The 57671-nt window shown below is 39.1% G+C and carries 50 protein-coding genes (2 of these 50 only partly in view); 30 read left to right on the top strand and 20 right to left on the bottom strand.

The window, feature by feature from the left end:
• Nucleotides 1-822 carry the 5' portion of a carbohydrate kinase family protein gene (locus IL355_RS03090; protein WP_192460724.1) on the bottom strand. It extends 132 nt beyond the left edge of the window, so only the first 822 of its 954 coding nucleotides appear in the window; its start codon is at nucleotides 820-822; its stop codon lies off the left edge, out of view.
• Between the two features lie 151 nt (nucleotides 823-973).
• Between IL355_RS03090 and IL355_RS03095 the strand changes: the two genes are divergently transcribed.
• The 4 genes from IL355_RS03095 (at nucleotide 974) to IL355_RS03110 (ending at nucleotide 5004) form a co-directional block, all read left to right on the top strand.
• Nucleotides 974-2107 carry an SPFH domain-containing protein gene (locus IL355_RS03095; protein ID WP_192460725.1) on the top strand — a complete coding sequence of 378 codons (1134 nt, stop codon included), beginning with the start codon at nucleotides 974-976 and terminating at the stop codon, nucleotides 2105-2107.
• Nucleotides 2108-2137: 30 nt separating this feature from the next.
• Nucleotides 2138-3220 carry a DNA helicase PriA gene (locus IL355_RS03100; RefSeq protein ID WP_192460726.1) on the top strand — a complete coding sequence of 361 codons (1083 nt, stop codon included), beginning with the start codon at nucleotides 2138-2140 and terminating at the stop codon, nucleotides 3218-3220.
• Complete coding sequence (locus IL355_RS03105; protein WP_192460727.1) at nucleotides 3217-3942, top strand: metallophosphoesterase; 726 nt, start codon at nucleotides 3217-3219, stop codon at nucleotides 3940-3942. The genes IL355_RS03100 and IL355_RS03105 overlap by 4 nt, the downstream gene beginning before the upstream one ends.
• 63 nt (nucleotides 3943-4005) lie before the next feature.
• Nucleotides 4006-5004, top strand: coding sequence for an acyl-ACP desaturase (locus tag IL355_RS03110; protein WP_187456711.1), 999 nt, complete (start codon nucleotides 4006-4008; stop codon nucleotides 5002-5004).
• Nucleotides 5005-5065: 61 nt separating this feature from the next.
• On the opposite strand, the gene IL355_RS03115 is transcribed toward IL355_RS03110, so the two are convergent.
• From IL355_RS03115 to IL355_RS03150, 8 genes are all read right to left on the bottom strand, one after another.
• Nucleotides 5066-5662: a hypothetical protein gene (locus IL355_RS03115; RefSeq protein ID WP_192460728.1), complete on the bottom strand. Its 597-nt coding sequence runs from the start codon at nucleotides 5660-5662 to the stop codon at nucleotides 5066-5068.
• Between the two features lie 21 nt (nucleotides 5663-5683).
• Complete coding sequence (locus tag IL355_RS03120) at nucleotides 5684-6598, bottom strand: OmpA family protein (RefSeq protein ID WP_192460729.1); 915 nt, start codon at nucleotides 6596-6598, stop codon at nucleotides 5684-5686.
• A gap of 571 nt (nucleotides 6599-7169) precedes the next feature.
• Nucleotides 7170-8720: an L-piperidine-6-carboxylate dehydrogenase gene (gene amaB, locus IL355_RS03125; protein WP_192460730.1), complete on the bottom strand. Its 1551-nt coding sequence runs from the start codon at nucleotides 8718-8720 to the stop codon at nucleotides 7170-7172.
• A 112-nt stretch (nucleotides 8721-8832) separates the two neighbouring features.
• Nucleotides 8833-9192, bottom strand: a complete 360-nt coding sequence (locus IL355_RS03130; RefSeq protein ID WP_192460731.1) for a DUF1304 domain-containing protein — start codon at nucleotides 9190-9192, stop codon at nucleotides 8833-8835.
• Nucleotides 9193-9233: 41 nt separating this feature from the next.
• Nucleotides 9234-10766: a CHASE domain-containing protein gene (locus tag IL355_RS03135; protein ID WP_192460732.1), complete on the bottom strand. Its 1533-nt coding sequence runs from the start codon at nucleotides 10764-10766 to the stop codon at nucleotides 9234-9236.
• Between the two features lie 145 nt (nucleotides 10767-10911).
• Nucleotides 10912-11451 carry a 3-hydroxyanthranilate 3,4-dioxygenase gene (locus IL355_RS03140; protein WP_192460733.1) on the bottom strand — a complete coding sequence of 180 codons (540 nt, stop codon included), beginning with the start codon at nucleotides 11449-11451 and terminating at the stop codon, nucleotides 10912-10914.
• A 163-nt stretch (nucleotides 11452-11614) separates the two neighbouring features.
• A complete protein-coding gene (locus IL355_RS03145) occupies nucleotides 11615-12091 on the bottom strand; it encodes a CAP domain-containing protein (RefSeq protein WP_192460734.1) in 477 nt (158 codons plus the stop codon).
• Nucleotides 12092-12329: 238 nt separating this feature from the next.
• A complete protein-coding gene (locus IL355_RS03150; protein WP_192460735.1) occupies nucleotides 12330-12863 on the bottom strand; it encodes a CvpA family protein in 534 nt (177 codons plus the stop codon).
• A gap of 90 nt (nucleotides 12864-12953) precedes the next feature.
• Here IL355_RS03150 and IL355_RS03155 point away from each other — a divergent pair, with 90 nt between their 5' ends.
• The 3 genes from IL355_RS03155 (at nucleotide 12954) to IL355_RS03165 (ending at nucleotide 16651) form a co-directional block, all read left to right on the top strand.
• Nucleotides 12954-13310, top strand: a complete 357-nt coding sequence (locus IL355_RS03155) for a hypothetical protein (RefSeq protein ID WP_192460736.1) — start codon at nucleotides 12954-12956, stop codon at nucleotides 13308-13310.
• A 152-nt stretch (nucleotides 13311-13462) separates the two neighbouring features.
• The gene (glpK, locus tag IL355_RS03160) at nucleotides 13463-14944 is read left to right on the top strand and encodes a glycerol kinase GlpK (protein WP_192460737.1); all 1482 of its coding nucleotides are present in this window, start codon (nucleotides 13463-13465) and stop codon (nucleotides 14942-14944) included.
• A 90-nt stretch (nucleotides 14945-15034) separates the two neighbouring features.
• Entirely contained in the window at nucleotides 15035-16651 is a 1617-nt protein-coding gene (locus tag IL355_RS03165) for a glycerol-3-phosphate dehydrogenase/oxidase (RefSeq protein ID WP_192461335.1), read from the top strand.
• Here the strand turns inward: IL355_RS03165 and IL355_RS03170 are convergent, their stop codons facing one another.
• Nucleotides 16652-17653, bottom strand: coding sequence for an NAD(P)H-dependent glycerol-3-phosphate dehydrogenase (locus IL355_RS03170; protein ID WP_192460738.1), 1002 nt, complete (start codon nucleotides 17651-17653; stop codon nucleotides 16652-16654).
• A gap of 139 nt (nucleotides 17654-17792) precedes the next feature.
• Here IL355_RS03170 and IL355_RS03175 point away from each other — a divergent pair, with 139 nt between their 5' ends.
• Nucleotides 17793-18698, top strand: coding sequence for a nicotinic acid mononucleotide adenyltransferase (locus tag IL355_RS03175; protein ID WP_192460739.1), 906 nt, complete (start codon nucleotides 17793-17795; stop codon nucleotides 18696-18698).
• Between the two features lie 21 nt (nucleotides 18699-18719).
• Here the strand turns inward: IL355_RS03175 and IL355_RS03180 are convergent, their stop codons facing one another.
• Nucleotides 18720-19610, bottom strand: a complete 891-nt coding sequence (locus IL355_RS03180) for a helix-turn-helix domain-containing protein (protein WP_192460740.1) — start codon at nucleotides 19608-19610, stop codon at nucleotides 18720-18722.
• Between the two features lie 172 nt (nucleotides 19611-19782).
• Between IL355_RS03180 and IL355_RS03185 the strand changes: the two genes are divergently transcribed.
• Both IL355_RS03185 and IL355_RS03190 read left to right on the top strand, forming a co-directional pair.
• Nucleotides 19783-20757, top strand: coding sequence for a phytanoyl-CoA dioxygenase family protein (locus tag IL355_RS03185; RefSeq protein ID WP_192460741.1), 975 nt, complete (start codon nucleotides 19783-19785; stop codon nucleotides 20755-20757).
• A 95-nt stretch (nucleotides 20758-20852) separates the two neighbouring features.
• A complete protein-coding gene (locus tag IL355_RS03190; protein WP_192460742.1) occupies nucleotides 20853-22436 on the top strand; it encodes a SulP family inorganic anion transporter in 1584 nt (527 codons plus the stop codon).
• Nucleotides 22437-22469: 33 nt separating this feature from the next.
• On the opposite strand, the gene IL355_RS03195 is transcribed toward IL355_RS03190, so the two are convergent.
• The 3 genes from IL355_RS03195 to IL355_RS03205 form a co-directional block, all read right to left on the bottom strand.
• On the bottom strand, nucleotides 22470-22616 hold the full coding sequence (locus IL355_RS03195) for a hypothetical protein (protein ID WP_192460743.1): 147 nt from the start codon (nucleotides 22614-22616) through the stop codon (nucleotides 22470-22472).
• Nucleotides 22617-22785: 169 nt separating this feature from the next.
• Nucleotides 22786-23271 (bottom strand): c-type cytochrome, encoded by a 486-nt coding sequence (locus tag IL355_RS03200; protein WP_192460744.1) that lies wholly within the window; start codon nucleotides 23269-23271, stop codon nucleotides 22786-22788.
• Nucleotides 23272-23312: 41 nt separating this feature from the next.
• A complete protein-coding gene (locus IL355_RS03205; protein ID WP_192460745.1) occupies nucleotides 23313-24275 on the bottom strand; it encodes a YheT family hydrolase in 963 nt (320 codons plus the stop codon).
• A 133-nt stretch (nucleotides 24276-24408) separates the two neighbouring features.
• Between IL355_RS03205 and IL355_RS03210 the strand changes: the two genes are divergently transcribed.
• A complete protein-coding gene (locus IL355_RS03210; RefSeq protein WP_192460746.1) occupies nucleotides 24409-26061 on the top strand; it encodes an FAD-dependent oxidoreductase in 1653 nt (550 codons plus the stop codon).
• Between the two features lie 3 nt (nucleotides 26062-26064).
• Here the strand turns inward: IL355_RS03210 and IL355_RS03215 are convergent, their stop codons facing one another.
• Entirely contained in the window at nucleotides 26065-27039 is a 975-nt protein-coding gene (locus IL355_RS03215) for an NAD(P)H-dependent flavin oxidoreductase (RefSeq protein ID WP_192460747.1), read from the bottom strand.
• Nucleotides 27040-27191: 152 nt separating this feature from the next.
• On the opposite strand from IL355_RS03215, the gene IL355_RS03220 reads away from it, so the two are divergent.
• Both IL355_RS03220 and IL355_RS03225 read left to right on the top strand, forming a co-directional pair.
• Nucleotides 27192-28277, top strand: a complete 1086-nt coding sequence (locus tag IL355_RS03220) for a Gfo/Idh/MocA family protein (RefSeq protein WP_192460748.1) — start codon at nucleotides 27192-27194, stop codon at nucleotides 28275-28277.
• A 419-nt stretch (nucleotides 28278-28696) separates the two neighbouring features.
• Nucleotides 28697-29176, top strand: a complete 480-nt coding sequence (locus tag IL355_RS03225; protein WP_192460749.1) for an acyl-CoA thioesterase — start codon at nucleotides 28697-28699, stop codon at nucleotides 29174-29176.
• On the opposite strand, the gene IL355_RS03230 is transcribed toward IL355_RS03225, so the two are convergent.
• Nucleotides 29173-30081 (bottom strand): DMT family transporter, encoded by a 909-nt coding sequence (locus IL355_RS03230; protein ID WP_192460750.1) that lies wholly within the window; start codon nucleotides 30079-30081, stop codon nucleotides 29173-29175. The genes IL355_RS03225 and IL355_RS03230 overlap by 4 nt on opposite strands.
• On the bottom strand, nucleotides 30078-30431 hold the full coding sequence (locus IL355_RS03235; protein ID WP_192460751.1) for an arsenate reductase family protein: 354 nt from the start codon (nucleotides 30429-30431) through the stop codon (nucleotides 30078-30080). Before IL355_RS03235 ends, IL355_RS03230 begins: the two co-directional genes overlap by 4 nt.
• Before the next feature lie 86 nt (nucleotides 30432-30517).
• On the opposite strand from IL355_RS03235, the gene IL355_RS03240 reads away from it, so the two are divergent.
• Nucleotides 30518-30973, top strand: coding sequence for a DinB family protein (locus IL355_RS03240; RefSeq protein ID WP_192460752.1), 456 nt, complete (start codon nucleotides 30518-30520; stop codon nucleotides 30971-30973).
• On the opposite strand, the gene IL355_RS03245 is transcribed toward IL355_RS03240, so the two are convergent.
• A complete protein-coding gene (locus IL355_RS03245; RefSeq protein WP_192460753.1) occupies nucleotides 30970-31713 on the bottom strand; it encodes a DUF3298 and DUF4163 domain-containing protein in 744 nt (247 codons plus the stop codon). The genes IL355_RS03240 and IL355_RS03245 overlap by 4 nt on opposite strands.
• Before the next feature lie 85 nt (nucleotides 31714-31798).
• Here IL355_RS03245 and IL355_RS03250 point away from each other — a divergent pair, with 85 nt between their 5' ends.
• The 4 genes from IL355_RS03250 (at nucleotide 31799) to IL355_RS03265 (ending at nucleotide 37696) form a co-directional block, all read left to right on the top strand.
• The gene (locus IL355_RS03250) at nucleotides 31799-32962 is read left to right on the top strand and encodes a cystathionine gamma-synthase (protein WP_192460754.1); all 1164 of its coding nucleotides are present in this window, start codon (nucleotides 31799-31801) and stop codon (nucleotides 32960-32962) included.
• A 116-nt stretch (nucleotides 32963-33078) separates the two neighbouring features.
• The gene (gdhA, locus tag IL355_RS03255; protein ID WP_192460755.1) at nucleotides 33079-34422 is read left to right on the top strand and encodes an NADP-specific glutamate dehydrogenase; all 1344 of its coding nucleotides are present in this window, start codon (nucleotides 33079-33081) and stop codon (nucleotides 34420-34422) included.
• A 141-nt stretch (nucleotides 34423-34563) separates the two neighbouring features.
• Complete coding sequence (gene recO / locus IL355_RS03260; protein ID WP_192460756.1) at nucleotides 34564-35283, top strand: DNA repair protein RecO; 720 nt, start codon at nucleotides 34564-34566, stop codon at nucleotides 35281-35283.
• Between the two features lies 1 nt (nucleotide 35284).
• Nucleotides 35285-37696, top strand: a complete 2412-nt coding sequence (locus IL355_RS03265; protein ID WP_225621097.1) for a TonB-dependent receptor — start codon at nucleotides 35285-35287, stop codon at nucleotides 37694-37696.
• A 373-nt stretch (nucleotides 37697-38069) separates the two neighbouring features.
• Here IL355_RS03265 and IL355_RS03270 read toward each other — a convergent pair whose 3' ends face one another.
• Nucleotides 38070-38453 (bottom strand): hypothetical protein, encoded by a 384-nt coding sequence (locus tag IL355_RS03270; protein WP_192460758.1) that lies wholly within the window; start codon nucleotides 38451-38453, stop codon nucleotides 38070-38072.
• 254 nt (nucleotides 38454-38707) lie between these two features.
• On the opposite strand from IL355_RS03270, the gene ileS reads away from it, so the two are divergent.
• From ileS to IL355_RS03290, 4 genes are all read left to right on the top strand, one after another.
• Entirely contained in the window at nucleotides 38708-42106 is a 3399-nt protein-coding gene (ileS, locus tag IL355_RS03275) for an isoleucine--tRNA ligase (RefSeq protein WP_192460759.1), read from the top strand.
• Between the two features lie 3 nt (nucleotides 42107-42109).
• Nucleotides 42110-42493 (top strand): TraR/DksA family transcriptional regulator, encoded by a 384-nt coding sequence (locus IL355_RS03280; RefSeq protein WP_187456679.1) that lies wholly within the window; start codon nucleotides 42110-42112, stop codon nucleotides 42491-42493.
• Between the two features lie 71 nt (nucleotides 42494-42564).
• A complete protein-coding gene (locus IL355_RS03285; protein WP_192460760.1) occupies nucleotides 42565-43182 on the top strand; it encodes a DUF4097 family beta strand repeat-containing protein in 618 nt (205 codons plus the stop codon).
• 41 nt (nucleotides 43183-43223) lie between these two features.
• The gene (locus tag IL355_RS03290) at nucleotides 43224-43886 is read left to right on the top strand and encodes a lipoprotein signal peptidase (RefSeq protein ID WP_192460761.1); all 663 of its coding nucleotides are present in this window, start codon (nucleotides 43224-43226) and stop codon (nucleotides 43884-43886) included.
• On the opposite strand, the gene IL355_RS03295 is transcribed toward IL355_RS03290, so the two are convergent.
• Nucleotides 43883-44458 (bottom strand): 5-formyltetrahydrofolate cyclo-ligase, encoded by a 576-nt coding sequence (locus IL355_RS03295; protein WP_192460762.1) that lies wholly within the window; start codon nucleotides 44456-44458, stop codon nucleotides 43883-43885. The two genes, IL355_RS03290 and IL355_RS03295, sit on opposite strands and share 4 nt — an antisense overlap.
• 504 nt (nucleotides 44459-44962) lie before the next feature.
• Between IL355_RS03295 and uvrC the strand changes: the two genes are divergently transcribed.
• From uvrC to IL355_RS03335, 8 genes are all read left to right on the top strand, one after another.
• Nucleotides 44963-46750, top strand: coding sequence for an excinuclease ABC subunit UvrC (uvrC, locus tag IL355_RS03300; protein WP_192460763.1), 1788 nt, complete (start codon nucleotides 44963-44965; stop codon nucleotides 46748-46750).
• 19 nt (nucleotides 46751-46769) lie between these two features.
• Nucleotides 46770-49031 (top strand): patatin-like phospholipase family protein, encoded by a 2262-nt coding sequence (locus IL355_RS03305; protein ID WP_192460764.1) that lies wholly within the window; start codon nucleotides 46770-46772, stop codon nucleotides 49029-49031.
• Nucleotides 49032-49234: 203 nt separating this feature from the next.
• A complete protein-coding gene (hppD, locus tag IL355_RS03310; protein WP_192460765.1) occupies nucleotides 49235-50377 on the top strand; it encodes a 4-hydroxyphenylpyruvate dioxygenase in 1143 nt (380 codons plus the stop codon).
• A gap of 383 nt (nucleotides 50378-50760) precedes the next feature.
• Entirely contained in the window at nucleotides 50761-51540 is a 780-nt protein-coding gene (locus IL355_RS03315) for a DUF3108 domain-containing protein (protein ID WP_192460766.1), read from the top strand.
• 6 nt (nucleotides 51541-51546) lie between these two features.
• The gene (locus tag IL355_RS03320; RefSeq protein WP_192460767.1) at nucleotides 51547-52509 is read left to right on the top strand and encodes a tryptophan 2,3-dioxygenase family protein; all 963 of its coding nucleotides are present in this window, start codon (nucleotides 51547-51549) and stop codon (nucleotides 52507-52509) included.
• Nucleotides 52510-52518: 9 nt separating this feature from the next.
• A complete protein-coding gene (locus IL355_RS03325; RefSeq protein ID WP_192460768.1) occupies nucleotides 52519-53814 on the top strand; it encodes a M23 family metallopeptidase in 1296 nt (431 codons plus the stop codon).
• An 80-nt stretch (nucleotides 53815-53894) separates the two neighbouring features.
• Complete coding sequence (gene pgi, locus IL355_RS03330) at nucleotides 53895-55532, top strand: glucose-6-phosphate isomerase (protein ID WP_192460769.1); 1638 nt, start codon at nucleotides 53895-53897, stop codon at nucleotides 55530-55532.
• Nucleotides 55533-55703: 171 nt separating this feature from the next.
• Nucleotides 55704-57671, top strand: partial view of a TonB-dependent receptor gene (locus IL355_RS03335; RefSeq protein WP_192460770.1) — the 5' portion only. Its footprint extends 747 nt past the window's final position; the window shows 1968 of its 2715 coding nt (coding positions 1-1968); the start codon lies at nucleotides 55704-55706; its stop codon lies beyond the right edge, outside the window.

A 57671-nucleotide genomic window follows, 5' to 3' on the forward strand; every position in this document is an offset into this window, starting at 1 on the left:
GACTTCCGGTTTGCTTAGAGTTGAGATTTGGTATAATAAACAGCCAATAAAGGCATCGCCCGCACCTGTAGTGTCCACCGGCTTTACGTGGATACTGGGAACGGTTGTTTTCAAGTTTGGAGTACTTATCAATGTTCCTTCCCCGCCCAAGGTTACCGTAATGATTTGAGCGCCCAAATCATGCATAAGGTCACAGGCCTTTTCAATATCATCCTCTCCCGATAATAGTTGGGCCTCCTCCATGCTAAATTTGCACAGATGCGATTTTTCAATGAAACTTCTGCATTTTTTTACAAAGATTTCTTCTTCCCCTTTCCAAAGGTCTCCCCTAAAATTTGGGTCAAAACTTATAAAGGATTCTTTGGTAAGGGCATCAAAAAAATACCTGTTATAAGCATCCTCTAATTTACCGCCAAGTAGAGCTGTGGCAGCACCAAAGTGTACCATATTTCCATTAAAACCGTTTTTGACACCAGAGTCATACGTCAATTTTTTGTCTGCCCCTCTGCTAAAAACAAAATCCCGCTCACCGTCTTCAGCTAAGGAAACAAAGGCTAACGTTGTAAAGTGCTTTGATCGTTGAGCCAAAGAGATATCAACCTTGTTTTCTTCAAGTATATTTAAAAGAAAGGTTCCAAAAGGGTCTCTCCCCACGCATCCTACAAACCTACTATTTCCACCAAGTTTGGATATGGCGCAAGCTACATTGGCCGGTGCGCCACCAGCTTTTTTGGTAAACTCATCAGCCTTGGAAAGGTCATTGCCTTGCTTTTCGGCAACAAAATCAATGAGTAGTTCTCCAATGCAGTAAATGGTTTTCATAGAATGTGAGTTAGGGGTGTAAATTAATCACAAAACCAAATTACTCCCAAATAAATGTGCGACTTTCCCTTTTTAAAATCTTGGTTAAATTCAACGCTTTGACCTCAACTGATAAATTCCTACCTTTTTAAAAATTTAAATAGGAAAAAAAATGGACATATTCAATGAAATAAAGAAAAAGCTAAGTCAGGAATTTATTGATATAGTTGAATGGCTCGATTCTTCAAATGATACCATTGTTCATCGTTTTGAACGTTATCAAAATGAAATAAAGAACAATGCTAAATTAATTGTTAGGGAAGGGCAAACCGCGGTATTTGTCAATGAGGGACAACTGGCAGATGTCTTTTCGCCTGGAACTTATACTTTAAACACAAAAAACCTTCCCATTCTAACTACGCTTAAAGGATGGAAATATGGATTTGACAGCCCTTTTAAGGCAGAGGTCTATTTTGTGAATACCCGCCTTTTTACGGATGAAAAGTGGGGAACAAAGAACCCAATAATGCTAAGTGATGATCGGTTTGGCCTGGTTGAAATTAGGGCTTATGGAACCTATAGTTTTAAGATTAGTGATCCCGGTAAGTTTGTGGTAGATGTGGTGGGTACAGACGGAAACTTTACGAGCTATGAGGTAAACGAACACTTAAAGAGTTTGATAGTCACCCGATTTACGGATACCGTTGGCGAGGCCAATTTGCCCATTGAGCTCTATGCCGCCAATACCACCGAGCTTTCACAGACATGTCAAGAAGTAATGCAGCCGGAGTTTGACAGGGTGGGTATTGAATTGGAAAAGTTCTACATTGAGAACGTCTCTATGCCAGAAGACCTTAAAAAGGAAATATTTGAATATAGTAGGTTAGACAAGCTGGACATGGCAAAATTGTCACAATTTAAGGCTGCCAAGGCAATGGAAGCTGCTGCCAAAAATGAAGGCGGTACCGCCGGTGCCGGAATGGGCATGGGTATGGGCTTTGTACTGGCGCAACAAATGGGTCAAATGATGAATCCTCAGTCCAATCAAAATTTGGCATCTCAATCGCAACCTTCGGTAGTTCCACCTCCAATGCCCTCACAGATACTATATTATTATGCGGTAAATGGTCTGCAGAACGGTCCAGTAGGCGTAGAAAGGTTACGGGAGCTTTTTGCTAGTAGGACTATTAATAGGGATACGTTGGTTTGGAAACAGGGAATGGGGGATTGGTCTGCACTTAAAGATGTAGCTGAATTAAAGTCGTTTTTAGGAGGAAATACCCCGCCGCCACTACCTACGGCTTAGGGATATTGATTTTGAAAACCAATTGTTTTTATGGAAGAATCCCAAAAGTCTGAACATAAAAAATCATGTGCCAATTGTGGTGCAGAATTAAAATTTAAACCAGGTTCGCATCAATTAAAATGTGAGTACTGTGGCTACGAGGAATTTATAGAACAGGCCAAAAGTAGTTTTGAAGAATTAGAGCTACAACACTACTTGCAAGCGGTAGGTCAAAATGCATATACGGATACCATTAGCCTGTTACATTGTAAAAATTGTGGTGCAAACCAACATGTAGAGGATAATTACAAATCCTTGAAGTGTGTATATTGCAGTGAACCGCTTATTAAGGAGGATGAAGAAAAAGAGGGGTGGATTTTGCCCGGGGCCTTAATCCCCTTTAAATTGGACGACCAAAAGGCCAAAACTATTTTTAAAAACTGGGTAAATGGTATTTGGTTTGCTCCCAATAAATTGAAAAGGGCCGCACTGGATCCAGAAGGACTTCACGGACTATATTTACCTTTTTGGACCTTTGACGCCAATTTATTTGCCCAATATCAAGGGCAAAGGGGTGATTATTATTATGAAACCAAACGTGTACGTACCAAGCAAGGCTATAAGAATAAACAAGTGAGGAAAACGCGTTGGTCCCAGGCAACCGGGAGGGTTAATGGTTTCGTAGATGATATTTTGATCAATGCATCAGAAAAAAAGAGAAGAGATATACCTGCTAAAATTGCTTCATGGAACTTAAAGGAACTGGTTCCGTTCAACTCTAAATATCTAAGTGGCTTCGTCACGGAAAAATATACGGTATCTTTAAAAGAGGGTCATCATCTGTCTTTTCAAAAAGCAAAGGATATTGCCTATACTTGGATACGCAGGGATATTGGAGGCGATACCCAAAGAATTCATCACGCGGATATCAAACTCAGTGATGAAAAATTTAAACACGTGCTTTTACCAGTATTTATTTGCTCTTACACTTATAATGGAAAGGAATACCGGTTTTTTATAAATGGGCAAACGGGGGCCTTGAGCGGCACAAGACCCTATTCTTTTGGGAAAATTTTCTTTTTGGTGGTGTTTGTCCTTGCTATCATAGGTATAATTGCGATTTTTGCCCAATGAGAACATTAGCAATAGGTGATATTCATTCTGGGTTGCGAGGATTGGAACAACTTTTGGATCGGGCAAAAGTTACAAAAGAAGATCAACTCATATTTTTAGGCGATTATGTAGATGGATGGAGCACTGCGGTTGAAACTGTTTCATTTTTGATCGAACTAAAAAAGACGCATAACTGTATTTTCATTAGAGGTAACCATGATGTCTTGGCGCAGGATTGGTTGCTTTATAAAAAACACAATCCAATTTGGCTTCAACATGGGGGAACCGCGACTAGGGCTTCCTATGACAAGGCCGATCAAAAAACCATTGCAGACCATCTTCAGTTTTATGATTCCTTAAAGAATTATCACCTTGATACGGAAGGTAGGCTTTACCTTCATGCCGGTTTTACCAATTTAAAAGGAATAGAGTTTGAATATTTTGAGCAGACATTCTACTGGGACCGTACACTGTGGGAACTGGCCTGTTCGCTAAATCCGGATTTAAGCCCTGAGGATAACCGCTACCCAAAGAGACTAACCCATTACAAAGAAATTTTTATTGGTCATACCCCTATAACAAAAACAGGTTTAGCAGAGCCAAAAGTGGCGGCTAATGTATGGAATGTAGATACGGGTGCCGCCTTTAAAGGGCCACTTTCCATGCTGGATGTAGATACCAAAGAGGTTTGGCAAAGTGATCCTGTTGAAACATTGTATCCAGATGAGCAAGGAAGAAATTAAAAATAGCTTTCCTATTTCTGCAAATTGACTAAATTATTGACGAAATTTGTAAAAAAGCATAACATGCCGGAAAAGAATATAAGATTAGAAGTGATGCAGGCTATAGAGCCTCAGGTTGAAGGGTTTATGGATTCTTTTCTGCTTCCAGTAGAAAAAATTTGGCAACCTAGTGACTTTTTACCGGATTCTGAAAGTGATAATTTTTTGGAAGCCGTAAGGGAATTAAGGGGAGAATCCAAGGAATTAGGATATGATTTTTGGGTCACCATGGTGGCAGATACCATTACCGAAGAAGCCTTGCCTACCTATGAATCTTGGTTAATGGATGTTGAGGGTATTGATCAGCATGGCGAGAATAAAAGAAACGGTTGGGCAAAATGGGTTCGTGCATGGACCGCAGAAGAAAATCGTCATGGAGATGTCTTGAACAAATACCTTTACCTTTCCGGTAGGGTAAATATGAGGGAAATTGAAATTACCACCCAGCATTTAATATCTGATGGTTTTGATATTGGTACCGATAGGGATCCCTATAAAAACTTTGTATATACGTCATTTCAAGAATTGGCTACCAACATTTCGCACAAAAGAGTAGGCCAAATGGCGAGAAAAAAGGGCAATGTCCTTTTAGGTAAAATGTGTACGATAATTGCCGGGGATGAAATGAGGCACCACCTGGCATATAGAGAATTTGTAAAGACCATTTTTGGAGAAGATCCTTCTGGTATGATGTTGGCATTCGCCGATATGATGAAAAAGAAAATTGTAATGCCCGCCCATTTTTTAAGGGAGTCTGGTGGTATGATCGGGGAAGCTTTTGAGAATTTTTCCAATTGTGCACAAAGGCTAGGGGTGTATACAGCTCAAGATTATGTAGATATCTTAAGGAAATTGAATAAGTATTGGGAGCTTGAAAACGTAAGAAGCTTATCTGATGAGGCGGAAAAAGCCAGGGATTATTTAATCAAACTTCCGGCGCGTCTAGAAAGGATAGCCGAGAGGATGAAGTTCCCTGAAGATCAATACAAATTCAGTTGGGTTGAGGCCAACGGTATGCTGTAGTGATGACCACAATTTAAAAAACCGGCTTTGGAAGAAGCCGGTTTTTTTATGCCTTGTTAAATTATAATCGACCATGATCGTGTTCGTCTTGCCATTTGGCCAACTCTGCCCATTTACCTTCATAGCACATTTTGGCTTGCATATGCCAGGAAGAGGGATCATGTATTCTATAACGTTCTCCGCCGGTGGCCAACACTTCTTTACAACTGGCAACGGAAGTCTCGGAAAGGGCTTTCCAAGTAGCTATATCGGCACCTTTAAAGAGGCCTTCAATTTTTGGCCCAATCCCTTCAATGACCTTTAGGTCATCTTGTTTAATATTTTTACCGAATACTGCCTTCGCCGCAGCGGCATCAAAAGGTATAGGCACGGGTGCAGCCTCTACTTCGGCAGTAGCTCCAAAAGAGCTAGTAATATTGGAAGTGCTGCTAGGGGTTGGTTGGGGAATGGAAACTGGTTTTTCGGAGAGTTTCTTGGTGCAGGCAGCCAAATCTGCCTGCAGCTTGGCATTTGTTTCCCTGCATTGTTTTAATTCTGCAGAGTGGTCTACAACAGTTTCACTTTTGCCTTTTCCAAGAAGATATCCAAAAAGAGCACAAAGAAGTCCCACAAGTAGTGGGATTATCCAACACCAAATGTTCATGTTTTCAAAGTTCATTTTTTAAAGATTTAAGGTTGATTATTTAATAGATATTACGGTTCTTCTATTCTTTGCTCGCCCTTCTTCCGTCTCATTTGTGGCTATTGGGTTAGCTTTGCCCTTTGAAGCCGTGGTAATTTTATTTTCAGAGATACCATTGCTAACCAAATAAGACTTGGCAAAATCTGCCCTTTCTTGGCCTAATCGAATATTAGTGTCGTTGGAGCCTTTACTATCTGTATACCCCGTTATTTCGCAAAGTGCATCCGGTACCTTGTCTAAGTAACGCGTTATATCCGCTACTTTTTGTCTTTGTTCCGTATTGAGGTCAATAGAAGCTTCAGCTGTGTTAAAATACAGGATTAACGGGTTATCTTTAATTTTTTGGTAGAGCGCGTTAATTTCCTCCTGCGCATTTTCTGCTATTTCGTCAAGGTTAAAATCTATGGGACCCATTAGAGTATCACCATCTGGCAACATATCATCCTTAAGTTCTCCACCAATATTGATTTTTGACGATGGAATATTTTGGGATATTAGGTAATTTTTAACCGAGTTGGCTCTGGCCACTCCAAGGTTGGGAAAAGCAGTTTTGTTTTCCTCTTCGCTCTTGTAATAGCCCACTAGGTTCACCACTTTGTTTTCATGTTCAGCTAAATAACTGCTCAAATTTGAAGAAATGCCCGTTGCCACGTTGTTGGAAAGAGGTTGAATGAATTCGTTGGAGGAAAGCTTGAAATTAAAGTTGTCTTCCGTTTTATAATTTAAATCTCCATCCGATAGTATCAAGGGATTGTTTGTAGGTTGCTGTATCATTGGAGGTGGTGTACTGACCTGCTCTGGTTCGGCTGCCTTTGCTTCCTGAAAGCAACTGCTACAGCAGGTCATGTAGAAGTAAATACCCGCTAAAATGGTAATGACAATTCCAAGCAGGTTGGTTGTTGTTCTAGTCATGGTTGTACAATGTTAAGTGTTTCATCTACAATGTATTAAAAAAATCCACAACACCTGTTAAAATTTCGCTCTTAATTCTTCATAAATAGTGGGTTATATACTGTTAATTATACTAGGTTCTTAATTTTGTCTGGCTTTAGAGTCGTGCTATAACCGATAAAAGCTACCGCTGATCGATGAAATGCCAAGTGGTAATTACCATTTATACAGTTTTTTGGAACACTTATTTTATGATCTTTGACATTGATACATGATTATTTACCATTCATACAAATAATGTGGATTCATAGGTTTCGCTTTTCTATATTTATCATCCCTTTTAAAAATGACTGATAAGATTCTTGAAAACTGGGTAAGATTAAAAGGCGATTTCAATACTTTGAATACGGTAGAAGAACGATTCATATAAATAAAATAACCAACATATTTTTAAACATGTTGGTTTTATAGTATTGGAAATCTGCTTTGTAAGAAGCAGAGTTGTTTGAGTTAGTTTAGTTTAAAAACCCGTTTTATTAATTCTTGTCTGTTCGGGGGAAGGGCAAGGAAGAAAATAGGCGGGTTTTACTCTTTATAAATCAAACTTTATTCCTTGCGCCAAAGGTAGCTCTGTGGTGTAATTGATGGTATTGGTCTGTCTTCTCATATATACTTTCCAGGCATCCGAACCACTTTCGCGTCCTCCTCCTGTTTCTTTTTCTCCGCCAAAGGCCCCACCAATTTCAGCTCCCGAGGTTCCAATATTTACGTTCGCTATACCGCAATCACTTCCTTCTGCGGACAAAAATCGCTCTGCCTCCCTAAGATTATTCGTCATAATGGCAGAGGAAAGGCCCTGTACTACGTTATTTTGAATTTCAATGGCATTTTCTACCGGACCTTTATACTTTAAAAGATAAAGAATGGGAGCAAAAGTTTCATGTTGAACAATTTCAAATGTAGGTTCCGCTTCCGCAATGGCAGGTTTCACATAGCAACCACTTTCAAATCCAGCTCCGGTAAGCTCCCCACCTTCCACCAATAGGTTCCCTCCTTCCTCGACTACTTGAAGCAATGCTCTCTTGTAATTTTCTACCGCTTCGGTATCAATTAGTGGACCTACGTGGTTAGATTCATCCAAAGGGTTTCCAATTTTTAATTGGGAGTAAGCATCTTTTAGGGCATTTTTTATTTGATCATATATTTTTTCGTGGATAATAAGCCTTCTTGTGCTGGTGCAACGTTGGCCAGCAGTACCTACCGCCCCAAAAATAGCTCCTATAATGGTCATTTTTATATCGGCATCCGGAGTAACAATAATGGCGTTGTTTCCGCCTAGTTCCAATAAGGACTTCCCGAGTCTGGAGGCAACCGCTTGAGCTACAATTTTTCCCATTCGTATGGAACCAGTGGCAGATACCAAGGGAATTCTTTTGTCATTGGATAGATATGCACCTACGCTATAATCCCCGTTTACAAGACATGAAATACCCTCCGGTAGGTTATTTTCCTTGAAGACATCTGCAGCAATTTTTTGACAAGCAATGGCACATAAGGGAGTTTTTTCAGATGGCTTCCAAATACAAACATCACCACAAACCCAAGCAAGGGCCGTGTTCCAGGCCCAAACGGCAACAGGAAAGTTAAAGGCTGAAATAATACCCACAATACCTAGGGGGTGGTATTGTTCATACATGCGATGGCCAGGTCTCTCAGAATGCATGGTAAGACCATGCAGCTGTCTGGATAAGCCTACGGCAAAATCGCATATATCTATCATTTCCTGTACTTCTCCCAATCCCTCTTGATAACTTTTTCCCATCTCATAAGAAACCAGTTTGCCCAACGGTTCCTTAAGTTCCCTTAACCTATTGCCAAACTGTCTCACGATTTCCCCGCGCTGCGGAGCAGGTACGGTCTTCCATTTTTTAAATGCAAGTGACGCCGTGTCAACTACTTTATCATAATCTTCCCTAGTCGTAGTGTTTACTTTAGCAATCAAATTTCCATCTACTGGGCTGTTAGATAGAATTTCATTACCATTTCCAAAGAAATTTGAACCGGTGGAAGTACCGCTATTATGGGGTTCAATATTTAATTTTTTTAAAACATTTTCAATGCCGAAGGAAATTACTGTATCCATAATTTTATAACTATTTGCAGGTGTAATGTTATATTTTATTCAAATATACGTTATTGGCTGATGGATTGTACATTTTAATACTTTTCGTTCTAGCTGAAATGAGAAAGGATTCTCAAAATCGTAAAAGAAGAAGGATTATTCCAAGTAGGGCCGGAAGTGCTTGAACAAAGAAAATTTTCTTATCCGCCGTAATAGCTCCAAAAATCCCAGCCACCGCAACACAGGATAGAAAGAAAAAAGAAACATTCGTTTGCCAAATAACATCGGTAATAAAAAAGGTCCAAATGAGCCCTGCAGCCAAAAAACCATTGTAAAGACCTTGGTTGGCTGCCATAGGTCTGGTAGGTTCAAATAATTCTGGGGAAAACCCTTTAAAAATTTTCCTTCCTTTAGTTGTCCAGGCAAACATTTCAAACCACATAAAATATAAATGGAGCAGGGCAACTAGACCTATGAGAATTTTGACTATCATACCTAAAGATAACCAAATTCAATTTTAGTTAGATTTAAAATCTAACTAAGGTTTTTGAACTTCAAATCAAATTGGGTGCCCTCTGCTGTTGAGGCATAAGTAAGGGTTGCGGTAATCTGTCTGCATAGGGCGCGGATAATTTCAAAACCAATACCCTCTGCCTGTTCAAGTTCAAATCCTTCGGGGAGACCTTTGCCATTGTCACGGATACTTAGAAAGACATTTTCTTTATCAAGTCGACTTACATCTATGGTAAGTTCATTGTATTTGGTGGTATCTGGGTAAGCATGCTTTACCGCATTGGTAACCAATTCCGAAATAATTAAGGCAAGAGGTACCGCTCGGTCAAGGTCTACGGAAACATAAGGGCAATCAATTTTGTAGGTGAACGAAGGGGATATCTTTTTTTGATATTCCATTAAATCCATTAAATAGTCATGAAGGTTCACCGCTTTGGAATCCTTGTCCTGATAGATTTTTTGATGCGTAAGGGCGATGGCGGATATTCTTGCCTGACTATCGGATAGGGCCGTAATTGCCTCCTTGCTTACCAATTTTCGCTTTTGCATATTCATTAAGCTAGAAGTAATCTGCAAATTGTTTTTTACCCTATGATGAATCTCACGTAACAAATTTTCCTTCATTTTGTTGGAGGCTTCCAACTCACTGGTTCTTATTTGAACCCGGGCCTCTAAACGATCGTGGTATTCATCGTTTTTCTTAATAGTATAGAGAATTAGTCCTGTAGTCAAAACGCCCAATAATAAAATGATGTAAGATTCCGGTACATGGGGGTAGTCAAAATAATCGCGTTTCGGTAAAAAATGAACATTCCAGACCCGGTTAGAGGCTTTCACACTTTTAATTATTGATTTTTTATTTACAATAGTTTGTGAACTGTCCATGAAATTTGAAAATAGTGGAGAGGATTGAGCGGCGGGATCGGTCAGCGCCATATGCATCAGAGGGAGTTCATTTTTCAAAGTTCGATTAATGAAGATATCCATGCGGTATATGGCAGCAACTATTCCCTTTGTTTCTTTGGTTTTAGGATTTTTAACTGCTTTTATAGCTAGAAAACCTGGTAATCCATTGTTCTTTTGAACCAATTGTATGGGAGCAGTTATGGTAGTTTGATTGGAGGATATAGCCAGATCTATGGCCGTTTTTCGCGTTGTTTCAGAATAGTTGTCAAAACCTAAGGCGTCTTTTAAAGGCTCTAACGGATTTAAGAGAACAATTGGATAATGTACGCTCTTTGAGTCAACTCTAATAAAATTACCATCTGCGTCCGTTGTGGTAATGTCCGGTATATCTTTAATTGTCCCATTTTTGGAAACAGTGTCTATCCGTGGGGCCCATTCCAATGCCCCAATATTTCTTAATTCCATTAAATAAGGGTTCGTAAACCTTTCAAAAAGTTCTTGTGAAACCTCATCATGGTTTTCAAAGAAAAAATTCATGGATTCCATTACAAGATTGATCTTGTTGATTTCATCTTCAATTTTTATGAGGGACCTGGAAATAGCATTGTTTACTGACTCTTGCTTATTTAAGAGGGCCTTTTGATTCATGTTGTAAAAAACAACAAAGGATATACATATTCCTATTAAGAATACGGATAGATATTTGAATTTTTGAAATTTAGACATTTTAGAAAGCTGGGTAAATACTTGGGGAACGACCTGCTAGTCAAGTCTATTTCAGGACGGTAAAAACTTAATCTTTTGCAATGAAACGTTCGTCAACAGGCATGACCGTACCACAGTTATTGCAAGTTCTTAGGTCTTTGGAGTTATAGAAATGCTTAAAATGAGCCAAAAAGTCTTTCTCTATATCATGTAGCGTAAAATAAGCTTCGTAAAGTTTGTGGTTGCAATTATCACAAAACCAGAGAAGCCCGTCATCTACATTCATGTGGTCACGCTTTCTCTCAATGACCAAACCTATACTCCCATCGTGTCTTACGGGTGAGTGAGGTACTTTTGCGGGGTGAAGATACATGTCCCCTGGTCCTAGTTGCATGGTCTTTTTTCTTCCCTCTTCCTGAATATGAACCTCAATAGTACCTTCCAATTGATAGAATAGCTCTTCGGTTTCATTGTAATGATAGTCCTTTCGGGCATTGGGCCCTGCAACGATCATTACTATATAGTCGCCCGCATCTTTATAAAGGTTTTTGTTGCCTACGGGAGGTTTTAAGGAATCGCGATTTTCACTAATCCATTGGGTAAGATTAAAGGGGGCTTTAATGGCCATAGTCTTAACTTTTATAGGTTAAACTTTATACTTAAGTCAAATAGCTGATCCCATTGGGGGTGGGGTCTCAACTTTTAAGCAATAAAAAGCTAAGTTAACCAAAGTAAAATAAACCATAGCCGTAACCTTAATTAGTTACGATGATAAAAAGACTGGAAAATACTTATCTGAAAAATATTTGGGTAAAATACAAATCTCCGTTTTGGTTTTTTTTGACGCTAACCGCGGTATGGGTAAATTCTCCTTCCATCGTTTCCTTGTGGTTATTGCTGTTTAACCAACCGGTAAAGGCTTGGGAGGCATTAACGTAATCTTTTGCCACATTTTCGGCAACAAACTCCGCATTAACTTCTGAAGAAATGGAAGAGGCCCTCTTAGTAAAATTATCATGGTTTAAAGAACCAACGGCCATCATATAATCCGTGTGGTCATTTGCCTCTTTGTAAGCAATGGAGCTGAACTCAAGTGAATTTCGTCCAAGGGATAACCTATGTTGGTTGACTACTTCTAAAAGTTCACTCTCAATCTCCGGTACGTTCTCGGCCTCAATGATATTTGTAGTTTCAACTGACTCCTTTGAACAAGACGCCAATGTACATACAAATAAAACCAAGGCACCAAAATGCCTTATCATTTTCATATAGTGTTCTATTTGTAAGTAGGTGTGTTCCCTTATAAAGGGTAGGTGAGATCCGGGGGTGTTCTCATGTTCTCTAAATATCGATGGGGATTATCGATAAGGCGAATATCCAAAAAAATATAACCACAGGATGTTAATAAATGCTCTTTTCGATGAAATGCAGTTCAATGTAGGGTTTAAGTAAGTCTTTGATTACAAAATTGGGAGGGTTTTAGCGAAAGGGTAGAGGTTGGGTTTATTAGATGACAATTTCCTCATTTGACCTTTCTTCTTCCTTTTCATTCGTACGTTTTGCCTTTAATACTTTAGAAAAAACAAACGCCCCTATCTTTTTAATAGGCTCGTAAAGAACGGACTGCTGTACCTTTTCATCCTCCACCAGTTCCGTACTTTCGTTAATTCTTTCAAAGAAGACCAACAGGGCGCCCAAAATCACAGCTACCTTTACGATTCCAAAGATACCGCCAGCTATTCTGTTAAGTGGGCCAAGCATTGCGGCACTTGCTACTTTTGTTAAAAGCTTAGCGGCCAAATGAACGGCAATGACTATGACAATAAATGTAATTACAAAGGCGGCAATATTAATGTAGCGTTCATCCCAATTCATATTTTGGGATAAATAGTCACCAGCATAATAAGAGAAATGAATAGCACCAAAAATACCAGCAACTAGGGCTACAATAGAAGCAAGTTCTATAAAGAGTCCGTTTTTAAAACCCTTGTACAGCCCGTAGAGCAGTAACAACCCAAAAATAATATCAAGAAAACCCATGTTGGTTGAATTAAAACAAAAATAGTGTTTTTGATTTGTACCTTTGTCAATTGTTGTTCATTAAAGAAACGCTTTAATACATTTAAGCAGGTGTCTAGAGATTTTGTTTTAAAGGAAAGGTGGGATGTTTTAGTCGAAAAACTATCGGCCCAATTTTCCGATGGCGACCCATTAGAACTTGATACCATTATTTATTTGGTAGGGGTACAGGAGTTAGGGCAATACCATAGAACGTTTAAAAAAGACGAGAAATTAGGATTGATGCATATTGCCATATGCCGACTTTTAGAACCTTACGGTTATTATGAGTTTGATTTTTTTGATGAAGATGGGTGGCCCCATTATACTATAAAGGAAGAATTGCCCATGTTAAAATCCGGTGAGCAGACCGTCTTAATGAAAGAGGCCATAGTAGACTATTTTGTGGATAACGGTTATATCTCCTGATACCTTGACAGTAAAATAAATGAGCACCATTTTTGAGTGAAATGACTCTTCGGTCAGCTTTGATTTGGGTGGTTTTAGTTCTATATTTAACCATAACTAGGTTTTAAGGGAACGGAGCTTCTTTAAATTCGAACTCACTCAACATACACTACATGAAATATATTATATCCTTAGACCAAGGAACTACTAGTTCTAGGGCGCTACTCGTGGATGAAGCCGGGCAAATCAAAGGCATGGTCCAAAAAGAATTTAAACAAATTTTTCCAAAATCTGGTTGGGTAGAACATGACCCAAAAGAAATTTTAGATACGCAATTGGGAGTATTGGACGAACTTATCGAGAAAGAAAGAATAGCCCCTGAGGATATCGCTGCTATTGGCATTACCAACCAACGGGAAACCACCATGGTCTGGGATAAAATTACAGGGGAACCTGTTTATAACGCCATTGTTTGGCAGGACAAACGTACGGCAGATATCTGTGAAAACCTTAAAAATAGAGGTTTGACCGAGCACGTTAGAAAAACTACGGGCTTGGTCATAGACTCTTATTTCTCGGGTACTAAAGTGAAGTGGATCCTGGATAATGTAGAAGGGGCGCGACAAAAAGCAGAAAATGGAGACCTTTTGATGGGTACGGTAGATTCTTGGCTTGTTTGGAACATGACCAATAAGGAAAAGCACGTAACGGATTATACCAATGCTTCCCGAACCATGATCTATGATATAGTTGAACTTAAATGGGACGAGAAACTTTTAAAGGCTTTAGGGATACCCAAATTAATGTTACCGGAAGTAAAGCCTTCGGCGCATCACTTTGGCGATTATGAATTTAGAGGGGTTAAAATTCCTATTGCGGGCATTGCAGGTGACCAACAAGCGGCCCTTTTTGGGCAGGCATGCTTTAAGAAGGGTACCGCAAAGAATACGTATGGTACGGGCTGCTTTATGTTGATGAACACGGGCGAAAACCCTCAGTTTTCCAAAAACGGACTCCTGACTACCATAGCTTATGGTTTGGACGGAAAAATAAATTACGCCCTTGAAGGGAGTATTTTTATTGCCGGAGCAGCTATTCAGTGGTTGAGGGACGGATTGGAATTAATAAAGGATGCAAAAGAAACCGAAGCTTTGGCAGAATCGGTTGAAGATGAGAATCCCGTGTATGTAGTTCCTGCTTTTGCAGGCTTGGGCGCACCTTATTGGGATATGTATGCCAGAGGAGCCATTTTTGGGTTGACCAGAGATACGGGTAAGGCCCATTTGGCCAAGGCAACTTTAGAATCGTTAGCCTATCAGACCAAGGATATTTTAAAAGCCATGGAAGATGATTCGGGTATTCAATTAAAAAACCTTAGGGTAGATGGTGGTGCTTGTGCCAATAATTATTTAATGCAATTTCAGGCAGATATTCTGGATTCTGAGGTTCATAGGCCGGAAGTGATCGAATCAACAGCCATGGGAGCCGCGTTTTTAGCGGGTATTCACGTTGGTGTGTGGAAACAGGAAGATGTAGATGAGAGCAGGCCAATGAACCGCATATTCAAACCTAGTTTTGATCGGGTAAAAAGAAAACGCTTGTATAAAAAATGGCAAAAGGCCGTGGAACGAACAAAAGGTTGGGAAGAGCAATAAACTTTTCTTGTTCATCAATTTAAAATAAAAAATAACGAAGTGAAAAATATTAAGTTCTCCAATCTGGACAGGAACAGGACTATTGAAAAAATGTCATCGGAAAGTTTTGACCTTGTAGTCATAGGTGGCGGAATCACTGGAGCTGGGATTGCTCTAGATGCCTCCAGCAGAGGTCTAAAAGTAGCATTGGTCGAAAAGGGCGATTTTGCTTCCGGCACCAGTAGTAAGTCTACCAAGCTTATTCATGGCGGTCTCAGATATTTGAAGCAATTTGATTTTTGGTTGGTGAAAGAAGTGGGTTCGGAACGTGCAATCGTTCACAAATTGGCACCACATCTGGTAATTCCGGAGAAAATGTTGTTGCCGCTCATTGAAAATGGTTCCTACGGAAAGTGGCTAACTTCCATAGGTCTTAAAGTGTATGATATTTTGGCACAGGTTTCCGGGGATGATAAAAGGCAGATGTTGGAGAAGAAAGAAGCCCTCAAACTAGAGCCCCTACTTCCTAAAAAAATATTGAAAGGCGCAGGTTATTATGCCGAATACCGTACGGATGATGCGCGCCTTACCATAGAAAACCTCAAAACAAGTTTATTGTTCGGGGCACGGGCACTTAATTATGCTTCCGTAGAAGATTTTGTGTACAAAAAGGACAAGGTAGCTGGAGTAGAAGTAAAAGATGTGCTTACGGATAAAACGTTTAAAATAAAATCCAAGTACGTAATTAGTGCGGCAGGTCCTTGGGTAGATGAGCTAAGAAGTAAGAACAATTCCAAAAAAGGGAAACAATTACATTTAACCAAGGGTGTTCATCTGGTATTCCCTTGGGAGAAACTACCCGTGAAACAATCGGTTTATTTCGATATCCCGGATGGCCGGATGATGTTCGCTATCCCTAGAGGTAAAATAACCTACATTGGTACTACGGACACCAACTACAATAAGGATAAGGATAGCGTGCGTACAGATTTGGCAGATGCCATTTACCTTATATCAGCGGTAAATAATATGTTTCCAAAAATTGAGCTGGAAATGGAGGATATTATTTCTTCTTGGGCCGGACTTAGACCTTTGATCCATGAAGAAGGAAAATCTGCTTCGGAATTATCCAGAAAGGATGAAATTTTCACATCGGACACTGGTTTGGTAAGTATTGCTGGAGGTAAACTTACGGGCTATCGTAAAATGGCGGAACGAGTGGTGAACCGCATCGCCAAAAAAATGGAAGAGGACCATGACACTGAACTCAAAGAGTGTTTTACAGATAAGATTGCCCTCTGCGGGAATGTGGATTTCAAAAAATACAAGCACGTAAAGAAGTATATCAAGCAGGTTTTTGAAAGAATTGAAAAAAACGGATTTACGGAGCATGATGCCTGGTTTTTGGTGACCAATTATGGGAAACAGACAGATAGGATTTTGGAATATTACCAAGAACTGAACGATGGGGATGTTCATATTCGAATGACCAAGGCAGAGCTACGCTTTTGCATAGAATACGAAATGGTGCAGAACCCTATGGATTTCTTTATTAGAAGAACCGGCAGACTGTATTTTGATATTGATGGAATGCGAACTTTGCTAGACCCAATTCTAGAGGAATTCAAAAAGTATTTTGATTTGAACGATACCAAAATTAACGCATGGCGAAGCACTCTGGAAGCAGAATTAGACGACCATTCCAATTTTTCATTAGATCGGGCGTAATCAGTCTAACTTTTCGGTAAGTTCTAAAAATACTTTTTTCGGGTTTTTAGCTTCATAAAGAACCTTGTAAACAGCATTGATAATGGGCGTCTTTACTTTTTTGTCCAATTTGGATTTAATTAAAAAGGCGCTCTTTGTGGCATAATACCCTTCGGCAACCATATTCATTTCCATTTGGGCACTTTTTACGGTATATCCTTTTCCGATCATGTTCCCAAACATGCGGTTGCGGCTAAAAGTAGAATATCCGGTTACCAATAAATCGCCTAAATAGGCAGAATCGTTTATGTTCCGGTCAATTTTGTGAATTCGTTTGGTAAACCTTTTCATTTCCCTAATGGCGTTGCTCATCAACACACTTTGAAAATTGTCCCCATATCCCAATCCATGCGCAATTCCTGCTGCAATAGCATAAATATTCTTGAGCATGGCAGCATATTCGGTGCCTATAATATCTTTGGTAACTTTGGTCTTTATATAACTACAACTGAGGTTTTTTGCAACGAAAGTGGCCTTTTGGGTGTCTGCACAGGCAATGGTTAGATAGGATAAACGCTCCATGGCTACCTCTTCTGCATGACAAGGCCCTGTGATAACACCTATGTTCTTAAACGGAATATCATACGTTTCATGAAAATGTTCGCCCACAATAAGTCCGGTTTCGGGTACAATTCCCTTAATGGCAGAAAAAATGATTTTGTCCGAAATGGGCACGGTCAATTTCTCAAGTTCTGTTTGCAAAAATGCCGATGGAATGGCAAAAATGAGAATATCCGCATCGTTTACGGCCTTGTTAAGGTCGTCCGTGAGGTTAAGCTGTTCCGTGTCAAAAGTGACTGATGTAAGATAGTTGGGGTTGTGTTGTTGAATTTTAATGAACCCAATAGCATCTGGGTTTCTCATATACCAACCCACCTGCTTTTGATTCTCACATAGCATTTTAACAATGGCAGTAGCCCAGCTACCTCCTCCAAAAACGGCAAATTTTAGGTCTTTCTCCATAAGTTCGATAAGGGATGTACTTTTTAAGAGGCAAAGCTAAGTAATTATTCAAATTCCACCTTATGTATTGATTATCATATAGTTAAAAATAGTGGCATGAAGGTTGTTAATTTAACAAAGAATCAATAGCACTATAATTATGAAAATAAAAATACTTAATCTTTTGTTCGTTAGTCTGTTACTTTCTTCGTGTTATACAGAGGTATTGGTAGAAGATTCTTATTTAGATGAACCGGCAACGTCTACGGAATCTCTTTTACAGTCACATGATTTATGGTATGTAGATATTACGGCTACTCAAGGTGCGGGTGAGGTAGCTTTTATGGAGTATGCGTTTACTTTATCTTTTATAAATGGTACACTCTATGCCAATAATAACTTGGTAGGTATTGGAAAAACGGGTAGTGGCTTAGGTATAGATGTAGGTTTCTATGAAAGTGGCCTAGGCGAGATTCAGATTGACCATGATGTATATGGAAGGTACTTTATGGATGTTTTTATGGTAGACCACAATACTTTGGAATTATATGATTCCTTATCCGATACTTCTTATTTTTTGGAGGGTTATCAGGTGAATGAATTTGATTTTGACTTTGTATTTTATGATAACCTTTCTTATTTCTTACAAGAATATGATGCCTGGGAGAAGGTATATACAAGTCAAGAGGGAATGTTAAATGACTTTGATAATGAAAACTTCTTAAGTTTTAATACAGACTTGTTCCAGTCTTCTATAGATGCACCGGGAACCCCAATATCCAATTTACAATGGGATTTTGAAGGAGAATATCGGGTGTATGACACTGCGTACGATGAAATGCTTAAAACTTTAACACTGGCTTACCGTTCATCGAGCAATGATTACTTTGAATTGTACGTTATTAATGACAGTACTGTGGAACTGTACCACCCTAGTAGCGAAACCGTCTACAGATTTAAAGGCAGAGGTTACAGAGAGTACTTAAAATCGAGTGATAACTCGGTAGGCAAAAAAAGAATTAAAACTTCTAATCCTGTAATGAAGGTCGAAAGAAGTAGAAAATGAGATAAAGATTTTTTTGGTTGGTTATTTAGTTAGAGACCGCCCCTGTTCGAAAGAATAAGGGGCGGTTTTGGTTTTCATTCTTTTCTTAAAATCAGAAGGATTTTCCCCGGTTATTTTTTTAAAAGTTCGGTTAAAATAGGATAGGCTTTCAAAGCCGCATTCAAAGCAGGTCTCGCTAATATTTTTTTCCGTTAGAAGAAGTCTTTTTGCTTGACTTATACGGTATTGGTTCAAAAACCCGATAAAGGTAGTGTTAGTAGCTTTTTTAAAATACCTACAAAAGGCTGGTTTACTTAGATTACACATGCTGGCCACCTCCTCTACCGGAATTTTACCTTGGTATCGCTCGTCAATAAGCGCATAAATTTCCCTAATCCTGGATTGTTCCTTTGAACTGTAAGAATGCTCGAACGGTCTTTTGTGCAACAGTTCAAATTCTTTACTGTTGGAGAGCAGTTTGAGAATTTGCATCACCCTCATGAAAAACTCAAAGGGAGCCAACTGGTGCAGTTCTTTCATAAGCGCTCCTATTTGTTTTGTGGTCTCTCCGGAAAAAGCTATTCCGTACCGTGCCAAGTCCATAAGTCGGCTAATGTTCTTTAATTCTGGAAGTGGAGATATAAAATCTTCTTTAAATGAGGGTTTTATGTGTAAAACTTCTTTCCTGTAGGTGGATGTTACACCATAATCAAAATTCAAATGTGGAATATTAGACCCAATAAGAACCAAATCACTCCCTTCAAATGTAGAAATATGGTCCCCCACATGTCTGGTGGCACTAGCACCCTCTATGTAGACAAGCTCATACTCCGGATGAAAATGCCAGTAAAATAAATGGTTGAGTTTAGGGTCGTGCAATAACCTAAATGGACTGTCCGATGCAGGTGTTATGGTTTCAAGCTGAATCTTCACAGGAATGAATGATAGTATTATGATAAGTATTTCACTAAATTATTAAAATAATGGATATTCATATACGTAAATATCAATATTGTTCAAATTGTGGTCAATATTAAGGTGGTATGGAAAATTGTTCTACTATAATTTTATCATCAAGTAAAATCGGTAAATCTAATCTATAACTATGGGACAGATAGAAGAAAAAGTTGAAATAGCTAACAAAGCTCACGAGGCCATTCCAGGAAATCCATCTACGGCAACAAGTAGTAAACTACAATTAAACGATCGCTCCAAAGGGGAACCTTTAAGGGTTTTGAGTGAGGCCGATTGGCGGTTTTGGAAGGAGAACGGGTACATTGTAGTTAAAAATGCGATTACCAAGCAGCAGGCAAAAGCTACCGCAGATTTTATTTGGGAGTTTGATGAGAAAGACCCTGGGGATACAAACACTTGGTATGCGCCGCCAAGAGCGGAAATGAAGATGAAGGAGCTTACTGGAACAGGTATGGTAGAGGTTTATAACCATCAGCATCTTTGGAATAATAGACAGACCCAAAAAGTGTATGATGCTTTTGTAGATGTCTGGGGAACTGAAAAGTTATGGGTTACTATAGATCGCGCAAATCTAAATTTTCCGTTGCCAGACGGTGTTACTAAGAAAGGTTTTATCCATTGGGACTATGACCCGGAGACCAAACCTCAAAATGTTCAAGGGGTATTGGCATTGGCTGATCAAACCGATGAAAACATAGGAGGTTTTCAATGTATTCCTTGGCTTTATCGAAATTATGATAGCTGGAAACTTACTCAGCCTGAAGACCGGGACCATTTTCAACCTGACATTACCGGTTTGGAGGATAAAATCGTAAAGGTAAAAATGGAAGCGGGTGATTTGTTGATTTTCAATAGTACGCAACCTCACGGAATTCGGCCAAACAAATCGAAGGATAAGGTGAGAATTGCCCAATATATTTCTATGATGCCTGCGGAAGAGGAAAACGAGGCCATGCGTAAATGGAGAATCAATTCTTGGAAAAACAGGATAGCACCAGAAGGATATGCCTTCCCCGGAGACCCCAGAAATTGGGAACAGACCAAGTATGAAAAAGCCGAATTAACGGAATTGGGAGAAAAATTATTAGGCCTAAGAGATTGGTAATTTGATGGTGTATCCCATAAAAAAGGAGCTTATTATAGTTCATTACTAGGCTGCTAGCTTATTTTAGGCTAATTTTGCCCGCTCAAAATCCAGCCATGAAAAAGTATTTCAACCTTTTCGATTTTAAGCAGAAAGTAGATTATAAAACCGAAATCCTTTCGGGTTTGACAGTAGCCTTGGCCCTTGTGCCGGAGGCTATTGCTTTTGCGTTAATTCCTGGTTTTTCACCTTTAACCGGACTTTATGCGGCTTTTGTTCTCTGTTTGATCACTTCTATTCTTGGTGGTAGACCGGGAATGATTTCCGGGGCTACAGGTGCTGTAGCGGTAATTTTTGTGGGTCTTATTTTAGAATTGAAAAGAACCTTCCCTGGAATTGGGCCCGAGGAAATTCTACAATATACGTTTGCTACTGTAATAGTTGCGGGCGTACTTCAAATATTGGCCGGAGTACTTCGTTTGGGAAAATTTATTAGGTTGGTACCACACCCAGTTATGTTCGGTTTTGTAAATGGATTGGCCATTATTATTTTTATGGCGCAGTTCCCAAATTTCTACCAAAAGGGAACGGACCAATTATTAGAAAGTTCTTCTTTCTTTATGATGTTGGGTCTCACTTTACTGACCATGCTCATTATTTGGGGTTTCCCTAAGCTTACCAAGGCTATACCTTCATCTTTATTGGCTATTCTTGTGGTCTCCGCTATTGTAATTGGTTTTGGTATAGACACGGTTACCGTAGCAGATACGATGTCTGAAGGAGAGACGATTAGTGGGGGGTTTCCACCATTGTCCATCCCGCAGATTCCTTTTACTTGGACTACTTTTCAGATAATATTTCCTTATGCGGCCATTGTGGCCGGCGTAGGTTTAATTGAAAGTTTGCTTACCCTAAATATTGTAGATGAAATTACCGAAACAAGGGGGAGGGGCAACAAAGAATGCGTAGCTCAGGGTACAGCCAATATTTTTTCGGGTTTTCTTTCCGGAATGGGTGGTTGTGCCATGATAGGGCAAAGTTTGATCAACACTTCTTCCGGAGCTAGGGCACGCTTATCCGGAATTACGGCGGCTGTTATGCTTTTGGTTTTTATTATGTTCGGTTCTAGTCTAATAGAAAGATTACCAATGGCGGCCTTGGTGGGGTTGATGTTTATGGTTGCGATAGGTACTTTTGAGTGGGCCAGTTTTAAAACGTTTGGTAAGATGCCAAAATCAGACGTTGTGGTGATGGTCTTGGTAACTCTCATTACCGCCATTACACACAATTTAGCGGTGGCCGTCCTTCTAGGGGTAATTATTTCTGCTTTGGCATATTCTTGGGAAAATGCCAAAAGGATCAGGGCCCGCAAGCATGTTGATGATAATGGGGTTAAGCACTATGAAATCTATGGTCCTTTATTTTTTGGGTCAACCACTTTGTTTGCCGAGAAATTTGATGTTCTCAACGATCCCGATGAAGTGATTATTGATTTTAAAGAAAGTAGGGTGGCAGATATGTCAGGAATTGAGGCGTTGAACAAAATTACCGAGCGTTATGCCAAAGTGGGTAAAAAAGTTCATTTAAGACACTTGAGCAAGGATTGTGTGCGCTTGTTGGAAAACGCCCAAGAAATTATTGACGTAAACGTTTTGGAAGATCCTACTTACAAAGTGGTTTCAGATAGGGTTTCCTCCTAAAAAGGGGTGGCAATAGCCCCATGGTTTTCCAAATTATTCCTTGTTCTTTTCATCCTTATTGCTAGGGTAGCCACCTGCCCAACCGATCCAGTTTCGTAGGGAGATGTATGAACGTTTTTTTCTAAGAAATCGTTCTGATATATTTTGGTCGCCAATGTGAAGAGTATTGTCGTTTTCCATGAGATTGTCCGTTTTGTTGATGATGTTGTTTGGTTATAAAGACGGATAACCTTTAAAACGTTTCATAAAAAAATGTTAAAATGAAATAAGTGGAGAATTACCCTAAGTTCTTAAAATAAAAAGGCCGGTTTTCTTTTGGAAAACCGGCCTACCACAAGGGTGTATTTTTCTAAAGAGTTCTTAAGTACTCTGCAACTGCGCGAGTATCTTCTTCAGATAGATTTTGGTTAAGCATGATAGCTTTGTTGTATTCTTCGTACAATGCTTTGGCAACAGGGTCTTCCTTAAGCATTTTATCCGGGCCAATAATCATGTTCATTACCCAGGCAGGATTTCTTCTTTCGAAAACACCCTTAAGGGCAGGACCTATCATGCGCTGCTCTGCCATATGGCAAGCGGTACAGATTGCATTGAACTTAGCTTCACCAGCGGCGGCCAATTCTGTGTCAATTTCGCTATCAAAAGTAATATCCTTGAACGGGCCAACTCCTTCGTTGTCCATATCTACAGGTACGCCTTCAGATTTAGCTTCAACAGTTTTTTCTTCGGTTTTGGTTCGGGTCATTTCAAACCCATCTTTTTTCTCTTCCTTCTTTTTCTCGCCACAGCTGACCATCAATCCGCCTAAAGCTAGAACAACAAATAATTTTCTCATGGTAACAAATTTATGGGCACTAATATAAGAATAACCCCTATTTATATGTGTGCTTCAAAGAACTTTATTGCACTTTTTTCGTTGTGATATCGATTGCCATTGTCCCAGAATCCAACATGACCACCAAATTTTGGCGTTTCCAAAAATAAATTGGCATTTTCTTTAGCTTCTTTAAAAGGGAAACACTCAGGTCCTAGGAAGGAATCGTTTAGGGCATTAATGATTTTTGTTGGCACCTTTATATCTGGCAGAAATTGTAAACAGCTACATTTTCTATAATAGTCAAGGGCATCGGCAAACCCATGGGCCTTACTGGTATAGATTTCATCAAAATCTTTTAGGGTCTTAATTTTTTCAACATCGGTTTTTGTAATCAAATCCGGGAAGTGCTCCAACTTCATACTCAGTTTGGCTACCAAATGTTTTCTAAAGCGATGCGCATATGCATAGTTTTTTGGCTTTAGTAACTGTTTCAGGGAACTGTGTAGGTCGCAGGGAACAGATACCCCGATCACCGCCTTAAGCTCGGGCGGCAGTTGTCTATTTTCGCCAGCATATTTCAAGGCCATATTTCCTCCTAGGCTAAAACCCTTGATAAAAATGCTCGAATATGTTTTCAATGAAAGGATATGTTCAACCACCGCATTCAAGTCTTCCGTGGCGCCGGAATGATAGGACCTGAAAAGTCTATTGGTTTCACCACTGCAGCCTCTAAAATTAACGGCGCAGGCATCCATTCCGTTCTCGTTAAGAATTTTGGCACTACCAGTTATGTAAGGTCTTTGTCCGTTGCCCTCTAGGCCATGAAGTAAAATTACCGCCTGTTCCGTAGGTTCCCTGGCATAGCTCCAATCCAAATCCATAAAATCGCCATCTTCCAACTCCAAACGCTCCCTTTGCTGATGAAGATTCTCCACCTTTCTAAATAGGCCGGAATAGATGGTGGAAATATGACCAAATTTAAAAGGTAAAGAAGGATTGTATTCTGTGGTGACTAAGGGCATTGTGTAAACTTCAGGTTAAAAAAATCAAAAATAGGCTTACAGAGAAGGATTTCTCAAGTAAATCAACTTTACTGTAAATTTAATGATGTTCCTAGAATTTGTAATTTTTCCTACCTTTTAAGATAACGGAATTATGAACGACCCAAGATTTCCCCAGCTTACACAGAGACAGATAAGTCAGTTAAAGCAGTTTGGTAAAATAGAATATTTTGCGAACGATACGGTTGTTTTTGACATCAATGTGCTGAAGTATGATTTTTTTGTGGTCCTTCAAGGAGAAATCAAGATTCTTGACCCCTCTTTTGAAGAGCGGGTCATTGCCACACATAACAAAGGTGAGTTTTCAGGGGATAGTGGCATGCTATCAGATCGTGGGTCCCAATTTAGAGGTGTGGCCAAGAAAGATACCGAATTACTGAGAATTACCCCTGAGAAATTGAAGGAAGCGATTGCCAAGCATAGCGGACTGAGTGATTTGTTATTAAATACCTTCTTGCAAAGACAGGATGCAATTTTGAACGAATACGTTGGTGGCATCAAGTTAGTGGGGTCCGGTAATTCCAAAGAGGCATATACCATAAGGGACTTCATGGACAAAAACTATATATGGTATAACTTTCTCGATACGGACCAGTCTGATGAAGCAACAGATTTATTACAAAGCTTTGAACTTGGAGAACGGGACCTGCCTATTGTAATTTGTAATGGCGGTCACTTGCACAAAAAACCCTCTTTGGATGAGGTGGCTAGATTTTCCGGTGTTTTAATGAACTTTGAGGACAAGATTTTTGACTTGCTTGTTATTGGTGCCGGTCCTGCAGGCTTGGCCGCCAGTGTTTATGCTTCTTCCGAGGGGTTGAGTGTGGTAACCATTGACAGTAGTGCTCCAGGAGGCCAGGCAGGAAAAAGTTCTAAAATAGAAAACTACTTGGGTTTTCCAACGGGGATTTCAGGAAGGGATTTAGCCAATAAGGCCTACCTCCAGGCCCAAAAATTTGGTTGCAACATATCCATTCCTCATAGCGCCAAAAAAATAGAACATACCGGAGAACATTTTATTCTTTATGCATCCAATGACAAGGTGGTAAAGGCCAAAGCGTTAATGGCCGCTACAGGGGCCGAGTATAGACAATTGGATATCGATAATATAGACAAGTTTGAAGGCAGTGGAGTTTATTATTCAGCTACGGGGATGAATACAACGGCATGTAAAGATGAACTGGTGGGGGTAGTCGGGGGAGGTAATTCTGCCGGTCAGGCGGCCCTTTTTCTGGCGGATTATGCTGCCGAGGTGCATATAATTTTGAGGGGTGATGATTTAGGTTCTAAAATGAGCGATTATTTGGTCCAGCGCATCGAAGCGGCCCCCAATATTCACGTTATCATGAATTCTCAAGTAGTAGAATTAATTGGTGGGCACCATTTGGAAAGTTTGGTGCTGGAAGACAAACAAGGCACTAGGACACCAATGAGCATTACCAATCTTTTTACATTTATTGGTGCCAAACCGTGTACGGAATGGTTAGAGGGAGTGGTGGCCACAGATGAAAAGGGATTTGTATGTACCGGACCTGGGATAAAGGAAGAGGACCTTTATAAATGCGATATTTACCCAAGACGCAAACCCCAGTCCTTGGAGACCAGCATACCAGGATTTTTTGCCGTAGGCGATGTTCGAAAAGGTTCCGTGAAAAGGGTTGCTTCCGCTGTTGGCGAAGGTTCCATGGCGGTAAGTCAAGTGCATCAATTCCTATCCGAGCTAAAAGCTAGGCACAGTTCCAACTGATGATTATTTAGGATAAACTTCCAAAATCTTGGCTTGTTCTTCAATGGCTTCCCTGAATTCTGATTTTAAATTGGATATTAGGTCTTTTACGGGTAAGGTTTCATCAATAAGGGCCGAGCCTTGTCCGGCAGACCATATGGTTTTCCAAGCTTTGGCTTCCGTATTCAATTCTTTTCCAAAATCAATCTTGGTATCCTTTTTCAAGTCTTCATCCGTAAGTCCGGCATTTTTTAAACTTTTGGAAAGGAAATTGGCGTGAACCCCTGAAATAGCTGCGGTATACGTTACATCATTGGCTCCGGCATCCTCAATCATCTTTCTATAATCTTCTGGCGCCTTGCTTTCGGTAGTATTAATAAATCGAGTTCCCATGTAGGCCAAATCAGCACCCATCTGCAAGGCCGATGCAATATCCCTTCCTGTGCTTATACATCCTGAAAGGATGATTGTTTTCTTAAAGAATTTCTTTATCTCGGCAACTAAGGTCATTGGGTTAATGGTACCTGCATGGCCACCGGCTCCTGCCGAGACCAAAATGAGTCCGTCCACGCCGGCTTCTTGGGCTTTTTCGGCATGTCTTTTCTTGATAATATCGTGAAAAACAAGTCCGCCATAGCTATGAATGGCATCCACTACCATAGAAACAGCACCCAGAGAAGTAATGATAATAGGTACTTTGTGCTTTACACAGAGCTTAATATCAGCTTCTAGCCTAGGGTTGGTGGGGTGTACTATAAGATTGACCCCAAATGGTGCCGCCTTTTTACCAGTTTCTTTCTCAAAAACATCCAAAGCTACCTTTATTTGAATTAACCACTCTTCAAAACCTTCACTGGTTCTTTGATTTAGTGCGGGAAAGGTACCTACAATACCATTTTTACAACATTCAATAACGAGCTCAGGACCCGAAATAAGAAACATAGGGGCGGCAATGGCAGGTAATGACAAATCTGATATAAAAGAAGGTTTATTAGACATGATAGGTTTAATTTTAAGTTGAGTGTGATGTCTATAAAACTACACTCTATTCTTGTGATAAGCAATATTTTCGTAAGTGACTGTAGAATTGGGTCTTGTGAGCTTTAATTATGGTTACCTTGTAGTATCTATTCATCAAATAGTCTCAGAAAATGAAAAATAGAAGGTCATTTATTAAAAAAACGGGTCTGTTTTTGGGCGGATTGTCAGTTTTGCCGAAATACACTTTTGCATCAAAATTTCAAAAGAAAAAACTGGGTGTATGTCTTGTGGGTCTAGGAAACTACAGTGAGAATTTGTTGGCACCCGCTCTTCAATTAACGCAACACTGTGAATTAAAGGGTGTAGTTACCGGTAGCCCAAATAAAATTCCTGTTTGGCAGAGACGATATGGCATTTTAGATAGGAATATCTACAATTATGATACCATGGACGATATTGCCAATAATCCAGATATTGACGTCATCTATATTGTGCTTCCTACAGGATTGCATTCGCAGTATGCCATTAAAGCGGCCGAAACCGGTAAGCATGTTTGGTGTGAGAAGCCAATGGCCAAAACTGTGGAAGAATGCGAAGCAATTATTAAGGCTTGTAATAAGAACAAGGTAAAGCTATCCATTGGTTATCGTATGCAACATGAGCCCAACACACAAACTTTGATTAAGTGGTCTCATACCCGCCCTTATGGAAAAATAGAAACGGTAAAGGCAGAAATAGGCTTCAACATACAAAATCCCGGTAATACTTGGCGAATGGACAAAGGGCTAGGTGGTGGCTTAATCTATGATGTGGGCGTATATTCCATTAATGGTATCAGGTATACCACAGGAAGTGAGCCCATTTCAGTAACTGCCCTACATAAGAATACAAGACCTGAAATTTTTAAGGAAGTTGAAGAGACCACCATTTTTACATTAAATTTTAACGATGGACTTACCGCAAGCGGTAAGACTACCGCTGCGGAAAGTGTGAATATATTAAAGGCGGACTGTGAAAACGGCTGGTACCAGTTGCAACCTTTTCAATCCTACACCGGAGTAAAGGGTAAAACCAGTGATGGTCAACTGTTGGATACTTACATTGAAAACCAACAGGCAAAACAGATGGATGACGATGCTTTGTCCATTCTCCAAAATAAACCTATTATGGTGCCGGGAGAGGAAGGACTCAAGGATATTGCTATTGTAGAGGCTATAAATGAATCTGCTAGGTTAGGGAGCTCCGTTATCTTGTAAGAACGTGTTTTGGATTAAATGCCGAATCTATTGGTTATAATTTTGTTAGAGCGTATTTATTACTTGAAATGTTTGCTTAATTTTGCCATTATTTAGATTAGTTAAAAATAATGACGACAGCGATTTATATTAGTCCTTTCTTTTTAAATGAATCTATCCCTGTGCAGTGTACAACTTTTAAAAGGAAAAAGAAATGCTGCAAGAAATATTTAAAAAAAGGAAAGACCAATTGCAAGCGTTGTCCTTTGATCTAATCCGGATTCTTAATTGAACACCTTTACCTCACGTGCAGTTATAGGACAGTTTTTGCCCAATTTATTTTTCTAAGATTTTATATTCGTCAGTAGACAAGGTATCGGACTTAAAAAAAGGTGTTATTTTTACAGTTCCTATGCATGCATAATAAAAAAACCGCCCCTATGTATTTAAAAGAGTTTGAAATTAGATGGAGTGATGTAGATGCCAATAGACATTTGGCCAATTCTTCTTACCTAAATTATATGAGCCATACACGTATGGCTTTTCTGTTTGAGTTGGGTTTTACTCAAGAGACCTTGGGCAAGGAGCAAATTGGCCCGGTAGTTTTTCATGAGCACATGTATTACTTTAAAGAGGTTTTTCCTGGTAGGCCTATTAAGGTTTCTATGGAAATCATGGGAATGAGCGAGGACGCCAAGTTCTTTGAATTCCATCATAATTTTTATAACCACAAAGGGGAAAATTTTGCGCATTGCGAAATGATGGGTGCTTGGATGGACTTAAAGACCCGAAAGCTCACAGGTCTCACCAATGATTTTTTAAAGTCATTTAGTGGTGTGGAGAAGGGAGAAGGGTTTAGGGTCCTGACAAAAGAGGATACCCGAAGATTTGCCAAAACGCCAAAAAATATTCAGTTTTAAATCTTTCCTAAACTATTTTTTTGGTTCGGCTTTTTACTTGCCAAATATACCCCTAGAAATACTAGACATGCTGCGGCAATCTTAATGGTAGTTAATTGGTCTTGTCCTGTTACTAGCGCAAAAATTATCCCTATTAATGGCTGTAAGTAAACAAACGCACTTACCGTTGAAGCCTTTAATTGTGTTAGGGCGAAGATATTGAACAGATAGGTAAAAAAGGTGGTGCCTATGATTACAAAAGCAATCCTCCAGATAGCATCAAAAGTGAGGGTATTCCATTGGGTGTCCACTAGTTCTTGATAGCTAAATGGCAAACAGATGAAAATACCCAATAAAAAAAGCCATTTCATAAAAGTAAAAGGGTGATATTTTTCAATTAGGGACTTTGCCGTAATTAAATAACCACCATAAAAGGTAGCGTTCATGAGAATTAAAATGTTGCCCAAGGGAATATTGGGAGCGTCCTGCCTACTTTCATTACTTAAGAATATCAATGTTAGCGCACCTAAAAGGCCAATAATGATACCCCCTATTTTTAAGGGGAATACTTTCTCTTTGATTAGTATGACAGAAAGAATCAGGACAATAATCGGAGACGTAGTCATAAGTACGGCACTGTTAATTGGGGTCGAAAGCGAAAGTCCTTTGAAAAAGGTAAGCATGTTGAACCCCATACCAAGAATGGCACAGACAACTAAGCGAAGATAATCTCTCTTTTCTATCTTTTCCTTGGGGCCAAAAAAGGACATTAACCAAAAAAGAAGTGTAGCGCCAATTACCCTTAGCTCTACCAGGGCGTAGGCTTCTAAAAAATTGGGCATAATACCCTTGGCAATGGTATGGTTTAGACCATAAATGGTTGTAGCCCCTAAAGCTGCTAATATGGCTAGGTTTCTTTTACTCAAGAATGTAATGCTGCTTTGGCCGCTACTACCGTTTTTTTGCTATTCCCTATAAAAATTTCGTTGTCAATAATCACTACAGGTCTTTTTAAAAAGGTATAGTGCTTCAATATCCATTCTTTGTAGTCCGCTTCGGAGAGGGTTTTTTCATGGAGGCCTTCTTGTCTGTAAAGTCTAGCCCTTTTGCTAAATAGAGCTTCGTAACTACCGGCCAGTTCCTTCATTTCCTCTAATTGCTCTTGGGTAATGTTTTCTACTTTAATATCCTGTAAGTCAACCCCGTTTAAAGGTTCTAATTCTTTTAGGATTCTTTTGCATGTATCGCAGGTGCTTAAATGATATATTTTTTTCAAAATTGAGGACTTTTAATTAGTGACAACAAAGAAACCTAATTCCGTACAATTGTGCTATTTTTAGCCTTCACTTTAAACTAATACCCTTGGAACATCTTTTTGAATCTGTACTTAACAACAGAAAATTCCTCTATAAGATTTTAACGGAAACCCCAAAAGAAGACTTATTGAAAATTCCTGAAGGTTTTAGGAACAATATCTGGTGGAATATAGCCCATACCGTTATAACGCCACAAATTTTGGTTTACAAATTCAGCGGTTTACAGATGAGGGTTCCCGAAGCATTGGTAGAAAAGTTTAAGAAAGGAACCGTGCCAGATGGGAATGCCACAGATGAAGAAATAAAGGAGATAGCTGCTTTCTTGATTTCTACATTAGAGTGGATGAAAGAAGATTATAATAATGGTCTCTTCAAAAATTACAGTTCATATACCACCAGTGCCAATGTAACCTTGAATAAGGTAGAAGATGCCCTTGCCTTTAATTTATTTCATGAAGGGCTTCATAGGGGAGCCATCATTGCCCTTCAAAAAATGCTCTAAGATTTAGTTCTCTTGGCCAAATAAGGTGCTACTTCCTTAAATGGAAGAATAACTTCAATGGGGCCGTCTACGTAGGATGCCACTTCGTACGGATTATAGTGTAGTTGGATTCCCTCTGCCGTAAAACCTATGTTTTCTGGTAGGTAGAAGGAGTCACTATCGAACATAAAACCGGTGCTATTAATATTTTTATCCATTGGAATACTTTCCTGAGTTCTGAATTTTTCTTCCGCTAAAACCTCAAAATCATCCCGGTTTTGAAAAAGTTCCCAATTCTCCAGTTCCTGATTTTTTATCTTGTCGAAATTCAAGAATTTTTTAGAACCGTACCCATGGGCTCCTCCAGTGAATAGATAGGTGTTGAGTTCTATGGTAATGTAAGTTTCGTCCTCATAGGAAACAATTCCTTCAATATTGGCCTCCCAAACAGTGGCCTCCTCCGGGTATAGTTTTTTTAGTTCCCAAAAACCATCGCTAAAATTTTTTACCGCATCCTTGATGGTAGCGGCATCAGTTTCGTCATCATAATTAAGAATGAAGATGATCTCTTCTTTAATACTGGTGTTTATTGTTTTTGCAATTTCTTGGTTTTCTACCGCTACCGGAATATGAATGACCACTTCCGGACATTCTGAACATCTTGTTTCGTCAAGGGTTAGGGGTTCAAAAGTGAGAGTCTTATCTTCAGAACAGCTTATAATTGTTAAAACAATAAGTAGGGTTTGTATAGTTCTTTTCATTGGGGTAAGGAAAATGTAAAGCTTCTAATTCTTCAATTGTGTCCTAGCAAAGATAGCGATACATTTGTGTAGGAAATCATATGAAATGAGTAAAAAACAACTAAAGTTCAATACCAAAACCATACACGGAGGTCAACAACCGGATAAAGCTTACGGGGCCGTAATGCCCCCAATTTACCAGACTTCCACATTTGCCCAATCTACTCCTGGTGGCCACCGGGGTTTTGAATATTCCAGAAGTGCCAATCCTACAAGAACGGCGTTGGAAAATTCATTGGCAAGTATTGAGAACGGGGCATATGGTTTGGCATTTGCAAGTGGTCTGGCAGCAATAGATGCTGTTCTCAAGTTATTAAAACCAGGAGATGAGGTCATTTCTACCAATGATCTCTATGGTGGAAGTTATCGTTTGTTCAAAAAAGTATTCGAAAATTATGGTATCGTTTTCCATTTTGTTGGAATGACAGATCCAAGTTCCATAACGTCATTTATAAATGATAAGACCAAAATTATTTGGGTAGAAACACCTACCAACCCTATGATGAATATCATCGATATTAAATCGGTATCAGAACTTGCCAAGAAAAATCGGGTATGGCTTGCGGTGGACAATACCTTTGCCACTCCATATCTGCAAAATCCGCTGGATTTAGGAGCGGATATTGTAATGCATTCGGCAACCAAATACCTTGGTGGCCATAGTGATGTTGTGGCAGGGGCCATAGTGGTCAATAAAAAGGAATTGGCAGACCAGCTTTATTTTATACAAAATGCCAGTGGAGCCATTTTGGGGCCTATGGATAGTTTTTTGGTGCTAAGGGGTATCAAAACTTTGCATGTGAGAATGCAACGCCATTGTGAAAATGGAGCGGAAATAGCCAAGTTTTTAAAAGATCACGATAAAGTTGAAAAAGTGTATTGGCCAGGGTTTAGCGAACATCCTAACCACAATGTTGCCCGCAACCAAATGCGTGGCTTTGGCGGAATGATTTCCTTTATTCCCAAAGGGGGTACTTATAAAGATGCCCTAAAAATTATAGAAAACCTCAAGGTCTTTACATTGGCCGAGTCCTTGGGTGGGGTAGAAAGTTTGGCCGGTCACCCGGCAAGTATGACACATGCCAGTATACCTAAAGAGGAAAGGGAAAAGAGTGGGATTGTAGATGCTTTTATTAGGTTAAGTGTAGGAATTGAGGATGCTGAAGATCTTAAAAATGATTTAGATCAAGCTCTAAATGGATTGGATTAATGAAATTTTAAAAATATATCATCGGAATTATATAAATAATATATTTTTGTCGTTAAATTATTAATTCAATAAAAACACCTTGTTTTATAAGGGTGTAATTATATATTCTTTAAAAGATGGAAGAAAAAATTAAAGCATTTATGGATGAGGTGAAGGCCCGTAATGGTCATGAACCAGAATTCATTCAAGCGGTACAGGAAGTTGCTGAAACCGTCATACCCTATATAGCGGAGCAGGAAATTTATAACGGTAAGAACATTCTGTTGCGAATGGTCGAGCCAGAGAGGCTAATATCCTTTAGGGTGGCATGGGTAGATGATGAAGGTGAGATCCATGTAAATCGTGGTTACAGGATTCAAATGAACTCTGCCATTGGTCCTTATAAGGGAGGTTTAAGGTTTCATCCTACGGTAAACGCCAGTATACTTAAATTTTTGGCCTTTGAGCAAGTCTTTAAGAATAGTTTGACAACCCTGCCCATGGGTGGTGGAAAAGGAGGGTCCGATTTTGACCCCAAAGGAAAGTCAGATGATGAGGTAATGCGTTTCTGTCACGCCTTTATGACCGAACTTTGTAGGCATATAGGGCCAAATACAGATGTGCCTGCTGGGGACATAGGTGTAGGTTCTCGTGAAATAGGTTTTCTATTTGGAATGTATAAAAAGATTCGAAATGAATTTACCGGAGTTTTAACAGGAAAAGGTCTTTCATGGGGAGGTTCTAAAATTAGACCGGAAGCCACCGGTTATGGAACGGTTTATTTTGCCCAAAATATGTTGAAGACCAAGGATGAGGATTTTGATGGGAAAACAGTAGTTATTTCGGGTTCTGGAAACGTGGCTCAATATGCCGCTGAAAAGGTGATTCAGCTTGGGGGAAAAGTAATTACCCTATCGGATTCAGGAGGCTATATCATTGATAAAGAAGGTATAGATGAAGAAAAACTGGCCTTTGTGATGGATTTAAAGAATAACAGGCGTGGTAGAATATCGGAATATGCAGAAAAATATAAATCTGCTGAATATCATAAGGGCAAAACTCCTTGGGAGGTGCCTTGTGATATTGCATTGCCTTGTGCCACCCAGAATGAATTGGATGAAAAAGATGCCGCTGTTTTATTGGAAAATGGTTGTATGTGTGTAGCGGAAGGCGCAAATATGCCTTGTACGGCAGAGGCTGTTCACGCTTTTCACGATGCAAAAATATTGTTTGCCCCCGGCAAAGCGTCCAATGCGGGCGGTGTTGCCACTTCAGGGTTGGAAATGAGCCAAAACTCGTTGCGTATTAGTTGGACGCGTGAAGAGGTAGATGAACGGCTAAAGGATATTATGGAAGATATTCACGACTCCTGTATAGAATATGGTATGGAGGAGAATGGTTTTTGTAATTACGTTAAAGGAGCAAATATTGCCGGTTTTGTGAAAGTGGCCGATGCCATGCTCGCTCAAGGAGTGATTTAGCAATTGCAAATACTTGGTAAAATTAGTCAAGGCGGGAGGTAAATTTTCTTTTTATCTCCCGCTTTTCATTTTTGTAAATTCAGCAAGGAAAGCAAGCCTCTACGGTAAAAGATTATATTTGTCCTTAATCCATTTGTTTACATGCAAGTTACCACAAAGGCCATTGTACTTTCGGCTTTAAAATATGGGGATACAAGTCTTATTGTTAAAGCCTTTACCGCCTCGGACGGGCTTAAATCCTATTTGGTCAAAGGGGTTCTTTCCAGTAAAAAAGGAAAGCTGAAAGCGGCTTATTTTCAGCCACTAACGCAATTGGAAATGGTTGCATACCATAAAAATAAAGGGACATTGGAAAGTCTGCGTGAAGTAAAGGTGGTCTTTCATTATCAAACCTTACATTACCACGTAGGCAAAAATGCCATGACACTCTTTTTGGCCGAGATGCTATCCAATAGTATTTATGAGGAAGAGCCAAATGTTGATTTGTTCCAGTTTCTGGAGGCATCCCTACAATGGTTGGATACACATAGTGAAATTTCTAATTTTCACATATTTCTGTTGTTAAGGTTGACCCGGTTTCTTGGCTTTTTTCCCGACATGGAAAATATGGACTCCAACTGTTTTGATTTACTGGAGGGTGAATTTACCGATACTCCCTCTTTGAATCCAATTATAACGGGAACCAATCTTAGTTTCTTTAAAAGCTTCTTGGGCATAAATTTTGATGGGGTAAATAGCATCAAAATGAACAAAAAAAACCGCCAAGAACTGCTTCAATCCATAGTGCTGTATTATGAGCTTCATTTACAAGGATTTAGAAAGCCCAGGTCTCTTGCTGTTTTAAATGAAGTCTTTAGTTAGTATGAGCAAGAGTCTACTTGTCATTCTTTTCTTTATGGTTCAATTACTTTCTGCTCAAGAAATACATGTCTTGGATGCAGATACAAGTGAGCCTATTTCCAATGTAGCCGTTTTTAATGATGATAAAAGCAAAACGGGTATAACGGATTTTGACGGGAGGGTAGACCTTTCCATCTTCCGCCCTGGTGAGCGAATATTTTTTAAGCATTTAAGTTATCAGGTAAGAAGAAGTAGTAGAAGTCAAATTGGAAGGCAAGGCAACAAGATTTATATGATTTTAAAGGCGGAGCAACTAGAAGAAGTTGTCATGTCCGTTTCTAAATGGGAACAGCAAAAAAAGGATGTTCCTAATAAAATTGAAGTGGTAACCGCAAAAAATATTGAGTTTGTTAATCCGCAAACATCGGCCGATCTTTTGGCCAATACAGGAAAAGTATTTGTTCAAAAAAGTCAGCTCGGGGGCGGCAGTCCAATGATTAGGGGTTTTGCTACAAATAGGTTACTTCTATCGGTAGATGGAGTGCGCATGAACAATGCCATATTTAGGGGGGGGAATTTACAGAATGTTATTTCTATTGATCCTTTCTCCGTAAAATCCACAGAAATTATTTTTGGTCCGGGATCTGTCATTTATGGTAGCGATGCCATTGGCGGGGTGATGAACTTTTATACAAAGCGTCCTATCCTTTCGCAAACTGATAGTTTAGAGGTTTCGGGAGAATCCTTTTATCGGTTTTCTTCGGCAAATATGGAAAATACGCTACATGCAGAGGTCAACTTGGGCAAGCAGAAATGGGGTTCACTTACGAGTATTTCTTATAATCGTTTTGGGGATATGGTCATGGGTAAGCATGGTCCACAATCTTATTTAAGGCATTGGTATGTGCAGACAGAAAATGGGGATGATCAACTGATTGATAATCGCAATGCTCGAAAGCAGGTTTCAACAGGCTATAACCAGCTTAGCGTAATGCAAAAAATAAGCTTTCAACCTAGTAATTCTTGGAATTATGACTTAGGACTCCATTACTCTGAAACTAGTGACTATTCTAGGTATGATCGATTAATAAGACCCAACAAAGAAAACAATGGTCTACGCTCGGCAGTTTGGTATTACGGACCCCAAAAATGGTTTTTAGGTAATTTTCAACTGAAGCAGAGAGGCAAAGGTATTTTTTATGATGGGTTAAAAATTACCACCGCCTATCAATTTTTTGAGGAAAGTAGAAATGATCGGGATTTTGGGGCGCTAGATCTTTTTTCCACCAAGGAAATGGTTGATGCTATTTCGGTAAATATTGATTTTGAGAACAAAAGAATTGGGGATTTGCGCCTTTATTATGGCGGGGAGTACATACACAACCAGGTAAATTCAAAGGGCTATGTGCAAAATACGGAAACATCTTTAGTAAGTGGGGCGGCCAGTAGGTATCCAGATGATTCTAACTGGCAGACGGTAGCGGGGTATGTTAATGCCGAATATAAATTGAAGCCTAATTTTACGATGCTTTCTGGAATGCGATATAGCCATGTGTGGATCAATTCACTTTTTGATACTACCTATTATGACTTTCCGTTTAAAGACGCTAATTTGGACAATGGTGCGTTAACGGGTAGTCTTGGTTTTAGCTGGTTTCCAAAGGCAGACTTACAGCTTACCTTAAATGGGTCAACCGGTTTTAGAGCCCCAAATATTGATGACGTAGGTAAAATCTTTGATTCGGAGCCAGGGGCGGTTGTAGTGCCAAATCCGGATTTAGAGCCGGAATATGCCTATAACGTGGAATTAGGGGCGTATAAAAACTTCAATGATAAATTAATGCTTCGCGGGGCTGCTTATTACACTTATTTGGTAGATGCTTTGGTAAGGAGAGAGTTTAATTTTAATGGACGGGGCGTGATTGATTATAAGGGGGAGATGAGTGAGGTGTTGGCCATTCAAAATGCTGCCAAGGCCTATGTTTGCGGATTGGAGTTTGGTCTCGAAGCATTTTTGGCAAATAATTTTTCCATTAGTTCCAATTTTACGATTACTGAAGGCGTGGAAGAGGAAGAAGATGGAAGTGATTCTCACGGTAGGCATGTGGCTCCAGCTTTTGGCGATTTTCATCTAATTTGGAAAAACCAGCGTTTTAAGGCAGATGTGTTCTTAAATTATAATGGATCCATTTCTTATGATAATCTTTCGGCCTCGGAACGTAGCAAAACTTACATTTATGCTGTAGACAATGAGGGAAATCCTTATTCGCCTTCATGGCATACCTTAAATTTTAGGTCTCAGTATGATATTTCCCAGAAAATAAAAGCTTCAATGAGTGTTGAGAATATAACAAGCCAAAGGTATAGACCATATTCTTCGGGTGTAGTTGCTCCGGGTACTAATTTGGTGCTGGCCGTTGGATATACTTTTTAGGGCGCATGTTAGGAATGGGCATAAAAAAACCCTCTTGGGGGAGGGTGATTTTATCAAGTAGGTTTGGTAAAGTTTGGGTTAAGCTTTTGTAGGTTCTGTTACCGAGTTTGGGTATCGGTCGCATATTTCGGTTAAGTTCAACGGTCAATTTGGGGTCAACACTATCACTTAATTACAATGTAAAATTAAGGGGTAAAATGGTGATGTCTAAATAATTGTTGTGAAGTGATGTGGTTCTGTTGTGAAAAATACAAAAGGTTTTTTTCTTCGATGAACAACATTTATCTCCAAAGATAGTATTGGGCGGAAAATTAAAAAGCCCCAACAAATGCTGAGGCTTTTTCAAGATTATATTATATACTGAAAAGGTTTCTTAGTTCACGGCCTTTTCTACTTCACCTGCTGCTTTATTGGCGGCATCTTTAACGTCATTGGCAGCTTTTTCTGCTCCTTCCTTAATATTTTCACCGGTTTCTTCGGCTTTGTCAAGAGCCTTGTTTCCGGCTTCTTTCATTTCTTCACCTGCTTCTTTTGCTTTATTGGCGGCATCTTCGCCAATTTCTTTCATGCTGTCTCCAGCTTCTTTGGCTTTGTCCATAGCCTTATCTCCGGCCTCTTTAATGTCGTCACCTGCTTTTTCCATGGCTTCGCCTGCTTGTTCGGCAGCACTTTTTGCCTTGTCTGCAGATTCTCTACAAGAAACAAAAGAGATGCTAATGGCTAACATTAAGATGGTACCTAGAATTACTTTTTTCATGATTTTAAATTTATGTGTTTAGTTAATAGTTGTAAGATATACGTAAGTTTTTTGATTTTGGATGATACAATTTTAACAGTCTGTTTTAGTTCGGTTAAAAACGTAACTCTTTTATGGTTTGACCTTAAAGGATTCTCCCGTTTGCAAACTACTTATTCGTTCTTATTTGAGACTAAATATTCACTTAAAATCCCTAATTTTGCTGCCTTAAAATAATAGAACTCAGTAGGGTTCCTACTCAAGAAAGGTCTAATATGAAGTTTGCGGAGTACAAAGGTTTGGATTTGCCAAAAGTGGCGGAAGAAATACTTGATTATTGGAAGGAGAACGGAATTTTTGAAAAAAGTATTTCGGCTCGTGAAGGTAAGCCAAGTTATGTGTTTTACGAAGGCCCACCTTCTGCAAACGGTATGCCCGGTATTCATCACGTCATGGCAAGGACCATTAAGGACATTTTTCCTAGGTACAAGACAATGAAGGGGTTTCAAGTGAAGCGAAAGGCCGGTTGGGATACCCATGGCTTACCCATTGAGCTTGGGGTGGAAAAAGAGTTAGGAATAACCAAAGAGGATATTGGTAAAAAAATATCTGTTGAGGAATACAACGCAGCTTGTAAAAAAGCGGTTATGCGTTACACCGATGTTTGGAATAGAATGACCGAACAGGTAGGTTATTGGGTGGATATGGAAGACCCTTACATCACCTACAAATCCAAATACATGGAATCTGTTTGGTGGTTGTTGAAGCAGATATATGATAAGGGTTTAATTTATAAGGGATATACCATACAGCCTTATTCCCCAAAAGCGGGAACCGGATTAAGTTCCCATGAGCTCAATCAACCGGGTACGTATCAAGATGTAACGGATACTACGGTGGTTGCTCAGTTTAAGGCGTTAGAATCTACCCTTCCTGATTTTTTACAGAATGAAGGGGATATTTACTTTTTGGCCTGGACCACCACACCATGGACGCTTCCATCCAATACCGCGCTTACCGTTGGCCCAAAAATAGAATATGTATTGGTTGAAACGTATAACCAATATACTTTTAAGCCAATGAATGTAGTGGTGGCCAAAAAATTGGTGACTAAGCAGTTTTCCGGAAAATTCCATGAAGTTGACTCCAAGCCGGAGTTGCTAAAATATGAATCTGGGGCCAAGAAAATTCCATTTTATATAGTTAAGGAATTTATCGGTAAGGATTTGGTAGGCATCAAATATGAGCAATTATTGCCATATACCTTGCCCTATGAGAACCCGGAAAATGCCTTTAGGGTAATATCCGGAGATTTTGTTACTACGGAAGACGGTACCGGAATAGTACACACGGCCCCCACATTTGGTGCAGATGATGCCTTGGTGGCAAAGCTGGCAGAGCCTCAAGTGCCTCCAATGTTGGTGCTGGATGAAAATAACAATCCGGTTCCCCTCGTGGATTTACAGGGAAAATTTAGACCAGAATTAAACGAGCTGGGTGGTAAGTATGTGAAGAATGAATATTATGATTTAGGCGAGGAGCCAGAGAAATCGGTAGACGTTGAAATTGCCATAAAGTTAAAGGAAGAGAATAAGGCCTTTAAGGTTGAGAAATATGTGCACAGTTATCCTAATTGCTGGCGTACGGACAAACCAATTCTCTACTATCCATTAGATTCTTGGTTTATTAAGATTACGGATGTTAAAGACCGAATGTACGAGTTGAACCAGACCATCAATTGGAAACCCAAATCTACAGGTGAAGGAAGATTTGGAAACTGGTTGGCCAATGCAAATGACTGGAACTTGAGTCGGTCCAGGTATTGGGGCATTCCATTGCCCATCTGGAGGTCCGAAGACGGTCAAGAGGCTAAAATTATAGGTTCTGTAAAGGAACTGAAGGAGGAAATGGCCAAGTCTGTGACCGCAGGTTTTATGGAGAAGGATATTTTTAAGGATTTTGTAGTGGACGATATGTCTGAAGCTAATTACGAAAAAATAGACCTTCATAAAAACATCGTAGATAGCATTGTATTGGTGTCCGAAAAAGGGAAGCCAATGAAGCGCGAGAGCGATCTTATAGATGTGTGGTTTGATAGCGGCTCAATGCCATATGCACAATGCCACTACCCTTTTGAAAATAAAGAATTGATAGATGAGGGTACCACCTATCCAGCAGATTTTATAGCCGAAGGTGTCGATCAGACTAGAGGTTGGTTCTATACGCTACACGCTATTGCTACGACGGTTTTTGATTCCGTAGCCTATAAAAATGTGGTGTCTAACGGACTTGTTCTGGACAAAGAAGGGAAAAAAATGTCCAAGAGGTTGGGCAATGCGGTAGATCCGTTTGATACTATGGATGAACATGGTGCGGATGCCACGCGTTGGTATATGATTTCCAATGCCAACCCATGGGATAATTTGAAATTTGATATAGACGGAATTGTTGAGGTAAAAAGAAAGTTCTTCGGCACCTTGTACAATACCTATTCTTTCTTTGGACTTTATGCCAACATTGACAAATTTGACTTTTCGGAAGAGGAAATACCGTTGAAAGAGCGTCCTGAAATTGATCGATGGATATTGAGCGAGCTTCATACCTTGATAAAAACAGTAGATGAGGCGTATGCGGATTATGAACCAACGAGAGCTACTAGAGCCATATCAGACTACGTACAAGAGAATTTGAGTAACTGGTATGTGCGCTTGTGCAGAAGGCGTTTTTGGAAAGGTGAATATCAGAAGGATAAAATAGCTGCTTACCAAACATTGTATACTTGTTTGGAAACTGTTGCAAAATTATCGGCACCGGTAGCGCCTTTCTTTATGGATAGGCTTTATAAAGATTTGACCAATACTACCAAAAAGGAAGATTTTGAAAGTGTGCATCTTGCTACTTTTCCCGTGTTTAATGAGGCCTATGTAGATAAGGACTTGGAAAGTAAGATGGAAAAGGCTCAAATAATATCCTCCCTAGTATTGTCCATCCGTCAAAAAGAAAAAATTAAAGTACGCCAGCCACTGCAGAAGGTAATGATTCCTGTGCTTGATCAAAAACAGCGAACAGAAATTGAGGCGGTTGCAGAATTGATTAAATCTGAGGTAAACGTAAAGGAAATAGAGCTTTTGGACGATGCCTCTGGAGTTTTGATCAAAAAAATCAAACCTAATTTCAAGGTACTTGGTCCCAAGTTTGGAAAAGACATGAAGAAAATTGCCCAAGCGGTTGCGAGATTGGATCAAGAGGATATCCAAAAAATTGAGCAGAAGGGCGAAATTTCACTTGAAATTGATAATAAAATTGTTACATTACAGTTACAGGATGTAGAGATAAGCTCTCAAGATATTGAGGGATGGTTGGTGGCAAGTGCCGGTGCAATTACGGTGGCATTAGATATTACCATCAATGAAGACCTGAGAAAAGAAGGTATTGCTAGAGAACTTGTAAACCGTATCCAGAACATACGAAAGGACAGCGGTTTTGAGGTTACAGATAAGATTTACGTGAAAATCCTAAAGGATGGTCATGTGGAGAAAGCAGTAGAAAGTAATATAAATTATATCAAGACCGAGACGTTGACCGCCGAGCTTGATTTTGAAGAGAAACTAGAAGAAGGCACGGAAATTGCCTTTGATGAAGTGAACACAAAATTATTTATTGAAAAACATTAGAAAATGGCACAGGATTTAAAAGTTAGATATTCGGATAAGGATTTGGCCGAATTTAAAGTATTGATCGAAGAAAAAATTGAAAAGGCAAAAAGCCACTTAGAGCTTTTAAAAAGTTCATATATGAATGATGGCAATAACGGAACGGATGACACCTCGCCTACCTTTAAGGCTTTTGAAGAGGGTTCCGAGACTATGAGCAAAGAAGCAAATACGCAGTTGGCCATTAGGCAAGAGAAGTTCATTAGGGACTTAAAAAATGCCATTTTGCGTATTGAAAACAAAACTTACGGTATTTGTCGTGTAACAGGTAAACTGATCAATAAGGAAAGATTAAAATTGGTACCTCACGCCACTTTAAGTATTGAGGCCAAGAATATGCAGAAGTAAATCCCCCCATTGCTTTAAATAATTTTTCAAGACCTACAAGACTCAACTTGTAGGTTTTTTATTTTCGCACCATGTTGAGATATCTTTTTCTGCTTTTTTGTTGTACCCAAATCCTATCCGCTCAAAAAGTGGTTAAAAAATCAATTGTAGATACACATATAGCTTATATCAATATTGATGTGAACAATTGTTTTCTTCTAAATCTTACAACTGTAAAAAGTAAGGAAATAAGTGTGGAGGCTACCATAGATGGTGAATATAAACAAGATTTGGCCGTAAAATTGCGCCAAGATGGAGATAACTTTTTTGTAAGTAGTGGTTTTCAACCCCTGTTCCACAATCCCAATGATAAGTTAAGTGCCCACAAAGTTGTGAGCATTGCTTTGGAGGTTGAAGTGCCAGAATACCTTGAAGTGGTTGTCTTTGGGAAAAGCTGTAATGTGAATGCCGGTGGAAATTACCGATCACTTTCCATTACTTTAAATGACGGCTATTGCAAGTTGAATGAGGTGAAAGAATCCGTAAAAGTAGAAACCCAAAGCGGACAAATAGATGTCATAGCCGCCGCTGCTATGATTACTGCAAATAACAAGTTTGGTGCGACCTTTATTGAAGATTTGCCAAATTCAGACGTGCATTACAATTTATCCACTGTCACCGGTGATATCAGAGTAAGGAAAACCGAATAATATACCTATTTTTGGCACTCCAAAAAACCGTTTAAATAATCATGGGTCTAAAAAAGTCATTGTTACTTATTGTTGCTGTGTTGCTCATAGACCAAATCAGCAAGATCTACATCAAGACCAATTTTGTATTAGGTGAATCCGTTGAGGTTTTTGAGTGGTTTAAAATTCTTTTCATAGAAAATTCAGGTGCTGCATGGGGCGCAAAATTAAGCGATTTTCTACCTATTTCAGAGCCTACCGGAAAACTTGTACTTACCATATTTAGACTTTTTGCCGTTGCAGGTATTGGGTATTGGTTGTTTGATACCATAAAAAAACAAACCTCTAAAGTGCTTATTTTGGCGGTGTCCTTAATTTTTGCGGGTGCTTTAGGTAATATTATTGATTCTGTTTTTTACGGGATTGTTTTCAATGATAGTTATCAACAGGTGGCGACAGCTTTTTCTGGGGAACCGTATGGAGGATTGTTTTATGGAAAGGTGGTAGATATGCTATATTTTCCGCTTATAGATACTACGTGGCCAGAATGGATGCCATATTTTGGAGGTAAGGATTTTAGGTTTTTTGAACCGGTTTTCAATATTGCGGATATGGCCATTAGTACCGGGGTTGGCATTTTAATCGTTTTCAATAAAAAAGCCTTTGGGAAAGATGAAGATAAAAACTTGGAGCCTCTGGACAATGAAGCAGAACTACCGGCTTAATCTTTGGAAAAAGAGTAGAGCTTATTTGGGGTAATGCAATAATCCATCTTTTTGTCGTGAGGGTACACGTCTTTAATGACTTCTTCGGCTTCAAAAAGTGATAAGCCAATTTTTACTACATCGGGCTTGCAAAGGTCTAAAAAACGGTCATAAAACCCTTTGCCATAACCAACTCTATTTCCTTTCTTGTCAAAAGATAATAAGGGTATAAACACAACATCTAATTTTTCCACTTCAATTTCAATTCCATCCACAGGTTCTGGAATGTTCCACTTATTTTTGATTAACCGTGTATTGTCCAATAAAAGATAGTGCGCCATTTCGGTGGGGCTTATTACTTTGGGTATTACCACGGTTTTATCCTTTCCTTGGAGTATGGAAAGAATGAAAGAGGTATCAATCTCCCTTTGTTCAGTTATAGGTAGAAAGAGATGGAAATAATTAAGATTCCAAATAAAACCGGGAAGGTGTAGTGCACGATTGGCAATGCTTAAACTAGCATTTAGCAAAGCGTCTTCAGATAGGTTTTTTCTTAAATCCTTATAGTGTGACCGTAAATCTTTTTTCAACATTTACGCAGGGTCATTCTAAGGTAAAACTGGGGAACAGGATTGTCCTACTCTTTGGCATTCACCAAATAGTAAATCTTGAAGGAAATCATCAAGATCAGGTACAAACCCAAGGTTATTACATATTTATCCATGTGGTATTTTGATTTTGATGTTTAAATTTAATTAAAAATTAATTTACAAACACTATTAAGTGCTGATTTTTATCGATGAAATGCATAATTTAATTCAACTTTAACGTTTTCGTGGGATTTGAGTCAAAAAATTGATCGTAGGGGTTTTAATTTTCTTACTATTTTACTGATGTGTAAAAATGAATACATTTTATTGAATTATCCTAAATTGAAAAAATAGCTACCTCTCCTAAGATTTAAATTTTGGCTAAATTTTGGTTTTGAAGCTCGTTAAAATAAATTTAAACCGTAGCCCATTGCCTAAAAACATAGTAATTTAACGGCCTGTTACATCTCTCCAAATTCAATGTGGCAGTTTTAATTTTGTGACTACATGCCTCAAGTTTCCATTGAAGTACAATTAAGCACTTTGCCCAATAGTCCAGGGGTGTATCAGTTCTATGATTCAGATGAAAAAATTCTTTATGTAGGTAAGGCCAAAAACCTAAAAAAAAGGGTGTCGTCTTATTTTACCAAAAATCATGAGTATGGCAAAACTCGGGTTATGGTAAAAAAGATTAAAATGATAAAACATATTGTAGTTCCTACGGAGTCTGATGCCTTACTCTTGGAGAATAACTTGATCAAAAAATATAGGCCAAGGTACAATGTACTTTTAAAGGATGATAAATCTTATCCATGGATATGTATCAAGAAAGAACGTTTTCCGAGAATCTTTCCTACCAGAAAGTTAATTAAGGACGGTTCTGAATATTACGGACCTTATACGAGTATGAAAACGGTTAGAACGCTACTTGATTTGGTCAAAAGCGTATACCCTTTAAGGACTTGTAACTATGACCTGTCTAAAGAAAAAATAGAGGCTGGCAAGTACAAGGTTTGTTTGGAGTACCATTTGGGAAATTGTAAAGGTCCTTGCGAGGACTTACAGGATGCAGAAGAATACCATCAACAAATTGAAGATATACGTCAGATAATTAAAGGTAATTTTAAATCCTCTTTGCAGTACTTTAAAAAGGAAATGAAAACTTTGGCTGCGGAAATGAAGTTTGAGGAGGCTCAAAGTATCAAGGAAAAGATTGATGTTTTGGAAAGTTACCAAGTAAAGTCTACCATCGTAAATCCAAAAATAAATAATGTAGATGTTTTTTCCATTATTTCTGATGAATCCCATGCCTATGTAAATTTTTTACAGTTATCCCATGGCTCCATCATTAGGTCTCATACCTTGGAAATAAAGAAAAAACTTAACGAAAAAGACGATGAATTGCTGGCTTTGGCCATTATTGAAATCAGGCAGCGTTTCAATTCGCTTTCAAGAGAAATATACCTTCCTTTTGATGTCACGGTAGAAGATGGATTAAAGGTGACAGTGCCCAAATTGGGCGACAAGAAAAAGATCGTGGAGCTTTCTGAACGTAACGCCCTATTTTTTAGGCAAGAACGATTTAAGCAAATCAAAATTGTGGATCCAGATCGGCATACCAACCGTATAATGGCGCAGATGAAGAAAGATTTGCGGCTTTCCGTTGAACCAAGGCATATTGAGTGTTTTGATAATAGTAACATACAAGGTAGCAATCCGGTAGCGGCTTGTGTGGTTTTCAAAAATGGGAAACCATCAAAAAAAGAATATCGCCATTTTAATATCAAAACAGTGGAAGGCCCGGATGATTTTGCCTCTATGGAAGAAGTGGTTTTTAGGCGTTATAAGCGGTTGCTGGCAGAAGATGAGCCTTTGCCTCAGCTCATTGTTATTGACGGGGGAAAAGGGCAGTTGTCCTCCGCCTTAAAGAGCTTGGATGTTTTAGGGCTTAGGGGTAAAATTGCCATTGTAGGTATTGCCAAGAGATTGGAAGAAATCTATTTTCCGGGAGACCCCGTGCCTTTATATCTAGATAAGCGATCAGAGTCTTTAAAGATTATTCAGCAATTAAGAAATGAGGCTCACAGGTTCGGGATTACTTTTCATAGAAAAAAGAGAAGTAAGGCTGCCATAAATTCGGAGCTAGAAAGTATAGAAGGAATAGGACAAAAAACGGCGGAAGAGCTTTTAAAGAGTTTTAAATCTGTTAAACGGATAAAGGAGGCGTCCATAGAATCTTTGGCGGAAACTGTGGGTATGGCAAAAGCCAAGAAAATATATGAAACTTTTCACTAGAGATTACGTCTAATAAAATATGAAACAAGTAGGTCTTATTTTCTGTATGCTATTTTCGAGCGCATTTCTATGGGGCCAAACGGCTAGTGAAAAGGACCTCAAGATAGGTTTGGTTCTCAGTGGGGGCGGAGCCAAGGGTATGGCACATATTGGCGCCTTAAAGGTTATAGAGGAGGCCGGAATTCAAATTGATTATATAGGGGGTACAAGTATGGGGGCCATCGTTGGTTCTCTGTATGCCGCCGGTTATTCTGCGGTAGAGCTTGATTCCGTATTTAGAACCACTAATTTCACCAATTTAATTGAGGACAATCTACCCCGAAACGCCAAGACCTTTTACGAAAAGGAAGATTCTGAAAGGTATTCCATAACCTTGCCTTTTAATAATTTCAAAGTCTCCGTTCCTCCTGCACTTTCCGGGGGGCAAAATGTCTATAATGAACTGGTTCGCTTGCTTTACCCAGTAAAGGATATTGAAGATTTTAGCAAATTACCCATTCCTTTTTTGTGCATTGCTACAGATGTGGAAACAGGTAAAGAAGTTCTTTTGAACAGGGGGTATCTTCCGGAGGCAGTAATGGCCAGTGGAGCCCTGCCTTCCTTGTTCTCACCTGCCCTAATTGATGATCAGGTACTTATAGATGGTGGAGTTGTAAACAATTATCCTATAGCCGAAGTGAAAAAAATGGGGGCGGATATTATTATAGGCGTAGACGTTCAGCATGGATTAAAAGACAGGGAGGCCTTACTTTCTGCCACAGAAATTTTATTGCAAATCAATAATTACCGTACGGCCCTTGATATGGAAGAAAAATCTCAATTAACAGATGTCTATATTAAACCTGACATAACGGATTTTTCGGTGATTGATTTCAATCTCTTCGAGTCCATAGTCGGTAAAGGCGAGGAGGCAGCAAGAGAGAAATTTGAAGAACTCAAAAAATTGGCGGAGCCAGGGGGGAGGAAAGAATTTCATGTTAAAATGTATAAGCCCGAGGATCAATTGGATGTTGATCGTTTAACCATTACGGGAAGTGACAATTATTCCAGAGGTTATGTAAAGGGAAAATTGAGGTTTGAGCCAGATGAGTCGCCAACCTTTAATGAACTTAAGCAAGGGGTGAGTAATCTTTCTGCAACCGGTAACTTTCAGACCATTCATTATAATTTATTGACCAATGATTCTGAACAAGAACTTACCATAAAGTTGGTTGAGAATAAAAACAAAACATTTTTGCGCTTAGGTGCGCATTATGATAATCTTTTTAAAACGGGTGCTATCATTAACCTTACGAGAAAAAACCTTGTTACCAGGGATGATGTTACCTCCTTTGACTTTATTATTGGGGACAATATTAGATACAATCTTCAATATTATGTGGACAAAGGTTCCTATTGGAGTTTCGGAATCAACTCTAGCTTCAAGGAGACGGCAAAGGAAATAGACTTTGAGCTTATTAGAGGTAATTATGAAGTTCCCATTACTGGAAACTTGAATACCATTAATCTTGACTTAACTGATTTTACCAATCAGGTCTATGTAGAGACCGTACTTCGGGAGGAATTCGCCTTTAGATTGGGGATGGAACATAAATTACTAAAGTTGAGTACGCGAACCTTGGGAGTGAACAATGATATGGAAAATCCTGATTCTTTTCGTGTTCAGGACGGTCGTACCTTTTTTGAGAAAAGTGATTTTTATAGTGTATTTGGTGGTTTGCGTTTAGACACCTATGATGATCGCTACTTTCCATCTAAAGGGCTGTACTTTGACGGAGACTTTCACCTATATCTTTTTTCATCGGATTTCAATAAAAATTTCAAGGAGTTTTCCGTGGCCCAAGCTAAAATGGGGAGTGCATTTCCCATTTTTGGCCCATTAACCTTAAATGTAGAAGCAGAAGGGGGGTTTAAATTGGGTACTTCCAATGTTACTTCGTTCGATTTTGTTTTGGGTGGCTATGGTGCAACCCAAGTCAACAATCTAATTCCCTTTTTTGGTTATGATTTTATATCCCTGCCAGGTAACAGTTTTGTTAAGTCTATGGGTAGGTTGGATTTAGAGTTTGCTCCAAAAAACCATTTAATGTTCACTGCAAACTTTGCCAATGTGGATGATGACCTTTTTAGAACCGGTGAGTGGTTCACCTTACCAGATTATTCAGGGTATGGGGTAGGTTACGGTTGGGAATCTTTTCTTGGGCCTTTACAAGTGCATTATTCATGGTCTCCTGAAGGCAAGAATAGTAATTTTTTCTTCAGTTTGGGATATTGGTTTTGAGGTGGTTATATAGGTGCTGTATAATTTTTTCCGATATTTGTTAGAGATGATACAGTTTAGAATCGATATTACTTCCCATCTTAGGGCCATGTGGTAATACCACTGAGGTTTGTAAATCCTCTTTTTATTGATCCTTTAGAGGGTCATCCATTTTATCTGCCTATGACTAGGCTTTTATCAGAACTCAACTTAAAAATACTCATATGTCAACATTGGATAATACCTCCTTGCAATTGCCAAAGGAGAATTTGGAAGCGGAAGATTTTTTGCCATTATTAGGAACGGATTATGTAGAACTTTACGTAGGGAATGCCAAACAGTCGGCTCACTATTATATGTCTGCCTGGGGCTTTCAACCTGTAGCGTATGCAGGTCTGGAAACCGGTCTTAAGGATAGGGTAAGTTATGTATTGCAACAAGGAAAAATTAGGATCATGCTTACTTCTCCCCTAAAGCCTGGCGGAGACATTAATAAACATATAGATTCCCATGGAGATGGTGTAAAGACTATTGCCTTATGGGTAGACGATGCCACCAAAAGCTATAAGGAAACCGTTGCCAGAGGCGCAGAAAGTTACTTGGTTCCAAAGACCCTACAAGATGATTCCGGTAAGGTAGTGGTTTCAGGTATTCACACCTATGGGGAAACGGTGCATGTTTTTGTAGAAAGAAAAGACTATCACGGGGTGTTTCTTCCCGGCTTCAAAGATTGGTCACCTCATTATCAGCCCAAAGACGTTGGATTAAAGTATGTGGATCATATGGTAGGAAATGTAGGTTGGAACGAGATGAACAAATGGTGTGAGTTTTATGCTAAAGTAATGGGGTTTGCACAATTGGTCTCATTTGATGACAAAGATATTTCTACAGAGTATACCGCCCTTATGAGCAAGGTAATGAGCAATGGCAATGGACGGATTAAATTCCCGATTAACGAGCCTGCAGATGGGAGAAAAAAATCACAGATAGAGGAGTACATTGAGTTTTATAACGGAGCTGGGGTGCAACATATGGCTTTGGCAACGGATAATATTATTGAGACTGTTGGCTCTCTTCGTGATAGAGGGGTAGAGTTTTTGACCGTTCCACCAAGTTATTATGAAGAATTATTGGATCGGGTAGGCGAAATAGATGAGGATTTAGTACCCTTGCGGGAATTAGGCATTTTAGTGGATAGGGATGAAGAAGGATACCTTTTGCAGATATTTACTAAGCCCATATTGGACCGTCCTACAATGTTTATAGAAATTATTCAAAGAAAAGGTGCGAAGTCTTTTGGAAAGGGTAATTTCAAAGCTCTTTTTGAGGCGATAGAACGGGAACAGGAATCTAGGGGAACCCTCTAGGTTCAGGGAGATTCTACGGTCTTGTTGGTTTTTGGGTGAGGATTCTTTCTAACTGTGTTTCAAAAAAATCGCTTGTAAGTAAAAAGAACTGTTAATGTAATAGTTAAAGTAAGTTAAATAGGTGTCCAATCATAAAACAAGCAGTAAATTTGTTGGTGTAAGGGGTGGTTCCCTTACAACTTTAAGTATTGGTTTTTCATAATTTAAAGTTTGGTTGGTTATTTAGGAAAAGCCCTAACAGTAATGTTGGGGCTTTTTTTGATATTGGAAGGTGCACTGCAATGTGTTAAAAGCAATACTTTGGAATAAATTTTGTTTAAGTTATTGTAATCCTAGAAAAAATCCATTTGGCATTTTTTAATTTTATAGTTAAAACGAACCTTATGAAAAAGGTCTTTACAATACTTCTTCTCACCCTTGGCTTTTTTGTTCAGGCGCAATACGAAAGTTCTGCATTCAAACCTGGCGAATGGTTAAAATTTAGAATGCACTATGGTTTTTTAAATGCCAGCTACGCTACTCTTCACCTTAAATCTGACAATATTGGCGATGTACCTGTCTATCATGTGGTGGGTAAGGGTCAAACTACAGGTCTTGCAAGCCTCTTTTTTAAGGTAGATGATACTTATGAAAGTTATTTTGGCAAGGAAGATGGCAAACCATACCGCTTTATAAGAAAGATTGATGAAGGTGGGTACACCAAGGATATTGAAATAAATTTTGACCATACAGCGGATAAGGCAGTACTCAACGATAAAAAAAATAAGAAAAAGTACAATTTTGATCTGCAGGATAGTATTCAGGATTTACTTTCAGCCTTTTATTACCTCAGAAATAACTATGATCCAGATGATTTGGTTAAGGGTGAGGCGGTCAAGCTTAAAATGTTATATGATGATGATGGGGTTTTTAATTTCAAGCTAAAATATTTAGGTACTGAAATTTTAAAAACCAAGTTCGGAAAAGTAGAATGTTTTAAATTTAGACCCTTGGTACAGTCCGGAAGGGTCTTCAAAGAAAAAGAAAGCCTATCTTTGTGGGTGTCCAAGGACAAGAACCGTATACCCATTAGAATTCAGGCAGACTTGGCCGTAGGTTCCATTAAGGCAGATTTAGACGGGTATAATGGTCTAAAACATCAGTTCAAGATTATAATGGACTAGCAGTTAATGAAAGAAAGGGAAGGGATAGATTCACAAATACAAAAGCTTGAGGAAAAATATAAGGACTCTGGCCAAGACCTTAGCTCTTATTTAGACGGATTGCTCCACCAAAGATACCTCACTTATTGGGACTACATCAATCTTGATACCCTCTTAAGCCTTCAACAGCCAAGAACTTATTTCCCGGATGAGGAAATATTCATCATGTACCATCAGATAACCGAGCTTTATTTTAAGCTTATTTTGCATGAACAAAAACAGCTGGTAGATGACAAATCCCAAAACTTGGATTTCTTCATTGAGAAGGTAAGGAGGGTCAACAGTTATTACGAAGCCCTTATTTCTTCCTTCAAGATCATGATCAAAGGAATGGAGCGAGAGCAGTTTTTACAATATAGAATGGCGTTGTTGCCGGCAAGTGGCTTTCAATCGGCCCAATTCAGGATGATTGAAATTTATTCCACGGGTCTTGAGAATTTGGTGCATCAAAGTAAAAGGGACCAGTTTACAGATTTGAATTCAATTGAGGAGCTGTACGAGGAAATTTATTGGAAAAGAGGTGCGACCGATTTAGCTACGGGAGAAAAGACCCTAACCCTTAAACAATTTGAATATAGATATACCCCTCGGTTAATAAGAATTGCAAAACAGGTACACAATAATACCATCTATCATAAATATTTACAGCTTCCGGAAACCAAAAGGTATAATAAAGAACTAGTTCAAGCGTTAAAGACAATGGATATCAACGCAAACGTGAACTGGCCATTGATGCATATGGGTTCTGCCCATAGATACTTGGCCAAGGACAAAGAGCAAGTAGACGCCACTGGCGGAACCAATTGGAAAGAGTATTTGCCGCCTAGTTTTCAGAAAGTTGTATTTTTTCCAGAAATTTATTCTAAACAAGAGTTAAATAATTGGGGTAAACAATGGGTAGACCATATATTTAATCCCGAAAAGAAATAAAAATTCAGAATGCATAAATACTGGGGCCTTTTTTTAGTACTTATCCTAACCTTTTCTTGTAAAGAAAAAGCCGCAACGGAGCAACAAATTCAAAAGACTGAATTGGCCATTGCGCCTATTGTAAAGCCTATTAAAAAGCATTTTGGTTTTAATCTGGACGATTTCACCGTTAAAATGGATACCATAAGACGTGGTGACAGTTTTGGTGAACTAATGCTGCAGCATAAAGTGGATTATCCAAAAATAGCAAGGATAACGGAAGATTTTAAAGATACTTTTGATGTTCGTAGAATACGTGTGGGAAAACCCTACATGATATTAAAATCTCGTGATACTTCTGAAACTGCACAGGTTTTTATTTACGAAAACGACGTCATCAATTATACCGTTGTGGACCTGAGGGATACTGTTCGTGCCTACAAGGAGAAAAAACAAGTAAAATTTGTGGAGCGGGAAGTCTCTGGAGTAATCAACAGTAATTTATCCGAAGCACTGTTAGAGCAAGGAATCGATTATATGGTTACCCATAACTTGGCAAATGTGTATGCTTGGACCATTGACTTTTCTATGCTTCAAAAAGGAGACAAGTTCAAGGTTGTCTATAAGGAAAAGTACATCAATGATTCAATCTATGCCGGTTCAGAGGGTATCGATGCCGCTTATTTTGAGCATAATGGCAAACCGGTATACGCCTTTGCTTACGAAAATGATTCGTTAAAGAGCATTGTAGATTACTTTGATGAAAGTGCCAATAACCTAAGAAGAACTTTTTTAAGGATGCCTGTGGAATTTGGTAGGTTATCTTCTCGATACAACTTAAAAAGAAGGATTAGGTATTACGGTAATAAAATTAGGCCTCATAAAGGAACTGACTATGCGGCACCCATAGGCACGCCTATCTTGGCAACTGCTGATGGTACCGTAACGGAATCTACTAGGCGTGGAGGTAATGGCAAATATGTTAAAATTAGGCATAACGGCACCTATAGCACCCAATACCTGCACATGAAGAAGCAAAACGTAAAACGTGGCGATTTCGTAAGACAAGGCGATGTTATCGGGTGGATTGGCATGACCGGTAATACAAGTGGGCCACACGTTTGCTACCGTTTTTGGAAAGATGGAAGACAGGTAGACCCGCTTAGGGAAGAACTTCCCAAAGCTGAGCCTCTGGCCGAGACTTTGCAACCTGCGTACTTCAATTATATTGCTCCTTTAAAGGATCAATTAGACTGTATTGCATACCCTCCTCAACCTGTAGAAGAGGAACTTTTGGCAGGTGAGCTATCCGCCTTAACGGAATAATCACATAGTAGAGGTTGTTATTAGTAGCTATATGGCTTAATTTAGCCAGATAGAGATACTAACATAATATACAATCCTCAATGTCTTTACATCATATAAACCCTACTTCGTTGCCTTCATGGCAAGAATTATCCAAGCATTTTCAGGAAACAAAAGATACGCACCTAAAAGAGTTGTTTGAGAAAGACGATAAACGTGCAGAAAAGCTGTCTCTTTCTTGGAATGATTTTTTGGTTGATTTTTCTAAAAATAGGATTACGGATAAAACCTTGGAATTGTTATTGGAACTGGCAGATGAGATAAAGCTTTCGGATGCTATAGAAAAACAATTTTCCGGTGCGCATATTAACAAGACAGAGGACAGGGCCGTGCTTCATACTGCTTTGAGGGCGAAAAGCACTGATAAAATTCTGGTGGATGGTGTCAATGTTGTACCAGAGGTTTATGATGTAAAACAGCATATACGTGATTTTGCATCTGGTATAATTAATGGCGATGTAAAAGGATATACTGGCAAGGCCTTTACGGATGTGGTGAACATTGGTATTGGGGGATCTGATCTAGGTCCGGCTATGGTTACCGAAGCTTTAAAATTTTATAAAAATCGGCTTACCACTCATTTTGTTAGCAATGTAGATGGGGACCATGTACACGAAATACTAAAAAATCTGGATCCTGAAACCACTTTGTTTGTGGTGGTTTCCAAAACTTTTACAACTCAAGAAACTTTGAGTAACGCAACAACCATTAAAAAATGGTTTCTCCAGCATGCTACCCAAAAGGATATAGCGAAGCATTTTGCTGCCGTAAGTACAAATACAGAGGCAATTGCTGAATTTGGTATAGATGAAAAGAATGTCTTCCCTATGTGGGATTGGGTCGGCGGGAGATTTTCTTTATGGAGTGCCGTGGGCTTATCCATAGCATTGGCCGTTGGTCCGGATAATTTTGAATCTTTATTGAAAGGTGCCAATGAAATGGACAATCATTTTAAAACTGCGGATTTTAAAGAAAACATTCCTGTGGTCTTGGCCTTGTTAAGCGTCTGGTATAATAATTTTTACGATGCAGAAACGGAAGCTATTATCCCTTATTCACAATACCTGAGTAGATTTTCGGCCTATTTGCAACAAGGGATAATGGAAAGTAATGGCAAAAGTGTGGATCGTACCGGTTCAAGGGTAGGCTACCAAACCGGAACCATTATTTGGGGAGAACCGGGAACCAATTCACAGCATGCCTTTTTTCAATTGATACATCAAGGGACCAAACTTATTCCTGCAGATTTTATAGGCTTTAAAAAGTCCTTGTTTGGAGATGTGGACCATCATAATAAGTTAATGGCCAATTTCTTTGCACAAACAGAGGCACTCATGAACGGTAAAACTGTTGAAGAGGTAACCACGGAACTTGAAGCCAAAGGAATGGCTGAGGAGGAAATGGAGCAATTGATTCCATTTAAGGTTTTTGAAGGCAATAAGCCAACCAATACTTTGCTGATCGATCAACTTACCCCAAAGAGTTTAGGCAGTCTCATTGCCTTGTATGAACACAAAATATTTGTACAAGGTATTATTTGGAATATTTTCAGCTACGATCAATGGGGCGTTGAATTAGGTAAGCAATTGGCAGGTAAAATTCTTCAAGATATTAATGGCTCTGAAATTGGCAAACACGACGGCTCAACATTGAGGCTTTTACAGGAATTTAAGAATTAGATTGTTAGATTCGTATTTTGTGTTTGGGTTAGGTATAAATCACTGCTTTTCAATAGTTAGCTAAATTTTTTATGTTAATTTCAACTTAATTAATTTAACGTTGTGTTAATGTTCGAAATTATAAAATAGGGCACTTTTGCAGCGAAATTGAAGACTAACAAATACACACAAATGAAAAAAATCTATTTCACAGTGGTCGCTTTCTTCATGGCGGCCGTCGCATTTTCACAAGGCACTATTACGGGTACCGTCATTGATGGGGAAACGGGTAGTCCATTACCTGGGGCAAACGTTGTTGTCATGGGTACTACTAAAGGGGCTACTACTGATTTTGACGGTAATTTCAGTATCGAAGTCTCTACCGCTAGCGGAGTTTTAAAGTTTACCTATTTGGGCTTTATTCCTCAGGAAAAAAACTTTAGTTCTGCTGGAGCAATAGGAAATATTACACTTATGCCAAGCGCTGAAGAATTAGAAGGAATTATTGTTACAGGTGTTCAGGATATAGCAAAAGACCGTAAGACACCAGTAGCGGTTTCTACAGTTAAAGCTGCTGAGATTCAAGAAAAATTAGGGTCTCAGGAATTTCCGGAAATATTAAATACTACTCCGTCTATTTACGCTACTAAGTCAGGTGGTGGTTTTGGAGATGCCCGAATTAATATTCGAGGTTTTGATACTAATAACTCGGCCGTTATGATTAACGGTGTTCCAGTAAACGACATGGAAAACGGTCAGGTCTATTGGAGCAATTGGGCAGGATTGTCGGATGTTACTTCTGCGATTCAAGTACAAAGAGGTTTAGGGTCTTCTAAGCTAGCTGTTTCCTCTGTGGGGGGTACGATAAATGTGGTAACTAAGACTTCGCAGAATCCTGAAGGAGGAGTCATTGGAGGTACAGTTGGTAATGATGGTTATGTAAAAACTTTAGCATCATATTCCTCTGGTATTTTAGAAAATGGGTTGTCTGCTTCGCTATTGCTCAGTAGAACTGGCGGTAATATGTATGCCGATGGAACTAAATTTGAAGGGTACAATTTTTTTCTTGGTTTAGGGTACACTAGCGGTGACCACAATCTGGAGTTTATGGTCACAGGAGCTCCTCAATGGCACCATCAAAGGAGTCGTGCAACTTCTATTGAGAATCAAATACTCTACGGAGATGGAGACGGTGAACCAAACAGAAGATATAATGAAGATTGGGGATATTTGAATGGAGAGGAATTTAGTTTCAGGAGAAATTTCTATCACAAGCCTGTTATTAGCCTAAGTTGGACTTGGGATGTTAATAGTAAAACAACCTTACAGACCAATGGGTATGCTTCCTTCGGTCGTGGAGGGGGAACTGGAGAGATTGGTGAAATTGGCGGAGCAAGACAATTTGCATTACCGAGAACATCTGATGGTTTGATAAGAGTCGATGATATCGTAGCTTATAATAGCGGTACGGCAGTTGCTGGTTTTAATGATGGAAATCCTAGGCAGCAAATTAATGGTCTTTACGTGAACAATAGTGACTTGAATGATAATGAATTGAATACCAATGGTATTACACGTAGGGCATCTGTTAATTCTCATAACTGGTACGGATTATTAGCTAATTTGAACAATAGAATAAGTGAAAAGCTAACAGTTGATTTTGGTGTTGACCTTAGAAGATACACTGGCTATCACTATCGTCGTGTGGATAACCTTTTGGGTGGTGATGTATATCAACAGACTGATAACCGTAACAATGACCCTAATCCTTTATTTCGTGAGACCTATAAGTCAAATCAGCCATGGTGGGTTTTTGGTGATATTGATGATGAGGAGAAAATCGATTACTATAATTTAGGGTATGTTACATGGTTAGGTGTATTTGGACAGGTTGAGTATAATTTCACAGAAAATATTACAGGATTTGTACAAGGTGCGCTATCTAATCAAGGTTTTGCAAGAGAAGAGTTTTTCGGTACAACTCCTCCTGAAAAAACAGATGTAGAGAATATTCTTGGAGGTAATGTTAAAGGTGGTTTAAACTGGAACATTGATGAACACCATAATGTTTTTGCCAATGCCGGCTATTATGAAAAACAACCTTTATTTGATGCTGTCTTCTTAAATTTTGGAAATAACTTGAATCCTAATTTGACAAAT

The sequence above is a fragment of the Euzebyella saccharophila genome (assembly GCF_014855495.1).
Lineage (GTDB): Bacteria > Bacteroidota > Bacteroidia > Flavobacteriales > Flavobacteriaceae > Euzebyella > Euzebyella saccharophila.

Bases quoted from the DNA above. Each gene is read 5' to 3' on its own strand.
- IL355_RS03095 (WP_192460725.1), top strand. From the start codon at position 974: ATGGACATATTCAATGAAATAAAGAAAAAGCTAAGTCAGGAATTTATT.
- IL355_RS03100 (WP_192460726.1), top strand. From the start codon at position 2,138: ATGGAAGAATCCCAAAAGTCTGAACATAAAAAATCATGTGCCAATTGT.
- IL355_RS03105 (WP_192460727.1), top strand. From the start codon at position 3,217: ATGAGAACATTAGCAATAGGTGATATTCATTCTGGGTTGCGAGGATTG.
- IL355_RS03110 (WP_187456711.1), top strand. From the start codon at position 4,006: ATGCCGGAAAAGAATATAAGATTAGAAGTGATGCAGGCTATAGAGCCT.
- IL355_RS03115 (WP_192460728.1), bottom strand. From the start codon at position 5,662: ATGAACTTTGAAAACATGAACATTTGGTGTTGGATAATCCCACTACTT.
- IL355_RS03120 (WP_192460729.1), bottom strand. From the start codon at position 6,598: ATGACTAGAACAACAACCAACCTGCTTGGAATTGTCATTACCATTTTA.
- amaB (WP_192460730.1), bottom strand. From the start codon at position 8,720: ATGGATACAGTAATTTCCTTCGGCATTGAAAATGTTTTAAAAAAATTA.
- IL355_RS03130 (WP_192460731.1), bottom strand. From the start codon at position 9,192: ATGATAGTCAAAATTCTCATAGGTCTAGTTGCCCTGCTCCATTTATAT.
- IL355_RS03135 (WP_192460732.1), bottom strand. From the start codon at position 10,766: ATGAATCAAAAGGCCCTCTTAAATAAGCAAGAGTCAGTAAACAATGCT.
- IL355_RS03140 (WP_192460733.1), bottom strand. From the start codon at position 11,451: ATGGCCATTAAAGCCCCCTTTAATCTTACCCAATGGATTAGTGAAAAT.
- IL355_RS03145 (WP_192460734.1), bottom strand. From the start codon at position 12,091: ATGAAAATGATAAGGCATTTTGGTGCCTTGGTTTTATTTGTATGTACA.
- IL355_RS03150 (WP_192460735.1), bottom strand. From the start codon at position 12,863: ATGGGTTTTCTTGATATTATTTTTGGGTTGTTACTGCTCTACGGGCTG.
- glpK (WP_192460737.1), top strand. From the start codon at position 13,463: ATGAAATATATTATATCCTTAGACCAAGGAACTACTAGTTCTAGGGCG.
- IL355_RS03165 (WP_192461335.1), top strand. From the start codon at position 15,035: ATGTCATCGGAAAGTTTTGACCTTGTAGTCATAGGTGGCGGAATCACT.
- IL355_RS03170 (WP_192460738.1), bottom strand. From the start codon at position 17,653: ATGGAGAAAGACCTAAAATTTGCCGTTTTTGGAGGAGGTAGCTGGGCT.
- IL355_RS03175 (WP_192460739.1), top strand. From the start codon at position 17,793: ATGAAAATAAAAATACTTAATCTTTTGTTCGTTAGTCTGTTACTTTCT.
- IL355_RS03185 (WP_192460741.1), top strand. From the start codon at position 19,783: ATGGGACAGATAGAAGAAAAAGTTGAAATAGCTAACAAAGCTCACGAG.
- IL355_RS03190 (WP_192460742.1), top strand. From the start codon at position 20,853: ATGAAAAAGTATTTCAACCTTTTCGATTTTAAGCAGAAAGTAGATTAT.
- IL355_RS03195 (WP_192460743.1), bottom strand. From the start codon at position 22,616: ATGGAAAACGACAATACTCTTCACATTGGCGACCAAAATATATCAGAA.
- IL355_RS03200 (WP_192460744.1), bottom strand. From the start codon at position 23,271: ATGAGAAAATTATTTGTTGTTCTAGCTTTAGGCGGATTGATGGTCAGC.
- IL355_RS03205 (WP_192460745.1), bottom strand. From the start codon at position 24,275: ATGCCCTTAGTCACCACAGAATACAATCCTTCTTTACCTTTTAAATTT.
- IL355_RS03210 (WP_192460746.1), top strand. From the start codon at position 24,409: ATGAACGACCCAAGATTTCCCCAGCTTACACAGAGACAGATAAGTCAG.
- IL355_RS03215 (WP_192460747.1), bottom strand. From the start codon at position 27,039: ATGTCTAATAAACCTTCTTTTATATCAGATTTGTCATTACCTGCCATT.
- IL355_RS03220 (WP_192460748.1), top strand. From the start codon at position 27,192: ATGAAAAATAGAAGGTCATTTATTAAAAAAACGGGTCTGTTTTTGGGC.
- IL355_RS03225 (WP_192460749.1), top strand. From the start codon at position 28,697: ATGTATTTAAAAGAGTTTGAAATTAGATGGAGTGATGTAGATGCCAAT.
- IL355_RS03245 (WP_192460753.1), bottom strand. From the start codon at position 31,713: ATGAAAAGAACTATACAAACCCTACTTATTGTTTTAACAATTATAAGC.
- IL355_RS03250 (WP_192460754.1), top strand. From the start codon at position 31,799: ATGAGTAAAAAACAACTAAAGTTCAATACCAAAACCATACACGGAGGT.
- gdhA (WP_192460755.1), top strand. From the start codon at position 33,079: ATGGAAGAAAAAATTAAAGCATTTATGGATGAGGTGAAGGCCCGTAAT.
- recO (WP_192460756.1), top strand. From the start codon at position 34,564: ATGCAAGTTACCACAAAGGCCATTGTACTTTCGGCTTTAAAATATGGG.
- IL355_RS03265 (WP_225621097.1), top strand. From the start codon at position 35,285: ATGAGCAAGAGTCTACTTGTCATTCTTTTCTTTATGGTTCAATTACTT.
- IL355_RS03270 (WP_192460758.1), bottom strand. From the start codon at position 38,453: ATGAAAAAAGTAATTCTAGGTACCATCTTAATGTTAGCCATTAGCATC.
- ileS (WP_192460759.1), top strand. From the start codon at position 38,708: ATGAAGTTTGCGGAGTACAAAGGTTTGGATTTGCCAAAAGTGGCGGAA.
- IL355_RS03280 (WP_187456679.1), top strand. From the start codon at position 42,110: ATGGCACAGGATTTAAAAGTTAGATATTCGGATAAGGATTTGGCCGAA.
- IL355_RS03285 (WP_192460760.1), top strand. From the start codon at position 42,565: ATGTTGAGATATCTTTTTCTGCTTTTTTGTTGTACCCAAATCCTATCC.
- IL355_RS03290 (WP_192460761.1), top strand. From the start codon at position 43,224: ATGGGTCTAAAAAAGTCATTGTTACTTATTGTTGCTGTGTTGCTCATA.
- IL355_RS03295 (WP_192460762.1), bottom strand. From the start codon at position 44,458: ATGTTGAAAAAAGATTTACGGTCACACTATAAGGATTTAAGAAAAAAC.
- uvrC (WP_192460763.1), top strand. From the start codon at position 44,963: ATGCCTCAAGTTTCCATTGAAGTACAATTAAGCACTTTGCCCAATAGT.
- IL355_RS03305 (WP_192460764.1), top strand. From the start codon at position 46,770: ATGAAACAAGTAGGTCTTATTTTCTGTATGCTATTTTCGAGCGCATTT.
- hppD (WP_192460765.1), top strand. From the start codon at position 49,235: ATGTCAACATTGGATAATACCTCCTTGCAATTGCCAAAGGAGAATTTG.
- IL355_RS03315 (WP_192460766.1), top strand. From the start codon at position 50,761: ATGAAAAAGGTCTTTACAATACTTCTTCTCACCCTTGGCTTTTTTGTT.
- IL355_RS03320 (WP_192460767.1), top strand. From the start codon at position 51,547: ATGAAAGAAAGGGAAGGGATAGATTCACAAATACAAAAGCTTGAGGAA.
- IL355_RS03325 (WP_192460768.1), top strand. From the start codon at position 52,519: ATGCATAAATACTGGGGCCTTTTTTTAGTACTTATCCTAACCTTTTCT.
- pgi (WP_192460769.1), top strand. From the start codon at position 53,895: ATGTCTTTACATCATATAAACCCTACTTCGTTGCCTTCATGGCAAGAA.